Annotated in this window: 48 protein-coding genes; 31 read left to right on the top strand and 17 right to left on the bottom strand. The window is 74.6% G+C overall.

Going from position 1 to position 48,783, the window contains the following annotated elements:
- Positions 1-187 (top strand): hypothetical protein (locus tag ACWEJ6_RS45510; protein ID WP_452431632.1); only part of this gene is annotated, 187 nt, incomplete at its 5' end.
- Between the two features lie 63 nt (positions 188-250).
- Here the strand turns inward: ACWEJ6_RS45510 and ACWEJ6_RS45505 are convergent.
- The 3 genes from ACWEJ6_RS45505 to ACWEJ6_RS45495 are packed head-to-tail and all read right to left on the bottom strand — an operon-like array spanning position 251 to position 3,084.
- On the bottom strand, positions 251-1,498 hold the full coding sequence (locus tag ACWEJ6_RS45505; RefSeq protein ID WP_452431631.1) for a cytochrome P450: 1,248 nt from the start codon (positions 1,496-1,498) through the stop codon (positions 251-253).
- Positions 1,499-1,514: 16 nt separating this feature from the next.
- Positions 1,515-2,891, bottom strand: coding sequence for an NAD(P)/FAD-dependent oxidoreductase (locus tag ACWEJ6_RS45500; RefSeq protein WP_452431630.1), 1,377 nt, complete (start codon positions 2,889-2,891; stop codon positions 1,515-1,517).
- Positions 2,884-3,084, bottom strand: coding sequence for a ferredoxin (locus ACWEJ6_RS45495; protein ID WP_352355003.1), 201 nt, complete (start codon positions 3,082-3,084; stop codon positions 2,884-2,886). Before ACWEJ6_RS45495 ends, ACWEJ6_RS45500 begins: the two co-directional genes overlap by 8 nt.
- 131 nt (positions 3,085-3,215) lie before the next feature.
- On the opposite strand from ACWEJ6_RS45495, the gene ACWEJ6_RS45490 reads away from it, so the two are divergent.
- The 9 genes from ACWEJ6_RS45490 to ACWEJ6_RS45450 all read left to right on the top strand — a co-directional run bounded on the left by ACWEJ6_RS45490 (position 3,216) and on the right by ACWEJ6_RS45450 (position 10,008).
- Entirely contained in the window at positions 3,216-3,788 is a 573-nt protein-coding gene (locus tag ACWEJ6_RS45490) for a TetR/AcrR family transcriptional regulator (RefSeq protein ID WP_352327684.1), read from the top strand.
- Positions 3,785-5,146, top strand: coding sequence for a DHA2 family efflux MFS transporter permease subunit (locus tag ACWEJ6_RS45485; protein WP_387674010.1), 1,362 nt, complete (start codon positions 3,785-3,787; stop codon positions 5,144-5,146). The genes ACWEJ6_RS45490 and ACWEJ6_RS45485 overlap by 4 nt, the downstream gene beginning before the upstream one ends.
- The gene (locus ACWEJ6_RS45480; RefSeq protein WP_352354999.1) at positions 5,143-5,649 is read left to right on the top strand and encodes an FBP domain-containing protein; all 507 of its coding nucleotides are present in this window, start codon (positions 5,143-5,145) and stop codon (positions 5,647-5,649) included. Before ACWEJ6_RS45485 ends, ACWEJ6_RS45480 begins: the two co-directional genes overlap by 4 nt.
- 107 nt (positions 5,650-5,756) lie before the next feature.
- Positions 5,757-6,146 carry a YunG family protein gene (locus tag ACWEJ6_RS45475; protein ID WP_452431629.1) on the top strand — a complete coding sequence of 130 codons (390 nt, stop codon included), beginning with the start codon at positions 5,757-5,759 and terminating at the stop codon, positions 6,144-6,146.
- A 71-nt stretch (positions 6,147-6,217) separates the two neighbouring features.
- Positions 6,218-6,784 (top strand): toxin-antitoxin system HicB family antitoxin, encoded by a 567-nt coding sequence (locus ACWEJ6_RS45470; protein WP_452431628.1) that lies wholly within the window; start codon positions 6,218-6,220, stop codon positions 6,782-6,784.
- A gap of 5 nt (positions 6,785-6,789) precedes the next feature.
- Complete coding sequence (locus ACWEJ6_RS45465) at positions 6,790-7,722, top strand: DUF4097 family beta strand repeat-containing protein (protein WP_452431627.1); 933 nt, start codon at positions 6,790-6,792, stop codon at positions 7,720-7,722.
- A gap of 17 nt (positions 7,723-7,739) precedes the next feature.
- Complete coding sequence (locus ACWEJ6_RS45460) at positions 7,740-8,705, top strand: ATP-binding cassette domain-containing protein (RefSeq protein WP_358299598.1); 966 nt, start codon at positions 7,740-7,742, stop codon at positions 8,703-8,705.
- Positions 8,702-9,505, top strand: a complete 804-nt coding sequence (locus tag ACWEJ6_RS45455) for an ABC transporter permease (RefSeq protein ID WP_358299601.1) — start codon at positions 8,702-8,704, stop codon at positions 9,503-9,505. Before ACWEJ6_RS45460 ends, ACWEJ6_RS45455 begins: the two co-directional genes overlap by 4 nt.
- Positions 9,502-10,008: a DUF1707 SHOCT-like domain-containing protein gene (locus ACWEJ6_RS45450; RefSeq protein ID WP_452431626.1), complete on the top strand. Its 507-nt coding sequence runs from the start codon at positions 9,502-9,504 to the stop codon at positions 10,006-10,008. Before ACWEJ6_RS45455 ends, ACWEJ6_RS45450 begins: the two co-directional genes overlap by 4 nt.
- A 15-nt stretch (positions 10,009-10,023) precedes the next feature.
- Here ACWEJ6_RS45450 and ACWEJ6_RS45445 read toward each other — a convergent pair whose 3' ends face one another.
- Positions 10,024-12,180, bottom strand: a complete 2,157-nt coding sequence (locus tag ACWEJ6_RS45445) for a prolyl oligopeptidase family serine peptidase (RefSeq protein ID WP_452431625.1) — start codon at positions 12,178-12,180, stop codon at positions 10,024-10,026.
- A 402-nt stretch (positions 12,181-12,582) separates the two neighbouring features.
- Between ACWEJ6_RS45445 and ACWEJ6_RS45440 the strand changes: the two genes are divergently transcribed.
- Positions 12,583-13,374 (top strand): putative protein N(5)-glutamine methyltransferase, encoded by a 792-nt coding sequence (locus tag ACWEJ6_RS45440; protein WP_387673990.1) that lies wholly within the window; start codon positions 12,583-12,585, stop codon positions 13,372-13,374.
- A 118-nt stretch (positions 13,375-13,492) separates the two neighbouring features.
- Here ACWEJ6_RS45440 and ACWEJ6_RS45435 read toward each other — a convergent pair whose 3' ends face one another.
- From ACWEJ6_RS45435 to ACWEJ6_RS45425, 3 genes are all read right to left on the bottom strand, one after another.
- Positions 13,493-13,828 carry a WGxxGxxG family protein gene (locus tag ACWEJ6_RS45435; protein ID WP_387673987.1) on the bottom strand — a complete coding sequence of 112 codons (336 nt, stop codon included), beginning with the start codon at positions 13,826-13,828 and terminating at the stop codon, positions 13,493-13,495.
- A gap of 184 nt (positions 13,829-14,012) precedes the next feature.
- Positions 14,013-15,383: a diaminopimelate decarboxylase gene (locus tag ACWEJ6_RS45430; protein ID WP_452431624.1), complete on the bottom strand. Its 1,371-nt coding sequence runs from the start codon at positions 15,381-15,383 to the stop codon at positions 14,013-14,015.
- A gap of 150 nt (positions 15,384-15,533) precedes the next feature.
- Positions 15,534-17,144 carry a PucR family transcriptional regulator gene (locus ACWEJ6_RS45425; RefSeq protein WP_452431623.1) on the bottom strand — a complete coding sequence of 537 codons (1,611 nt, stop codon included), beginning with the start codon at positions 17,142-17,144 and terminating at the stop codon, positions 15,534-15,536.
- A 45-nt stretch (positions 17,145-17,189) separates the two neighbouring features.
- Here ACWEJ6_RS45425 and ACWEJ6_RS45420 point away from each other — a divergent pair, with 45 nt between their 5' ends.
- Positions 17,190-17,723, top strand: a complete 534-nt coding sequence (locus tag ACWEJ6_RS45420) for a hypothetical protein (RefSeq protein WP_452431622.1) — start codon at positions 17,190-17,192, stop codon at positions 17,721-17,723.
- Between the two features lie 73 nt (positions 17,724-17,796).
- Here ACWEJ6_RS45420 and ACWEJ6_RS45415 read toward each other — a convergent pair whose 3' ends face one another.
- Entirely contained in the window at positions 17,797-18,561 is a 765-nt protein-coding gene (locus tag ACWEJ6_RS45415; protein WP_387673975.1) for a PP2C family protein-serine/threonine phosphatase, read from the bottom strand.
- A gap of 287 nt (positions 18,562-18,848) precedes the next feature.
- On the opposite strand from ACWEJ6_RS45415, the gene ACWEJ6_RS45410 reads away from it, so the two are divergent.
- The 7 genes from ACWEJ6_RS45410 (at position 18,849) to ACWEJ6_RS45380 (ending at position 25,776) form a co-directional block, all read left to right on the top strand.
- A complete protein-coding gene (locus tag ACWEJ6_RS45410) occupies positions 18,849-20,063 on the top strand; it encodes a sensor histidine kinase (RefSeq protein WP_452431621.1) in 1,215 nt (404 codons plus the stop codon).
- Complete coding sequence (locus tag ACWEJ6_RS45405; protein ID WP_452431620.1) at positions 20,060-21,178, top strand: hypothetical protein; 1,119 nt, start codon at positions 20,060-20,062, stop codon at positions 21,176-21,178. Before ACWEJ6_RS45410 ends, ACWEJ6_RS45405 begins: the two co-directional genes overlap by 4 nt.
- Positions 21,148-21,840: a DNA-binding response regulator gene (locus ACWEJ6_RS45400; protein WP_364338633.1), complete on the top strand. Its 693-nt coding sequence runs from the start codon at positions 21,148-21,150 to the stop codon at positions 21,838-21,840. Before ACWEJ6_RS45405 ends, ACWEJ6_RS45400 begins: the two co-directional genes overlap by 31 nt.
- Positions 21,841-21,916: 76 nt before the next feature.
- Entirely contained in the window at positions 21,917-22,303 is a 387-nt protein-coding gene (locus tag ACWEJ6_RS45395) for a pyridoxamine 5'-phosphate oxidase family protein (RefSeq protein ID WP_387673966.1), read from the top strand.
- A gap of 111 nt (positions 22,304-22,414) precedes the next feature.
- Complete coding sequence (locus ACWEJ6_RS45390) at positions 22,415-23,725, top strand: hemolysin family protein (protein WP_452431619.1); 1,311 nt, start codon at positions 22,415-22,417, stop codon at positions 23,723-23,725.
- A complete protein-coding gene (locus tag ACWEJ6_RS45385) occupies positions 23,722-24,723 on the top strand; it encodes a hemolysin family protein (RefSeq protein ID WP_397158361.1) in 1,002 nt (333 codons plus the stop codon). Before ACWEJ6_RS45390 ends, ACWEJ6_RS45385 begins: the two co-directional genes overlap by 4 nt.
- A gap of 81 nt (positions 24,724-24,804) precedes the next feature.
- A complete protein-coding gene (locus ACWEJ6_RS45380; RefSeq protein ID WP_452431618.1) occupies positions 24,805-25,776 on the top strand; it encodes a glycosyltransferase family 2 protein in 972 nt (323 codons plus the stop codon).
- 4 nt (positions 25,777-25,780) lie between these two features.
- Here ACWEJ6_RS45380 and ACWEJ6_RS45375 read toward each other — a convergent pair whose 3' ends face one another.
- The 8 genes from ACWEJ6_RS45375 to ACWEJ6_RS45340 form a co-directional block, all read right to left on the bottom strand.
- Positions 25,781-27,019 carry a glycosyltransferase family 4 protein gene (locus tag ACWEJ6_RS45375; protein ID WP_452431617.1) on the bottom strand — a complete coding sequence of 413 codons (1,239 nt, stop codon included), beginning with the start codon at positions 27,017-27,019 and terminating at the stop codon, positions 25,781-25,783.
- Complete coding sequence (locus tag ACWEJ6_RS45370) at positions 27,016-28,269, bottom strand: lipopolysaccharide biosynthesis protein (protein ID WP_452431616.1); 1,254 nt, start codon at positions 28,267-28,269, stop codon at positions 27,016-27,018. Before ACWEJ6_RS45370 ends, ACWEJ6_RS45375 begins: the two co-directional genes overlap by 4 nt.
- Positions 28,257-29,003, bottom strand: coding sequence for an NTP transferase domain-containing protein (locus tag ACWEJ6_RS45365; protein WP_452431615.1), 747 nt, complete (start codon positions 29,001-29,003; stop codon positions 28,257-28,259). The genes ACWEJ6_RS45370 and ACWEJ6_RS45365 overlap by 13 nt, the downstream gene beginning before the upstream one ends.
- An 8-nt stretch (positions 29,004-29,011) precedes the next feature.
- Positions 29,012-29,635, bottom strand: a complete 624-nt coding sequence (locus tag ACWEJ6_RS45360; protein WP_452431614.1) for an HAD family hydrolase — start codon at positions 29,633-29,635, stop codon at positions 29,012-29,014.
- Positions 29,636-29,640: 5 nt separating this feature from the next.
- Positions 29,641-30,852, bottom strand: a complete 1,212-nt coding sequence (locus ACWEJ6_RS45355) for a 2-phospho-L-lactate transferase CofD family protein (RefSeq protein ID WP_452431613.1) — start codon at positions 30,850-30,852, stop codon at positions 29,641-29,643.
- Positions 30,849-31,637, bottom strand: a complete 789-nt coding sequence (locus ACWEJ6_RS45350) for a glycosyltransferase family 2 protein (RefSeq protein WP_387673939.1) — start codon at positions 31,635-31,637, stop codon at positions 30,849-30,851. The genes ACWEJ6_RS45355 and ACWEJ6_RS45350 overlap by 4 nt, the downstream gene beginning before the upstream one ends.
- Positions 31,638-31,641: 4 nt before the next feature.
- Complete coding sequence (locus tag ACWEJ6_RS45345) at positions 31,642-32,325, bottom strand: hypothetical protein (protein ID WP_452431612.1); 684 nt, start codon at positions 32,323-32,325, stop codon at positions 31,642-31,644.
- Positions 32,326-32,724: 399 nt separating this feature from the next.
- Positions 32,725-33,930: a CoA transferase gene (locus tag ACWEJ6_RS45340; protein ID WP_452431611.1), complete on the bottom strand. Its 1,206-nt coding sequence runs from the start codon at positions 33,928-33,930 to the stop codon at positions 32,725-32,727.
- 210 nt (positions 33,931-34,140) lie between these two features.
- Here ACWEJ6_RS45340 and ACWEJ6_RS45335 point away from each other — a divergent pair, with 210 nt between their 5' ends.
- The 10 genes from ACWEJ6_RS45335 to ACWEJ6_RS45290 all read left to right on the top strand — a co-directional run bounded on the left by ACWEJ6_RS45335 (position 34,141) and on the right by ACWEJ6_RS45290 (position 45,191).
- Entirely contained in the window at positions 34,141-34,974 is an 834-nt protein-coding gene (locus tag ACWEJ6_RS45335) for an SAM-dependent methyltransferase (protein WP_452431610.1), read from the top strand.
- A 103-nt stretch (positions 34,975-35,077) separates the two neighbouring features.
- Positions 35,078-35,647, top strand: coding sequence for an RNA polymerase sigma factor (locus ACWEJ6_RS45330; RefSeq protein ID WP_352326896.1), 570 nt, complete (start codon positions 35,078-35,080; stop codon positions 35,645-35,647).
- Positions 35,647-36,585 (top strand): CU044_5270 family protein, encoded by a 939-nt coding sequence (locus tag ACWEJ6_RS45325; RefSeq protein WP_452431609.1) that lies wholly within the window; start codon positions 35,647-35,649, stop codon positions 36,583-36,585. The genes ACWEJ6_RS45330 and ACWEJ6_RS45325 overlap by 1 nt, the downstream gene beginning before the upstream one ends.
- Positions 36,586-36,841: 256 nt before the next feature.
- On the top strand, positions 36,842-37,258 hold the full coding sequence (locus ACWEJ6_RS45320) for a MarR family winged helix-turn-helix transcriptional regulator (protein WP_452431608.1): 417 nt from the start codon (positions 36,842-36,844) through the stop codon (positions 37,256-37,258).
- Positions 37,259-37,547: 289 nt separating this feature from the next.
- Positions 37,548-41,225 (top strand): nitrate reductase subunit alpha, encoded by a 3,678-nt coding sequence (locus ACWEJ6_RS45315; RefSeq protein WP_452431607.1) that lies wholly within the window; start codon positions 37,548-37,550, stop codon positions 41,223-41,225.
- Positions 41,225-42,805: a nitrate reductase subunit beta gene (gene narH / locus ACWEJ6_RS45310; RefSeq protein WP_452431606.1), complete on the top strand. Its 1,581-nt coding sequence runs from the start codon at positions 41,225-41,227 to the stop codon at positions 42,803-42,805. Before ACWEJ6_RS45315 ends, narH begins: the two co-directional genes overlap by 1 nt.
- Positions 42,802-43,419 carry a nitrate reductase molybdenum cofactor assembly chaperone gene (gene narJ, locus ACWEJ6_RS45305; protein WP_452431605.1) on the top strand — a complete coding sequence of 206 codons (618 nt, stop codon included), beginning with the start codon at positions 42,802-42,804 and terminating at the stop codon, positions 43,417-43,419. The genes narH and narJ overlap by 4 nt, the downstream gene beginning before the upstream one ends.
- Complete coding sequence (narI, locus tag ACWEJ6_RS45300) at positions 43,416-44,105, top strand: respiratory nitrate reductase subunit gamma (protein WP_452431604.1); 690 nt, start codon at positions 43,416-43,418, stop codon at positions 44,103-44,105. Before narJ ends, narI begins: the two co-directional genes overlap by 4 nt.
- Entirely contained in the window at positions 44,102-44,728 is a 627-nt protein-coding gene (locus ACWEJ6_RS45295) for an HPP family protein (RefSeq protein WP_452431603.1), read from the top strand. Before narI ends, ACWEJ6_RS45295 begins: the two co-directional genes overlap by 4 nt.
- Before the next feature lie 7 nt (positions 44,729-44,735).
- Complete coding sequence (locus tag ACWEJ6_RS45290; protein ID WP_352354937.1) at positions 44,736-45,191, top strand: MarR family winged helix-turn-helix transcriptional regulator; 456 nt, start codon at positions 44,736-44,738, stop codon at positions 45,189-45,191.
- A 27-nt stretch (positions 45,192-45,218) separates the two neighbouring features.
- Here ACWEJ6_RS45290 and ACWEJ6_RS45285 read toward each other — a convergent pair whose 3' ends face one another.
- Positions 45,219-46,286, bottom strand: a complete 1,068-nt coding sequence (locus tag ACWEJ6_RS45285; RefSeq protein ID WP_452431602.1) for a hypothetical protein — start codon at positions 46,284-46,286, stop codon at positions 45,219-45,221.
- Positions 46,287-46,592: 306 nt separating this feature from the next.
- On the opposite strand from ACWEJ6_RS45285, the gene ACWEJ6_RS45280 reads away from it, so the two are divergent.
- Entirely contained in the window at positions 46,593-47,741 is a 1,149-nt protein-coding gene (locus ACWEJ6_RS45280; RefSeq protein WP_452431601.1) for a methyltransferase, read from the top strand.
- A gap of 89 nt (positions 47,742-47,830) precedes the next feature.
- Complete coding sequence (locus tag ACWEJ6_RS45275) at positions 47,831-48,604, top strand: methyltransferase domain-containing protein (RefSeq protein ID WP_452431600.1); 774 nt, start codon at positions 47,831-47,833, stop codon at positions 48,602-48,604.
- Positions 48,605-48,783 lie beyond the last annotated feature (179 nt).

The raw sequence follows: 48,783 nt of genomic DNA, 5'->3' as shown, positions 1-48,783 counted from the left end.
CGACGCCTCCCTCGTGCCCGCCATCCTCGCCGACCCGCCCGAGGCGGTGTTCGTCAACCGGTACGGCGTCGCGCCGGTCGCCCGCGCCCCGCTCGACCTGCGGGAGCCGGTGCTACGCGTCTCGCCGCCCCCCGGAACCCGGCAGGAGACCCTGGACGCCCTGGCCCGCGTCCTCGACGGCCATTAGAGCGGGCGGGCGTCAGAGCAGGCGGGCGTCAGAACGGGCGGGCGGGTGTCGGAGCGGGCGGCGTCAGAGCAGGCGGTCGAAGCCGACCAGCAGGTGCGCGGGCCCGCGCAGCGACGCGCTGTGCCGGTACGGCGGCGGGCCGGCGGCCAGTTCCGGCCGGACCAGCCTGCTCACCAGCGCGCCCAGCGCGACCCGCGCCTCGATCCGGGCCAGCGGCGCCCCCACGCAGTAGTGCACGCCCCCGCCGAACCCCAGATGCTGGTTGTCCCGCCGCGCCGGGTCGAAGCGGTCGGCGCCGGGGAAGCGGGCCGGGTCCCGGCTGCCCGAGGCCAGCAGCAGCGCCACGTCCGCGCCCTGGGGGACGGTGACCCCGGCGATCTCGATGTCGGCCAGCGTCGTGCGGGTGCGGAACTGCACCGGCGGGTCGTAGCGCAGCACCTCCTCGACGGCCGGCACGATCAGCCCGGGGTCGGCGCGCAGCCGCGCCAGCGCCTCCGGGTTGCGCAGGAACGTCAGCATGCCGTTGGTGATCAGGTTGACGGTGGTCTCGTGGCCGGCGATGAGCAGCAGGGCCATCGTCGCGATGATCTCCGGGGCGTCCATGCGCTCGGTCTCGCCGTCGGTGAGCAGCGCCGACAGCAGGTCGTCCGACGGGTGGGCGTGCCGCTCGCCGGCCAGCTCGACCAGGTACGCGCGCAGCTCCGGCGCGGCGGTCTCGGCCTGCCGCACCTCCTCGGCCGACAGCCCCTCGGGCGGGTCCAGCGTGCGGGCCAGGGCCGAGGCCCAGCCGTGGAAGCGCGGCTCGTCCTCCTTGGGCACGCCGAGCAGGTCGCAGATCACCGTGACCGGCAGCGGGTAGGCCAGGTCGTCCACCACGTCCATGGAGTCGTGGCCGGCGCGCCGGTCGAGCAGTTCGGCCACCAGCGACACCACGTGCTCCCCGAGCCGGTTGACGCGCTCGGGGGTGAAGTGCCGCATGACGATCCGCCGCAGCCGGTCGTGGTCGGGCGGATCGAGGAAGATGAACGCCGGTTTGCGGGACTCCTGGCCGTCCTGGGCGTTCTGTGCGGCCATCAGCCTGCCGGAGGCGCCGAACGAGCCGGAGCCGCTCCTGCTCTTGCGCTCGTCGGAGCTGATCCGCGGGTCGTGCAGCAGCGAGACGATCTCGGCGTACGTGCTCACCGCGTACAGGTCGTCCCCCTGGCGGGAGACGGGCGTCTCGCGCAGCCGGGCGTACAGCGGGTACGGGTCCGGGCGGCTCGCCTCGTCCAGGACCTGCGCGAACAGGCTCTGCGTCACCTGGTGGGCCATGGTCGTCCTCCGGCTCTCATTCCAGCGGCGGCGCGGTCAGCGGCGAGCGGGGGTCGCGCTCGCGCGGCACCTCGCGCGCGGTCGGGCCCTGCCCGGTCACCGCGGCCGTCGGGCTGTGCGTGGACTGGCCGTCCACGGCCAGGCCGGCGGGCACCGGGAGCAGCGTGCGCGGCCCGTCGGCGGCCCGCAGGTCGGGCGGGAAGGGCGCGGCCGCCTCGATGAGGCCGGCATAGGCGGGCAGCGAGCGCGGGGCGTCCACCGCGACCGCCGCCACGCACCGGCCCTGGCGGCCGAAACAGGCCACGAAGCGGCGCTCGGCCACCGAGCCCTGCGTGACCACCACCTCGTCAGCGATCGTCGGCAGCCCGACGGACTTGATGCTGACGCCGAACTGGTAGGACCAGAACGCCGGCAGCCCCCGGTGCGGACGCGGCCGGTCGGCGACCATGTTGTGCGCGGCGGTGGCCGCCTGGCGCACCGCGTTGTCCCAGTGCTCCACGGCCAGCAGCAGGCCGTCGTAGTGCGGGTGCGGCCAGCGCGCCACGTCGCCGGCCACGAACACGTCGGAGGTGACGATCGCGTCGGCGTCGAAGGCCCGGCAGGCGGCGTCGCACACCACCCCGCGCGCGTCGGCCGCCAGGCCCGCCCCGTCCAGCCATTCGGTGTTGCGGACGGCCCCGAGCGCCACCACCGCGACCTCGACCGGCAGGACGTCGCCGTCGGACAGGTGCGCCGCGCGCAACCGGCCCTCCGCGTCGCCCTCCAGCGCCATCACCGTGGTGTTCACCCGCAGGTCCACGCCGTGCTCGCGGTGCAGCCGGGCGGCCACGCTGCCGGCCGCCGCGCCCAGGGCGCCGGCCAGCGGGGCCGGGCCGCGTTCGGCGACCGTCACGGCCAGGCCCATCTCGCGGCACACGGAGGCGATCTCCGAGCCGGTGAACCCGCCGCCGATGACCAGCACCCGGCTCGGCCCGGCGGCGAGCGCGGCCCGCAGGCTCGCCGCGTCGTCGCGTCCGCGCAGGGTGAACACGCCGGTCAGGGCCGCCTCGGCGGGCTCGGGCCAGGGGCGCGCCCGGGTGCCGGTGGCGATCAGCACCCGGTCGAAGCCGATCTCGCGCCCGCCGGCCAGGCGTACCTGCCGGGTGCGCAGGTCCAGGCCGGTGGCGGGCTCGCCGAGCAGCCAGCGCGCCCGCAGGTCCCGCGCCGTGACGAGCGCGGTGTGCGCGGGCGAGGCGCGGCCGGCCAGCACCTGCTTGGACAGCGGCGGCCGGTCGTAGGGCTCGTACGGCTCGTCGCCGATCAGGGTCAGCTCCCCGGTGAAGCCCTCGGCGCGCAGCGTCTCGGCGGCCCGCAGGCCGGCCAGCGAGGCGCCGACGATCACCGCGCTACGCATGGTCGTCCGGCGAGCAGGTGATCGCCTGCACCGGGCAGGCCGCGGCGGCCTCGCGCACCTGCTCGCGCAGCGCGTCGGCCGGGGCGTAGTCGTACTCGAGGGACTCGGCGCCGTGGAACCGGAAGACCGCCGGCGCCGCGAACACGCACTGGCCGTAGCTCAGGCAGCGGTTCAGATCGACGAGCACTCTCATGTCCGCCACGTTACGAACGGCTGCTCCAGCCACGTTCCAACCTGATCCCAAGTTTTCCTGATTTGCGAAACCTAGGACTCCTAGGATAAAACCTAGGAAGGTTAGGTTTCCTGCTGCGGAGGTGGATCATGATGGCTCGGGCCGGTCTGACGGCGGACCGCGTGACGGAGGCGGCCGGGGAACTGGCCGACGAGGCCGGGTTCGACAACCTGACGGTCTCGGCCCTGGCGCGCCGCTTCGGCGTCGCGGACGCCAGCCTCTACTCCCACGTCAGGAACCTCCAGGACCTGCGCGTCCGGGTGGCGCTGCGCGCCGCCCGCATCCAGGCCGACGCCCTGACCGCGGCGGTGGCCGGCAAGGCGGGCAAGGACGCCCTGGCCGCCTTCGCCGCCGCCTACCGCGACTTCGCGCTCGCCCACCCGGGCCTGTACGAGGCCACCCAGCTCCGGCTCGACCCCGAGATCGTCGCCGGGTGCGCCGACGTCCAGCGCATCTTCACCACCACCAACGCGGTCGTGGCCGCGTACGGGCTGCCCGAGCCGGCCCACACCGACGCCATCCGGCTGCTGCGCAGCACCTTCCACGGCTTCACCAACCTGGAGGCCCGCGGCGGCTTCCAGGCGTCCCGCGACGTCCGCAGCTCGTGGGACGCGATCATCGACGCGCTCGACAGCGCACTGAGACATTGGCAGGTTTCCCCATGACCGGAACGACCGCGGCCCGGCCCGGCCTCGACCGGCGGCTGCTGACGGTCGCCGGGGTGCTCACCCTCGGCGCCTTCACCGCCCTGCTCGACGGCACGGTGGTCGGTGTCGCCACGCACACCCTGGCCCGCGCCTTCTCCGCCGACCTGGCGGCCACCCAATGGGTGACGACGGCCTACCTGCTCGCCCTGGCCGCGGTCATCCCGGCGACCGGGTGGGCGGCCCAGCGGTTCGGCGCCGGGACGGCCTGGACCGCCTCGCTCGCCGTGTTCCTGGCCGGCTCGATCCTGTGCGGGTCGGCCTGGTCGCTCGGCAGCCTCATCGCCTTCCGCGTCGTGCAGGGGGCCGGGGCGGGCATGCTCTTCCCGCTCAGCCGGATCATCGTCGTCGAGGTGGCCGGGCGCGAGCGGCTCGGCCGGATGATGGCGCTGATGGCCGTGCCCGCCGTGTTCGCGCCCGTCCTCGGGCCGGTCGTCGGCGGCGTGCTGCTGGAGACGCTGTCGTGGCGGTGGGTGTTCCTGGTCAACGTCCCGTTCGTGGCGGCCGGCGTCGTCCTGTCGGCTCTGTACGTGCGCACCGCCCGGCCCGAGGGCCCGGCCGAACGCCTCGACGTGGCCGGCCTGCTCGGCGTGAGCGGCGGCCTGACCCTGCTGCTGCACGGGCTGAGCGGGGCCGGTGAGCCCGTGGCCGCGCTGACCGCGGCCGCCGGCGCGTTACTGCTGGCCGCCTGCCTGTGGCGGGCCGCCCGCACCTCCGGGCCGCGGATCGTCGAGCCCGGCCTGTTCCGCGACCGGGCCTTCGCCGCCTCCGCCGCGCTGGCCTTCCTGGCCAACTTCTCCCTGTTCGCCGCCGTGTTCCTGGTGCCGCTGTTCGTCCAGACGGCCGAGGGGTCCGGAGCGCTCGGCGCCGGGCTGGTGCTCGCGCCGCAGGGGCTCGGCATGCTCGTCGCGGTGCTGGCGGCCGGCCGGCTGATCGACCTGAACGGCAACCCGCGCCGGATCGTCGTCACGGGCCTGGTCCTGCTGGCGGCCGGCACCCTGCCGTTCGCGCTGGCCGATCCCGGCACGGGCACGGCGCTGCTGCCGGTGGCGCTGTTCGTCCGCGGGGTGGGGGCCGCGCTCGCGGTCGCACCCACCATGATCACCCTCTACCACTCGCTGCCGCCGGCCAAGGTGCCCGCCGCGACCACCGCCAACGCCATCGGCCAGCAGGTCGGCGCGGCGGCCGGCACCGCCTGCGTGGCCGTGCTGCTCCAGCACGGCGGCTACCGGCCCGCCTTCTGGGTCACGCTGGCCGCCGTCGCGCTCTGCCTCCTGCCCGCCCTGTTCCTCCCGTCCTCGAAAGCAGGCACGTCATGAACCCCGTCACCGAGAACGAGATCCGCTCGTCCTTCGTCAACTGCTCCAAGGGCGAGGCCCGCCGGCTCGCCGTCCCGCGCGGGCTGCCCGAGCTGCCCTGGCCCGACCTCGACTTCCTGGGCTGGCGCGATCCGGGGGCGCCCGAGCGGGCGTACCTGGTGGCCGAACGCGGCGGCGCGCCGGTCGGCGTCGCGCTGCGGCTCGGCCAGGAGGTGCGCAGGAGCTTCACCAAGAGCACGCTCTGCTCGGTCTGCGTGACCCCGCACGCCGGGACCGGCGTCGCGCTGTTCACCGCGGCCCGGGTCGGCGCGGCGGGGCGGCAGGGCAACACGGTGGGCGCCTACATGTGCGCCGACCTGGCCTGCTCCCTGTACGTGCGGGGGCGCAAGGAGACCGAGCTGGGCGTCCGGTTCGAGTCGCTGAGCGTGGCCGAACGCGTCGCCAGGACCACGGTCAACCTGGACGCCTTCCTGGACAAGATCCTGCACGACACCCTGGCGTGATCGGGGTGTGGAGGGGCGGCGTCCGGCTCGCGCCGCGGGGCGGGAAGGGTCCACCCGCGGCGCTGGCCGGCCCGTGAACTGTCGGGCCCGCCTGCGACACTCCCCGGATGCTGATATTGGAACTGTTGCGGCCGACGTTGCGCGCCGCCTGGGGGCCCGACACCTGCGACACCGCCGCGCGGGAGGAGTGGCGGGCCGACAACCCGGCCAGGGGGCAGTGCGGGATCACCGCGCTGGTGGTCCAGGACCTGCTCGGCGGAGACCTGATCCTGGCCGAGGTGCACGCCGACGGCGTCAAGGTCGGCCACCACTACTGGAACGTGCTGCCCGGCGGCACTGAGGTCGACTTCACCTCCGACCAGTTCCACCCGGGCGAGGTCATCGTGAATCCCCAGCTCCAGCACCGTCCCCCGGGCGCGCCGCGCCGGTGCCGCGAGCAGTACGAGCTGCTGCGCCACCGCGTCGTCACCGCGCTGTCCGGGCCGCCGCCCGCCTGAGACGTCATGTGACGCCATAATGACGCCATAGCGCATTGCGATGGCGTCACTTCGCGTGTCATGATGGCGTCATGGACCTTGCCCCGTATGTCGATCAACTCCGGCGCGAGCTCATGCTCGCCGCAGGGACGGGCGGCGAGGAGGCCCGTGCGCTGGCCGAACGCTTCGCCGCCACCCTGGCGTCGGCCACCCGGCTCGCCCTGCTGGAGGCCCTGTCGGCCGCCGCGGACGAGATCACCCAGGACCTCGCGCCCGGCTCGGTCGAGGTGCGCCTGCGCGGCCGCGACCCCGCCTTCGTCGTGACGTCACCGCCCGCCGCCCACCCGTTCCCGGACCAGGACGACCCGCCCGTCAGCGCCTGGCCGGGCGAGCGGCCGCCCACACCGCCGCCGCCCCCCGAGGCCGACGAGGGCGGCACGTCCCGGATCTCCCTCCGGGTGCCCGAGGCGCTCAAGCCGCGCATCGAGGAGGCGGCCGCGCGTGACGGGCTGTCCGTCAACGCCTGGCTGGTCCGCGCCGTCTCCGCGGCGCTCGACCCCGCCGACGCCACCCGCGACGCCGCCCGCGACGCCACCCGCCGCGCCGCCCGCCGCCCGGCCCCGCAGACCGGCAACCGCTACAGCGGCTGGGTGCGCTGATGACCATGCCGACCGATGACAGGGAGATCGGAATGCCGGCCTTCGACACGCCCCGCCCCATCGTCGCCGTCCTCGACCTGGCGACCGCCGCCGTCCGCGTCGTCGCGGGCGACCGCGGCGAGACCGTGGTCGAGGTCCGCCCGAGCGACGAGCACAACGACGCCGACGTGCAGGCCGCCCGGCACGTCCAGGTCCATTACGCCGACGGCAGGCTCACGGTGGCCGCCGACAAGGAGCAGGGCGGGCCGGCGCTCGGCTGGGGGCTCTCGCTCGGCAAGCTCGTCGAGTCGCCCGCCGACTGGGCGCGTTCGCTGCTGCTCGGCACGGGCTCGGTGGAGGTGACGGTCGAGCTGCCGGCCGGCTCCCGCCTCGACGCCAGGACGTCCGGCGGCCTGTCGTGCCGCGGGCGGCTCGGCGACGTCACGGCGACCACCACGTACGGCGACATCCGCGTCGAGGAGGCCGGCCGGCTGCGCCTGAAGAGCACCCACGGCACCGTCTCCGTCACCCGCGCCCGCGGGCACGCCGAGATCACCACGAACCACGGCGACATCCGCGTCGGCGAGATCGACGGCACCGCCGCGGTCAAGACCGCCCACGGCGACGTGCGCCTCGGCGAGGTCACCGGCGAGCTGCGGCTCAACAGCGCCCACGGCGACATCACCGTGGAGCGCCCCCTGGCCGGCGTGGTCGCCAAGACCGCCTACGCCGGCGTGGAGATCCGCGAGGTGGCGTCCGGCACGGTCGTCATGGAGACCACCGGCGGCGGCCTGGACGTCGGCGTCCCCGAGGGCACCTCCGCCTGGCTCGACGTCAGCTCCCGGTACGGCACCGTGAACGTCGCCCTCGACCCCGGCGACGACCCCGGCGACGAGGCGCGGACCGTCGAGATCCACGCCCACACCACGCACGGCGACATCGACATCCACCGTTCCTGACGACCGAGGAGACCGACATGCCAGACGCGATCGTGGTCGAAGGGCTGACCAAGAGGTTCGGCGACGTGGCCGCCCTCGACGGCGTCGACCTGACCGTCCCGGAGGGGACCGTCCTAGGACTGCTGGGCCCCAACGGCGCCGGCAAGACCACCACGGTGAGGATCCTCACCACGCTCCTGCGACCGGACGCCGGCCACGCCACGGTGGCCGGGTTCGACGTCGTCCGCGACGCCCGCCGGCTGCGCGCCCGCATCGGCGCGTCCGGCCAGTACGCCGCCGTGGACGACCACCTCACCGGCGCCGAGAACCTGGAGATGGTCGGCCGCCTCTACCACCTGGGCGCCCGGCGCAGCCGCGAGCGCGCCCGCGAGCTGCTGGACCGCTTCGACCTCGCCGACGCCGCCGACCGCCCGGTGCGCGGCTGGTCCGGCGGCATGCGCCGCCGCCTCGACCTGGCCGGCGCGCTGGTCGCCGACCCGCCCGTGCTGTTCCTGGACGAGCCCACCACCGGCCTCGACCCCCGCGCCAGGATCGCCCTGTGGGACGTCATCGCCGAGCTCGTCCGGGAGGGCACCACCGTCCTGCTCACCACCCAGTACCTGGAGGAGGCCGACCGGCTCGCCGACCGCATCGTGGTGGTCGACCACGGGCGGGTGATCGCCCGCGGCACGGCCGAGGAGCTGAAGGACCAGGTCGGCGGCGACCGCATCCAGCTCTCGGTGACCAGCGCGGCGAGCCTGGACCACGCCGCCCGCGCCCTGGCGCCGCTGGCCCTGGGCGAGATGCAGGTCGACGCCGCCGCCCTGCGCATGACGATCCCGGTGACCGGCGGCGCGGCCGCGCTGACCCGGGCGCTCGGCCACCTGGCCGCCGAGCGGATCGCCGTACGCGACGCCGGGCTGCGCCGGCCCACCCTCGACGACGTGTTCCTCACCCTCACCGGACGCCAGGCCGCCGACAAGACCGAGGAGACCGTTCGATGAACGCCTTCCAGCTGGCCGCCGCCGACGGCCTGACCATCGCCAGGCGCAACGCGCTCAAGATCCGCAGAGCCCCCGACCTGCTGGGCGGCGTGATCATGCTGCCCATCGTGTTCGTGGTGCTGTTCACCTACGTCTTCGGCAGCATGATCGAGCTGCCCGGCATGTCCTACGGCGAGTACCTGCTGCCCGGGATCTTCGTCATGACGATCGTCACCAGCGCGCAGATCACCGGCTACACGCTCACCCAGGACCTGCAGAAGGGCATCTTCGACCGGTTCCGCACCCTGCCGATGTCCCCGACGGCGGTGCTCACCGGCCAGACCGTCAGCGACGTGATCATGAACGTCACCAGCATCGCCACCATGGCGCTCGTCGGCCTGCTGGTCGGCTGGCGCGTCCACAGCTCGCCGCCGGAGGCGGTGCTCGGGTTCGCGATGCTGCTGCTGTTCGCCTACGCCTTCTCCTGGGTGACGGCCACCGTCGCGCTGGCCCTGCGCACGCCCGAGGTGTTCAACAACCTCGCCACCCTCACCTCGTTGCCGCTGGTGTTCCTGTCCAACGCGTTCGCCGACAGCACGCGCCTGCCCGGCCCGCTGCGGCCGATCGCCGAGTGGAACCCGGTCTCCACGCTCGTCCAGGCCGCGCGTGAGCTGTTCGGCAACACCAGCGCCGCGCTGCCCCAGCCCGCCGCCTGGCCGCTGCGGCACGCCGTGCCGGTGTCGCTGCTGTGGTCCGTGCTGCTCCTGGCCGTGTTCGTGCCGCTGGCCACGCGGCTGTACAACAGGGCCGTCAGCCGATGAACACCGTCTCGGGCGCGGACCGCGAGCGGGCGGTCGAGCTGGTCCAGCAGGCGTACGCGGACGGCCGGCTCGACCCCGGCGAGCTGGAGCGGCGGCTCGAACTGGCGCTCACCGCCACCTCCGCCCGCGAGCTGGCGCCGATCGTCGCCGACCTGCCGGACGAGGTGGTCCGGCTGGGCTCCACCGGCGGCGCCGTCACCCGGACCGGCGACTGGGAGGTCCCGCGCCGCCTGTGCGTCGACTCCAGGTACGGCCGGGTGCGGCTCGACCTGTCGCGGGCCCACGTGCCGTACGCGCGCGTCGACATCGAGCTGCTGCTGGCGTACGGCAGCGCCACGATCGTCCTGCCCGCGGGCGCCACCGCGAACGCCGACGGGGTGCGGTCGGAGTGGGGGCGGGTGACCTGCAAGGTCCCCGGCCGGCCCCGCCCCGGCCACCCGCACGTCCAGGTGACCGGCGACCTCCCCTACGGCCGCCTGCTCATCCGCCCCGCCCGCCGCTGACCCGGCCCCCGGCGGCTACCCGTTCAGGTGGCGGCGGAGGAAGTCGAGCTGGAGGAGGAGCAGGCCCTCGAAGACGTCCTCGTCCGAGGTGGGGGCGTGGGAGGCGCCGGACAGCGGCAGCACCTCGTGCGGGCGTCCCGCGGCCAACAGCGCGGACGACAGGCGCAACGTGCCGGCCGGGAACACGTTGTCGTCGGACAGGCCGTGGACGAGCTGCAGGGGCCGGGCCAGGGTGTGCGCCTCGACCAGGGTGGAGCAGGCTTCGTAGCGGTCGGGGTGGCGGTCCGGGTGGCCGAGGAAACGTTCCCGCCAGTGGGTGTCGTACAGGCGCTGCTCGCTGGTGCCGGCGCCGGCGACGGCGGCGTGGAAGACGTCCGGACGCCGCAGCACCGCCATGACGGCCAGCGTGCCCGCGAACGACCAGCCGCGCATCGCGACCCGGCGCAGGTCCAGCTCCGGATGGCGGGCGGCGACCGCGTGCAGGGCGGCCACCTGGTCCGCCAGCACGGGGCCGAACATGTCGCCGTGCACCTCGCGCTCCCAGGCGGGGCCGCGGCCCGGCGTGCCGGCCCCGTCGGTGACCAGGACGGCGAACCCCTGCTCGGCGAACCACTGCGAGACGAACATCATCGGCGCCTGCTCGTCGGTGACCCGGCGCCCGGCCGGCCCCGCGTACGGGTCCAGCAGGACGGGCAGCGCCGGGTCGCCGGGACGGTGCCAGGAGGGCAGGTGCAGGTGGCTGCGCAGCTCGCGCGGGGTGGTGACGAGCGACAGCCGGCGCAGCGCCAGCACCGGCCGCTGCGCCGCCGACGCCACCTCGGCCCCGCTCCGCGCCGGGGACGCCGCCCCGGCCGCGGGGCGTTCCACGCGGACGCGCTCGCCCGGGTGCTCGGCGGTGCGGATGACGTGGACGAGGGTGCCCGCGCGCCGGGTCCCGCCGTGCACCCCGGGCGCGACGCTGAGCCGGTGGGCGCCCGCCGCCGGGGTGTGCAGCCACAGGTGGGTCTGCGCGGGGTCGTCGGAGGCGGTGAAGAGGACGTCCTCGCCGTCCACGCCGAGCACCGCCTCCAGGTGCAGGCCGGGCGGCGTTACCGGGACGCCGCCGACGGTGAGCCGCCGCGTGCCGTCCAGGTCGGCGTGGGCGACCAGCCGGCCGGAGCCGGTACGGGCGGGCGTGCCCGGGACGAGCTGCACCCAGTGCGGATCGTGCTGCTCGTCCAGCAGCCGCGTCCGGCCGGAGTCCGGGTCGGCGGCCAGCACCCGGACCGTCCGCTGGTCCCTGCTCTGCACCGACAGGTACGGGCCGTGGGCGTCCCAGCCGGCGGCCGTCACGTACTCGAAGGCGGTCCGGTCCCAGGCGACCTCGACGCGCCCGCCGTCCACCGCGCCGTCCACCGCGCCGTCCACCGCGCCGTCCACCGCGCCGTCCACCGCGCCGTCCACCGCGCCGTCCACCGCGCCGTCCACCCCGGCGATCCAGAGGGTGACGTCGGCGTTGGCGGTGCCGGCCGCCGGGTACCGCACGGCCCGGGGCGGGCGCGCGGGCTCGGCGGGGTCGCCCACGTGCCAGAGCGCGACGCCGGCCTCGTCCACCCGGGCCGTCAGCAGACGGGCGCCGTCGGGGGACCACCAGTAGCCGCGGGATCGGCCCATCGAGGCGGACGCGGCGTACTCGGCGACGCCGAACCGCACGTCCGGCCCGTCGGGCTCGGCCACCGCGCGGTCGCCGGCGCCGTCCGCGCCGATCACCCGCAGCGCGCCGCCGGAGAGGTAGGCGACCAGCCGCCCGGCCGGGTCGGGCCGCGGGTCGCGGGCCGTGCCGGGCACCGGCAGCGGACGGGCCGCGCCGGTCGGGACGTCCACCGCCCACAGCGCGCCCGCCAGGGTGAACACCGCCAGGCCGGCCGCGTCGTCCGTGGCGTAGGAGCCGATCCCCTGGGTGCCGCCGCCGGTCAGCGCGGCGGGGTCGGCGAGCAGCCGCTCCTCGCCGGAGCCGGCGTCCAGGGCCCAGAGGCAGGTGACCGGGTCGTCGCCGGCGCGGCTGCGCAGGAACAGCACGACGGAGCCGTCCGCCGAGACGGTGAAGGCCGAGGGGGCGCCCAGGGTGAACCGCCGGGTGCGGGCGAACTGCCGGGGCAGGCTGATCTTGGTGTCGTCGTCGTGGTGCGGCATATGTGCCTGGTTCCTCTCACTGCGGTCCGGTTTTCGGGCACGACGAAAAGCGCACACCGTAGTGGTGTGCGCTTCGTTCGTGTCAGGTGATCGGCGGGACTTCTCGCGCGGCTCCCGCGGCCGCCTCCTGCTCGCCGGGACGATCTCCGCGGCCGAGCTCCCGGACATTTTACTACATGATCATCCGCGTGGCGGCGTGCGCGTGACCGGGGGAGATCCCCGGCGGCCGCCCGCGTCGGGCCGGACCGGCTCTGGTACTGTGACGGTCTCTGGCCGAGATCGTCCGTAGGAGGTGAGACCCATTACCGCTTCGTCAGGCTGGGGCTCCCTTCCGGCACACGTCCGGCCCGCCTGGGCCAGGTGACCGCGGGGAGCGCCCATCGGCATCCCGAAAGGCTCCCCATGTCCCCCTCCCCGATCCCCATGTCCGCCGTCGTCACCCGGCTGCGCGCCGCCGGCTGCGTCTTCGCCGAGGACGAGGCCGAGCTGCTGGTCTCCACCGCCCGTACCCCTGCCGAGCTGGCCGGGATGGTCGAGCGCCGGGCCGGCGGGCTGCCGCTTGAGCACGTCCTGGGCTGGGCGCGGTTCTGCGGCCTGCGCGTCGCCGTCGAGCCCGGCGTGTTCGTGCCGCGTCCGCGCACCGAGTTCCTCATCCGTCAGGCCGTCGCGCTGGCCCGCCGGGCCGGCCGCCCGCCCGTCGTGCTCGACCTGTGCTGCGGCACCGGCGCGATGGGCGCCGCGGTCGCGGCGGCGCTGGGGGAGGGGGCCGAGGTGCACGCGGCCGACCTCGACCCCGCCGCCGTGCGCTGCGCCCGGCTCAACCTGCCCGGCGGCCACGTCCACCAGGGCGACCTGTACGACGCCCTGCCCGGCTCGCTGCGCGGCCGCGTCGGCATCCTGATCGCCAGCCCGCCCTACGTGCCGACCGAGTCGGTCGGCCTGCTGCCGCCCGAGGCGCGCCTGCACGAGCCGCTGATGGCGCTCGACGGCGGCGGCGACGGGCTCGACGTGGTGCGGCGGGTGATCGCGGGGGCGTCCGGCTGGCTCGCGCCGGGCGGGCACCTGCTGGTGGAGACCAGCGAACGGCAGGCCGCGGCCACCGTCCGGGCCGCCGTGGCCGCGGGGCTCCCGGCGCGGGCCACGGTCTCGGAGGAACTGGACGCCACCGCCGTCATCGCCACCCGCCCCGCCTGAGGCCCGTACCCACGCGAACCGGACTGCGGCGGCCGGGCCGCGACAGCGTTGCAGGGTTGGGGGGCGGGCAGCGCGGTGCCCGGCGCGCGGAGCGTGCCGGGCACCGCCCGCGTCCTCCTTACGGACGCTGCGGGCGGGTGGGGTTGGCGGTGGTCCCCGTCGTGGTCCCGGTGGTACCCGTGGTACCGGTGGTTCCCGTGGGACGGGTGGTCATGTGCTCAGCCGTCCCCACCGGGTTGCGGCCTTTGCGCAGGCCCGCCAGCCCCAGCAGTCCGAGCAGCCCCAGCAGGCCCCACAGACCGCCGTTGCCGCCGCCCTCGTCGTATTTGTTCTCGGTCGGTTGCGGGCTCGGCGTCGCCTGGCTCTGGACGACGGGCGTGTCCGCCACAGCGGTGGCGGCCGGGGCCAGCGCCAAGCAGAATGCCATCCCCAGGCCGGTGAGCGTCTTGCGCATGTGGGTTCCCCCGGATCCGGCGGCCCTCAAGGCGGAGAGCCGCCTGTCGCGCCTTCCGGGCGACGGCCCGGAAGGTTCCCCCGAAATGGAGCGAGAACTCCATACTCGCTGGTAGACCTACCCCCACCCGCGCAAACAATCCCCACAAACCAGGACATACCGCCATAGTTGGGACGGCAGGCGTTCAGGCGATGGCCGCCAGGAGGCCGGTCAGCGCGTCGGCCTGGGCCAGCCCGCTGGCCGCGGCGATCTCGTCCAGGCTCTGCGCCGGGCGCACCTCGCTCAGCCGGACGTCGCCGTCCGCCGTGACGGTGAAGCCGTGCACCGCCGGATAGGGCAGGCTGTTGTAGGCCCACGGGGTGGAGAAGTAGTAGGCGCCGGTGTCGTGCAGCACGACGATGTCGCCCTCGGCCAGCTCCGGCAGCTCCCTGGCGTGCGCGACCACGTCACCGGCGAAGCAGCACGGGCCCGCGACGTCCTGGGCGAGCAGGGGGCCGTCCTTGGGGTCGCCCGACGGGCCGTACGCGCCGACCCGCAGCGGCCAGGCGTCCGGCATGAGCACCGTGCGGGTGGCGACCTGCGCGCCGGCGTGGGTGATCGCCACCCGCCGCCCGCCCGCGTCCTTGGTGTACTCCACCAGCGCCGCGACGAAGCCGTTCTTGGCCAGCAGCGACCGGCCGAACTCGGTGACCAGCGCGTACCGGCCGTCGAACAGCCCGGGGACGGCCGCGCGCAGCGTGGCGACGTAGTCGGCGTAGGTGGGGGCCACCTCGTCGCCGTCGAAGTTCACCGGCAGGCCGCCGCCGATGTCGATGCTGGTGATCTGCCGGACGCCGAGCGTCGCGTTGATCTCCTCGGCCAGCCGGTAGGTCTCGGCGATGCCCGCCGCGATCAGCTCCAGCGGGCAGCCCTGCGAGCCGACGTGCGCGTGCAGGCGGGTGAGCCACGGCCGTTCGGCGAAGGCGCGGACGACGGCCTCGCGGGCCCCCAGGTCGCGCAGCGCGACGCCGAACTTGGAGGTGGCGGTCGCGGTGCTCATCGCGCCGATCGTGCCGGTGCCGACCTGCGGGTTCACCCGCAGCCCCAGCACCGAGGAGGAGTCCGGCGCGCGCAGCTCGTCGATGCGGCGCAGCTCGGCCAGGCTGTCGGCGTTGACCGCGACGCCCAGGGACAGGGCCTGGCGCAGCTCCTCGCGGGTCTTGGCGGGGGAGTCGAAGACGATCGTGCCCGGCGCGAAACCGGCGTCCAGCGCGATCCGCAGCTCGCCTGGGCTGGCCACCTCGCACCCCATGCCCGAGGCGGCCAGCAGCCGCAGCACGGGGATCAGCGACGCGGCCTTGGCGGCGAAGGTGTGCAGCACGTCCGGGACCTCGCCGAACGCCTCGTGCAACGCCCTGACCGAGTCCCGCACGCCGGCGGTGTCGACGAAGCCGGCGACCGGCTCGCCCGGGCCGAGCGCACCGGCGCGTACGGCATGGCGCAGCACGTGGGCGGCGCGTTCGGCGGTGGTGCCGCGGGCCGGGGCGGGCGCGAGCGTGGCACTGCTCTGGATCACGTCCAAGGCTCCTGGATGCATCGGGAAAGAGGGAGTTTCGGAGGGGGGCCAGACGAGATTCGGCCATGACCGCAGGCCAAGTCTTCAGCCGGGCGGACAAAGCCCGCCTATGGCTTTGTCCACTCGGCCAAGAAAATCCGGAGCCCCAGGTCAGGCGGCCAGGCGGACGGCGAGCGTGAGCAGCAGCCGGGTGTCGGGGTCGTCGAGATCGACGCCGAAGCGCTCGCGGACGCGGCGCAGCCGGTAGCGCAGGGTGTTCGGATGCAGGACCAGCCGGCGGGCGGCGCGGCCGACGTCCCCGGCGGCGTCGAGGTAGGCGGCGATCGAGCGGACCAGCTCGCCGCCCGCCGCCAGGTCTGCGTGGACCAGGTCGTACACCGGGCCGCTGCCGCGTTCCCACACCGGGCGGACGGCGTCCAGGACGCGCAGCACGTCCAGGGCGGGGCCGAGGTCGGCCGCCAGGGCGTGGCGGGGGCCGGAGTCACGGGCGCGCAGGACCCGTACGACCAGGTCGGCCTCCTCCCGCGAGCCCGCCGCGACCAGCGGCGAGGCGGCCACCGACCCCGCCCCCACCAGCACCGCGGCGGCGCCCGGCGTCGAGGCGGCCAGCCCGTCCAGCTCCCGGGCCAGCCCGAGCACGTCCCGCTCGTCGCCGCCGCGCACCGGCACCAGGGCCAGCACCCGGCCGGTCTCCCGCAGCACCCGCACCCCCGTCCGATAGGAGGCGGCGTGCAGCGCGAGCACCTCCAGCACCCGCTCACCGGCCGGGCCCCGGGCCGCCGCGCCCTCGCCCGCCGTGTCGGGGCCGGTCTCGGCGATCACGACGGCGCAGCGCAGGTCGGGCGGCAGGCCCAGCGTCCAGGCGTGGGTGCTCATGTCGCCCTCGCCGCCCAGCAGCCCGCGCAGCGCGTGCTCCTCGCGCAGCCGCGCGCCGCTCTCCCGCAGCCGGTGCTGCACCAGGTACGGCACCGCCACCTCCGCGGCCCGGCTCAGCGCGCTGGCCGCGTTGGGCGACAGGCTGCGGCCGTCGGCGGCGGCCCAGATCGAGCCCAGCATCTCCCGCCCGCTCCGGATGGCGATGATCAGCCGCTCCGGGGTGTCGCCGTCGGCGGGCCGGTGGATCACCTCGCCGGAGGACCACAGGGTGCGCAACAGGCCGCTGCGGCGCAGTTCGTCCACCCGCCAGTCGGGCACCCGGCCGCCCAGGATGGTGGAGCGGCGCAGCTCGTCGGCCTCCGGCCCGGTGGCCGAGTGCGCCAGCACGCGGAACTGGGTGTCCTCGATGGTGATCGAGCCGCCGGTGAACTCGGCGACCACCGACGCCAGCGCGGCCAGCCCGCCGCCCGCCGTGGCCTCGGCCATCCGGTCGCCGCGTCCCGCCTCGCCGTAGGCGGCGGCCGAGCGCAGCAGGGTCGCCACGTCGTCCCAGTCGGCCCATTCGGCGCGGGCCAGCAGGGCGATGCCGACCTGCTCGGCCGCGTCGAGCGCGTCGTCGGACAGGTCCTCGCCGGCCCGCACGACCACCGCCGCGGCGCCGCGCCGCGCCGCCTCGCGGATGGAGGCGGTGGCCGCGCCGGTGGAGTGGAACAGCCCGGCCGCGAGCACGATGCGGCCCGCGTACGAGCGGGCGGGCCCCTCGTCGCCGATGATCATTCCGGACACGTGCACGTCCTGGCCCGACGGCGCGAGCAGCAGCCGCAGGACGCCGCCCTCGTCGAAGGCGAGCAGCTCGCGGAGGGTGATCTGCCCCCGTTTGTTCATGACGGGGAGCATACGCAGGTCACGACGCCTGGCAGGCTGGGGGCCATGCGATTCGGCGTACGCCAGTTCGAGCTGGCCCTGATGCACCGCATGCGCGACCTCAACCCGCGACGCGTGGAGCAGGCGCTGGCCGACCTGGACGCCTCCCGCGCCGAGCTGCGCGCCGCCCACGCCCACTGGACCCGGCTGGCCCACGCCCCTCAGGCGCCCAAGGGCCGGGCCGCGCTGCGGATGGCGCTCGGCCCGCCAGCGTACGCCGGCGCGGCCCCGTTCGGCAGCCTGATCTGCGACGTGGCCCGCTGGCGGCTGCCGTCCTGGCCGGAGCTGGAGTTCGAGGCGCTGACCGGCCCCGGCGGCGAGGTGTGGAACCTGTGGTTCGTGCGGCCCGGCGGCGACCGGCGGCTGTCGGCCGCCGAGCTGACCCCGTGGGGGTGCGTCGTGGCCGACGTCGCCGCGAGCTTCCCGGTGAGCTTCCAGGGCGAGGGGTCGGCCCCGCACCACTGGGCGGTCGACTTCGCCTGCGAGGGCACGTCCCGCCGCGCCCTGTTCGTGTACGGCCTCCTCCAGCGCCTGGACTGACGCCCCGGCGCGCCCCCGTGCCACCCGGCCCCCGCCTTCGCGTCGGGTGGCACGTTCCAGAGGCGGCCGGAGGTCAGGCGGTGACGAAGTCGGCGACGACCATCGTGGCGTCGTCCTTGGGCGCCGCGGCGGCCACCTCGTCGTACAGCCGGTCCAGGCAGGCGGCCGGGGACGGGCCGACGGCCAGCAGCTCGGTCAGCCGGTGCTCGCCCAGCGCCTTCAGCACGCCGTCGGTGACGACGGCCACGCGGTCGCCCGGCCGCAGCGGCACGGTGCCGACCTCGGGGTTCAGCGTGGAGGCCAGCCCGATCCCGCGCAGCAGCGGCCCGTCGTCGAAGGAGTGCGACGTGGTGAGCCGGCGCGGCTTGCCGCCCTTGGCGCAATGCCAGATCGCGCCGTTGCCCACGTGGGCGAAGCGCAGGCACGGCGTCTCCCCGGGGACGAGCACCAGCAGGTCCATCGTCGTGACCAGCGCCGGCTTGGACGGCGTGCGCAACGCGGCCCGCCGGACGGCCCGGTGGGCGGCCTGGGCGCACTCGTCCATGTCCTCCTCGCGCCGGGCGGAGTGCTGCGGGCGGGCGGCGACCACGGCGCCCAGGGCCAGCGCGGCCGCCGTGTGCGCGACCTCCGTGCCGCCCTGCCCGTCGGCCAGCGCGATCAGCCGCTCCTGGACGACGTAGGCGTCGGAGGGGTGGCCGTGCGAGCCTTCGTACGTGCCGCCCGCGGTCACCAGCCTGGGCCGTGCCGCCGGCATGCCGGGCGGCCAGTCCCCCCGGCGGCCCCGGACCGCCATCACCGACAGGCAGCCGAGCAGAATCGAGATCGAAAAGACAGTCATGATCGTCCCTCCCGTCGCGCGCGACGACACCTGTCCAGTACATCCCTCTTGCGCGGGATGCGACTGACGGCCGATCAGCCGTCGTGGCGGCACGACGGCTGATCGGCCGTCATGCCGCCCCGGGCCCGCGCGACCCACAGTGAGGCAGGGCGGCGCACGCGCACCGGAGCGCCGCCGGCCCCCCGAGGAAGAGCCATGGAAGCAGCCGACCGTCATGACAGGAACAAGCCTGTTCAAAGTCGATATTGTGAGACCCGTCCTGTGCTCTCTTCGCGGGCGGATCGCACATGGCTCACCCCGGCTCCACGCGTCTCGGCAAGAGGCTCGACCCGAGACACGACACGCGGCACGACACGTGGCACGACACGAGGTACGACTCGGCGACCCGGCAGCTCGACAAGGCCGTCGCGCGTACCGCCGCGGGCGCGCGCGGCGCCGTCGGCCTGGTGTCGGTGGTCGCGGCGGGCCTCGGCGCGGTCCCGCCGGTCTCGGTCGCGTGGCTGGCGCCCGCGCTGGCGGCCGGCCTGGTGTGGACCGGGCTGTACCTGCGCCGGCTGCGCGGCGAGGAGCCGCTGCCGCACTGGCTGGTGGCCGGTGACGCGGCGACCACCGTGGCGGCCTGCCTGGCCCAGCGCCACCTGGTGCCCGTCCGGGCGTTCGACGCCGGGTCGAGCTGGATCGCGGGGCTGGTCACCATGACGATCGTGGTCATCGGGGTGACCTGGCGGCCCCGGATCGCCGTGCCGGCCGGGCTGGCCGTGGCGGGGGCGTACCTGGCGGGGGTGCGGCTCGCCGCGCCGTCCCAGGACGTGGCCGGCACGCTGGGCATCCACCTCGTCCAGCTCCTGGCGATCGTGATGCTGATGACGCTGCTGCGCCGCTCGGCCGCCTCCGCCGACGCGTTCCTGCGCGAGAGCGCGCGGGCCGAGATCGCCCTCATGGTCGAACGCCTGCGCCGCGAGGACGAGCTGCGCCAGGTCGCCAGCATCCACGAGACCGCCCTGCACACCCTGACCATGGTCGGCCTCGGCACCTACGACGAGCCGTCGCCCACCCTGCGCTCCCAGGTGGGCGCCGACCTGGCCGCGCTGGAGAAGCTGCGCGACCGGCCACGCCCCGAGACCGCCCCCATCGCCCTCGACGCCCTGCTCGACGAGGTGGCCGGCCGCGTGCCCGGCCTGGACGTGCGCCGCCGCCTGACCCCGCAGACCGTCCCCGGCGACGTCGCCGAGCACTTCGCCCGCGCCGTCACCGAGGCCCTGGCCAACGTCGCGCTGCACGCCGGCGTGGCCGAGGCCGTCCTGGTCTCCAGCGGGCACGACGGCGAGATCCGGGTGGAGGTCGCCGACGCGGGCCACGGCTTCGACCAGGACCGCCTGCCGCCCGACCGGTTCGGCGTGCGCGGCTCGATCCTCGACACGATGAACGCGCTGCGCGGCGGCGGCGCCCGGATCTCCTCCGGCGACACCGGCACGCGGGTGAGCATGTGGTGGCGGCCGTGACCGACGACATCGAGCAGGTCGCCCAGCGCTACGCCCGCTACACCGCGCTCGGCGCGGCCGTCATCGCCGGGTTCTGGCACACCGGCTACGACCTCACCGTCACCGTCACCGGCTGGGGCTCCTTCCGCTGGCCGCTGCTCGCCGCAGCCGCCTGGGTCGTCTACACGGCGGTCGGCGTGATCGCGGGCCTGGTGCTCGCGCGCACCTCGCGCGGCCCGGACCGCGTCCTCGGCCTGGCGGTCGCGGCGCTGGCCGCCGACGTCGCGGTGATCGTGGCCTGCCGCCCGCAGGACCTGCTCGGCATCAGCGACTGGGGATGGGGGTCGGTCGGCTGGCTGGGCGTCATGCTGGCCTGGAACCGGCCGCGCTGGCGGGCGGAGCTGGGCGCGTTCCTGGCCGTCAACGCCGCCGTCATGCTGGCCGCGATGGCCGTGGCCGGGGCGTTCGACCGGGTGTCGGTCGCCAAGTACCTGGTGGTCATCGTCGGCGGCGTCACCATGCAGCTCGGCTACACGGCCGGCTGCGCCCTGCTGCGCGCCCGCGCCGAGGACGCCGTGCTGCTGGCCCGCCGGCTCGCCGCCGACGACGCCTGGCGGGAGTCGGCCAGGAGCATCCACGCCGACCGCATCCGCAGGTACGCCGCCATCAGGGACGTGGCCGAGTCGCTGCTCCAGCAGCTCGCCGACGGCGCCGACCCCGGCGACCCGCGCGTGCGCGAGGACTGCACGGCCGGCGCCATGCGGCTGCGCCGCCTGATCACCGAGCGCGAGGACGTCCCGGACGCGCTGGTGGCCGCGCTGCGCGAGCGCATCGACGCGGCCGAGCGGCGTCAGGTGCTGGTGACCGCGCCGCCGTTCGGCGAGAACCTGCCCGCGCTGCCCGAGGGCGTGCGGGAGGATCTGCTCAGGGCGCCCGTGCTGGCGCTGGACGGCGCCCGCTCGCGGGCCAGGGTCACCGTGTCGGCGATGTCGGCCATGGTGAGCGTGGCCGTCGTCGCCGACAACGACGACCTGCCGGTCAGCCCCACGCCGGTGCGCGAGCCCAGCGGGGTCGTGGTCACCTACCAGCGCCAGGGAGGGGAGGTATGGGTCAACAGCATCTGGCAGCGCCCGTGACGGTCGCCCTGGTCGAGGACCACCAGGTCGTGGTGGACGGCGTGCGCTCCTGGTTCGGGCCGGGCAGCGGCGTCGAGCTGGTCGCCCAGGGGCCCACGATCGAGTCGGTCCGCGGCGTGGCCGCCGACGTGCTGCTGCTCGACCTCAACCTCAACGGCACGATGGTCGCCGACCGGGTGGGCGGCCTCTGCGCGGACGGCCAGCGGGTGATCGTCTTCTCCGAGCACGAGGAGCCCGAGATCGTCCGGGCGGTGCTCGACGCGGGCGCGTCGGCGTTCATCGGCAAGGGACGCGCCACCCGGGAGTCCTGCCTGGAGACGATCATGGAGGTGGCCGCCGACCGGCCGTCCGTGACGCTGCCCATGGCCCAGGCCATCGCCACGGACGAGGGCCCCCACCGCCCCCAGCTGTCGGACAAGGAGCGGGCGGCGCTGCTGTTCTGGTTCCAGTCGATGTCGAAGGCGTCGGTCGCGGCCCGCATGGGCATCAAGGAACGCACCGTGCGCCAGTACATCGACCGGGCCAGGGTCAAGTACGCGGCGGCCGGCCGGCCCGCGCCGACCAAGGAGAAGCTGCTCATCTGCGCCATCCAGGACGGCCTGATCCGCCCCGACGAGGTCGGGATCTACACCTCGCACGCCCGCCAGGGCCCGCCCTCCTGAGCCGCCCCCTCACCAGCCGCTATACGATGTCGCTCGCCCGGAGGCCCGACGAGGCCCCGGAACCCCGAGGAGGATCGTGGACCTGGCCGAGCTGGGCGAGGAGTTCGCCGCGTTCTGGCGGGAGCGGCACCTGTGCACGCTCGCCACCGCCCGCGACGGCGGCCCCCCGCACGTCGTGCCCGTCGGCGCGACCCTCGACCTGGACACCGCGACCGCCCGCGTGATCACCTCGGGCTCCTCCCGCAAGGCCCGGCTGATCGGCGCGGACGGCGCGGCGGTGTCGCTGTGCCAGGTCGACGGCCGCCGCTGGTCCACCCTGGAGGGACGGGCCGTGGTGCGCACCGAGCCCGAGCAGGTCGCCGACGCCGAACGCCGGTACACCGCCCGTTACAAGCCGCCCCGGCCCAACCCGTCCAGGGTGGTGCTGGAGATCCAGGTGACGCGCGTGATGGGCAACGTCTGATCACTGGCGGTTCGTCATGACTTCCGCACGCCCGAGCCGGATGCTAGCTTTCGCCCGTGGAGTCTGAGCACGACCGGCCGCCCGCGGCGTTACCCGAGGGCCCGGGCTGACGTGCTCCTCGACGCCGTCCACCTGCTCGCGGCCCTGGCCCTGATCCTGGCCAACGGCATCTTCGTCGCGGCCGAGTTCTCCCTCGTCACCGTCGAACGCGGCCAGGTCCGCCAGCTCGCCGAGGACGGCGACCGGGGCGCCCAGGGCGTCGAGGCCGCGGTGCAACGGCTGTCGTTCCACCTGTCGGGCGCCCAGCTCGGCATCACCGTCACCTCGCTGCTGCTCGGCGTCGTGGCCGAGCCCGCCATCGCCGACCTGCTCGACCCGCTGCTGGGCGGCGTCCCGGTGCTGCCGGTCGTGCTGGCGATCGCGCTGTCCACCGTGGCGCAGATGGTGCTGGGCGAGCTGGTGCCCAAGAACGCCGCCCTGTCCAGGCCGCTCGCGGTGGCCCGGCTGGCGACGCCGCCGCAGCGGGCGTTCTCGGCGGCGTGCGGGCCGCTGATCCGGCTGTGCAACGCGGTGGCCGACGCGATCGTCCGACGGCTCGGCGCCGAGCCGCAGGAGGAGCTGGCCTCCGCCCGCTCGCCCGAGGAGCTGGGCCTCCTGGTACGCCTGTCGGCCGAGGCCGGGGTGCTCCAGCCCGGCACCGCCGCCATGCTCCAGCGGGCCCTGCGCTTCGGTGGCAAGACCGCGGCCGAGGCCATGACCCCGCGTACGGACTGCGTGACCGTCCCCGGCACGACCAGCGTCGCCGACTTCCTCAAGCTGGCCAGGAGCCGCCGCCACCTGCGCATCCCGGTCTGCGGCGCGGAACGCGACGACATCCTCGGCATCGCCAGCGTCCCCGGCGCCTGCGCGGTGCCGCCGTCCGAACGCGACACGACCCCGGTGGCCGCGATCGCCCGGCCCGCCCTCCAGGTGCCCGAGACGCTGCGGCTGGAGGTCGTGCAGGAGCGCCTGGCCTCCGCCCGCGCCGAGATGGCCGTCGTGATCGACGAGTACGGCGGCCTGGCCGGCGTCGTCACCGTCGAGGACCTGGTGGAGGAGCTGATCGGCGACATCGCCGACGAGTACGACCTGCCCGAGGAGCAGTCCGACGAGCCCACGCCCGTGCTGCTCGCGCCGGGCGCCTCCGTGGGCCTGCCGGCCCTGCTGCGCGCCGACGAGGTCGAGGAGCGCACCGGCTTCCGCATGCCGCAGGGCCCCTACGAGACGCTCGCCGGGCTGGTGCTGGCCGTGCTCGGCCGCATCCCGGACCCGGGCGACGAGGTCGCCGTGCGCGGGTGGGTCCTGCGGGTGGAGACCATGCGGGGACGCCGGATCGAGCAGGTCACACTCACCGCGCCGGGCCGGGCGGGGGAGCGCCGGTGAGCCTCGCCCAAGGGCTGGTCATCGTGCTGCTGCTGGCCGTCAACGGCTTCTTCGTGGGCGCGGAGTTCGCGCTCATCTCCGCCCGCCGCACCCTGATCGAGCCGCGGGCGCGCGAGGGGTCGCGGCGGGCGCAGGCCGTGCTCGCCGCCATGAACGCCGTCCCGACCATGCTGGCGGCGGCGCAGCTCGGCGTGACGCTGGCCTCGCTGGTGCTCGGCGCGGCCGGGGAGCCGGTGGTGGCCGGGGCGGTCGGGCCGCTGCTGGCCGCCGTGGGGCTGCCCGGGCGGCTGGTCCATCCGGTCGCCTTCGCGCTGGCCCTGCTGCTGGTGGTGGCCGCGCACGTCATCATCGGCGAGATGGTGCCGAAGAACCTGGCGCTGTCGGCGCCCGACGTGGCCGCGCTGTGGCTGGTGCCGCCGCTGTTCGTGCTGGCCAGGGCGACCCGGCCGGTGCTGACGCTGGTCAAGGCCATGGCGGGGGTGGTGCTGCGGCTGCTGCGCGTCCCGTCCGCCGAGGAGGTCCGCACGGTCTACACCTCCGGCGAGCTGCCCGTGCTCATCGAGGAGTCGCGCCGCCACCGCCTGCTCCGCCAGGACGAACGCGACCGCCTGATCGCCACCCTCGCCCTGCACGCCCGCCCGGTCGGCTCGGTGATGGTGCCGATGAGCGAGGTCGTCAGCGTGCCCGAGACCATCGACAGCGCCGGCCTGCAACGGTACGCCGGCCGCCACGGCCACTCCCGCTTCCCCGTGCACGGCGCCGACCCCGCCGAACTGCGCGGCTACCTGCACGTCCTGGACGCGCTGAACGGCCACGGCGCCGCCGAGCCGCTGCCCGTGCGCGCCCTGCCGCAGGTGCCCGCCACCGCCACCCTGGCCCAGGTGCTGGCCGTCATGCGCGCCCGCCGCGCCCAGCTCGCCGCGGTCGCCGACGAGTCCGGACGGGTGCTCGGCGTCGTCACCCTGGACGACGTGCTCGGCGGGATCCTGACTGGCTGAGGCGGGGGTCCGTGCGAGATCATGGAGCAGGGCCGCGGGCCGTGGTGACCGCGACCGGGAACTCGCCGGAGGGCAACGCTCGTGACGACGGTTTCGCTGATCGTGCCGTGCTACAACGCGGCCAGGACCCTGCGCCTGTGCCTGGAGTCGGTGCTGGCCCAGACCCGCCTGCCCGACGAGATCGTGGTCGTCGACGACGCCGGCTCCGACGGCTCGGCGGCCATCGCCGAGGAGCTGGGCTGCCGGGTCGTGCGCCTGCCCGCCAACCGCGGCGTGTCGGCGGCCAGGAACGCCGGCGTCGAGCACACGACCGGCGAGGTGATCTTCTTCCTGGACAGCGACGTGGCGCTGCGGCCCGACGCGGTCGCCAATGCCGTCGCGATCCTGGAGGCCGATCCGGGCGTCGGCTGCGTGCACGGCGTCTACGACACCGAGCCGCTGATCGACGACGGCCCGGTCGAGTGGTACCGGCTGCTGCACCAGGTCCACTGGCGGCGCCGGCACCTGGGCGAGGTCAACAGCGTCGTGTTCGCCCTGGCCGCCATCCGCCGCGAGGCGCTGACCCGGGCCGGCCGGCTCGACGAGAGCCTGCGCGACTGCGAGGACGTCGAGTACAGCAGCCGCCTGGCCGTCCACACCCGGATCGTGCTGACCGACGCCGTGGCCGGCCGGCACGACGAGGGCCACCGGTTCCTGCCCGTGCTGTCGGAGCAGTGGCGGCGGGCGCTGCCGCTGATCCCGCTCGCGCTGGCCACGGCCAGGCGGGGCGCGGCCAAGCCGGAGAACGCCAACAGCCGGGCCGGGATCCTCGCCTGCGCGCTGGCGCTGGCCTGCCTGCCGCTCGGCCTGTTCGCGCCGGCGCTGTTCGCGGTGCCCGTCGTGCTGGTCGGGTGGTTCGTGGTGGCCGATCCGGAGCTGCTGCGGTTCGTCCACCGGGAGCGCGGCCCGGCCTTCACCGCCTACTTCATGGCCGTGCACCTGGCCGTGCACGTGGTGCTGGTCACCGGGCTGGCCGTCGGCTCCCTGCGCGTCCTGCGGGGCGGCCCGGCCTGAGGCTTCAGGAGGCGGGCGGCTTGAGCGCCGCCCGGTAGACCGCGGTCGTCGCCGCCGCCGCGCGCTCCCAGCTCAGGCTCTCGCGGACGAACCGCTCGCCGCGCTCGCCCAGCGACCGCCGCAGCGCCTCGTCCGACATGACGTCGATGATTCCGCGCGCGATGTCGGCCGGCTCGGCGGCCCGGACGAACCGCGCCGCGGGCCGCGCCGGGTCGTCCCCGAGGAAGATCCGGGAGAAGCCGTCGCCGAGGACCGTCGCCCGTCCCAGCGCCATCGCCTCGGTCGCGACCAGCCCGAACGGCTCGAACAGCGAGGGGAACACGCAGGCGTCGGCCAGCTCGTAGTACTCCAGCAGCTCGCGGCCGGTGACGAACCGGCCCGAGGTGAGCACCCGCCCGCGCAGCCCGGTCGCGCCCACGATGCGCCGGACGCCCACCTCGTCCCCCTCGCCGACGATCAGCAGCCGCAGCCCCGGCACGGCGGCCGACGCCGTCCGCATCGCCTCCAGCAGCCGGTAGACGCCCTTCTGGCGTTCGATCCTGCCGACGAACAGCAGCACCTTGTCCTGCTCCGACAACCCCAGCCGCCGCCGCAGCGCCGCCGCGCCCCGCCGCAGCGCGTCCCGGTCGAAGGCCGGATCGGCGACGACCCGCTCGTACGTGCCGCCGAGCGGCACCACGTCGATGGGCGTACGCCGCCACCCCGCGGCGAGCAGCTGCTCGCGCACCTCGGGCGTGGCCACCACCACCCGTCGCGAGATCCGGGCCAGGTGGCGTTCCAGCGCCGCGAACAGGTTCAGCGGGTCGCGGATGCTGCGCTGCGCCGCCACCCCGTACTCGGTGGTGTGCACGTGCAGGATCACCGGCAGCCGCAGCAGGTGGTGGCAGAGCAGGGCGGCCAGGAAGTTCGTCGAGTCGTGCACGGCGACCAGGTCCGGCCGCCCGCCGCGGCGCAGCCGCCGCACGTACCGCCAGTCGCTGACCACGACCTGCGCGGCCAGCAGCAGGAACTCGGCGCGGCGGGTGCGGTTGAGCCGCCGCCCGCGCGCGCCGGGCAGCCGGACGCGCGGCCGGTGCACGGTGACGCCGTCCACGCGCTCGTCCACGGGCAGGCCGCCGACGTTGAGCGTGTGGACGGTGAGCTCGTGGTCGTGGGCGAGCCAGGGGGTGATCAGCTCGACGTACCGGCCGAGCCCCGCCGTGACGTTGGGCGGGAACTGGTTGACGACGCAGGCGATTCTCATGACAGGTCCTTGAGGTAGACGCGCGCGGCCGTCACGGCCACGACGGCCAGCAGGAGGAGGTTGACCAGCGCGAACCCGGCCAGGCCCCCGGCCACCCCGTGCCACCGGACGCACCAGGCCGGCACGGCCAGCGCGACCGGCGCGCTCGCCAGCAGGCAGCCGATCAGCACGCGGGCGCCGCGCACCCCGTCCATGGACAGCGCGACCGCGTACAGGTTGAACGCCGTGTGCGCCCCGATGCCCAGGGACGACAGCGTCATCAGCCCGGTCGCGTACGGGTACTCGCCGCCCAACAGCAGGAAGAACACCGTGCTCGCGGCGAAGGAGCAGACCGCCGTCACCCCCGCCACGGCCGGGACCAGCCGGGCGATCCGCCGCATCAGCGCCGGTTTGTCGGCGGTCGCCATCGCGGGCAGCAGCACCAGCAGCACGCCGTCGGTGAACACCACGCCGAGCAGCCGCTTGGGGAAGCCGTTGTAGACCGCGTACACGCCGACGTCGGCCGGGGCCGCCCAGTGGTTGAGGTAGAGCACGTCCACGCCGAACAGCAGGCCGGTCAGCGCGGCGACGGCCGTCACGTACGCGCCGTGCCGGTAGAGCGAGCGGGCCAGCCGCGCCGAGAACGCCCGCGGCCGCACCCCGGCCGCCGCCGTCGCCGCCACCGCGAACGCCACGTTCGTCGCGATCAGCGCGACCAGGTACGGCCCGGCGTCCCTGATCCCCAGCACCAGCAGGCAGAAGCAGGCGGCGCCCAGGTAGGCGACCGCGACCGCCAGCTTGAGCCGGGCCACCAGCGCGAACCGGCCGAGCCCGCGCAGGAACCCGTCCGCGAGCTGGTTGACCGTCATCGACACCGCCAGCGCCAGCCCGTAGGCCAGCGCCGGGACGTCCACGTTCAGCGCGGGCGTGAGCAGCGGGGCGGCCAGCAGGCCCAGCGCGGCCAGCCCGGCGCTCATCGCCAGCGTCGCCGCCAGCGCCGTCGTGACCAGCGCCGGACGCTCGCCCGGCGCGGCCCGCGGCAGCTCCTGGAGCACGACGTAGTGCAGGCTCGTCAGCATGACCACGGTGACGATCAGCGCGATCGACAACACCACCGTGAACCGGCCGAACGCGCTCGCCCCCGCGCCGCGCGCGACGACCAGCGTGGTGGCCGCCGCGATGCCGCTGGCCGCCGTGCTCACCAGCGTCGGGCCGGCCGCCCACCGGTGCCCCCGGACCAGGCCCGCCGCGCGGCCCCTCAGCCCGTGCACCGCGCGTACGCCCGCCGGGCGAACTCCAGGTCGTCGGCCGTGTTGACGCCGCGCGCCTCGGCCGGGTCGGTCACCGGCACGACCGTCACCGGCCATCCCTCGGTGCGCGACAGATGGGCCAGGAACGGCAGGAAGTTCACCTCGCCGGTGGCCGCGCCGCGCGCCGCGCCCGCCGCGTACCGCTCCCACGCCTCCCGCAGGCCCGCGGTGGCCAGGCAGAACACCCCGATGTCGCTGAGCCCGCCCGGCCGGCACGCCTCGCCCTCGCGCGACTGCCGCACCCGGACGAGCTCGCCCCCGGCCAGCTCGTACTCCACGTACGGGTCCTCCATCGGCACCAGCGGCAGCGTCAGCCCCTCGCCCGGATGGGCGGCGACGACCCGGCGCACGGTCCGCGCCGACAGGTTCGCCTGGTCGCCCCACACGACGAGGATCGTCTCGTAGCCGGCCCAGTGCCCGGCCGCGCCGAAGATCGCCGCGCCCATCCCGGTCGGCCGCTCCTGAACGCTCACCGACACCCCGGGCGTCCCCGCCACCAGCTCGCCGAACGGGCCCGCGCCCGCCAGGGACACCACGACGTGCACGTGCCCGGTGACCGGGCGCAGCCGCCGGTGCAGCACGTCCCACACGGTGACGCCGTCGGCCAGGCCGATCATGATCTTCGGGAGGTCGTGGCCGAGCCGCGTCCCGCGTCCGGCGGCCGGGATCACCGCGCACACCCGCCGTTCACTCATCTCGCCGATCACCTCTCCAGCAGGGACACGATGTGGTCCAGGTCGGGGGCCGCGACCGCGCCGGGCGCGGGCTCGGCGGTGTGCACGTGCAACGTCGCCAGCCCGGCGCCGACGGCCGAGGCCACGCCGTGCGCGCAGTCCTCCAGCGCGACGGCCGCGGCCGGGCGCACGCCCCAGCGGCGGCAGGCCGCGGCGTAGAACCCCGGGTCGGGCTTGCTCACCGGCACGTCGTCGGCGGTCAGCATGCCGCGCACCGGCAGCGGGCACGCGGCCAGCACCCGCTCCACCGAGGCCCGGCTCCCGCCCGTGACCAGGTAGGCGGCCCGGCCCGCCGCGCCCAGCGCGTCCAGCAGGCGGCGCGCGCCGGGGAACGGCCGCACCAGGCCCGCCTCGACGTAGCCGCGGTAGAGCCGCTGCTTGTGCCGCGCCAGCCGGCCGGCCGCCGCCGGGTCGCCGGTCAGCCGGGCGGCCACCGCGGCGGTGCTCGCGCCCGCGTGGTCGGCGTAGCGGAAGGTCTCCAGCGCGCCGGGCGCGTGCTCGGCCAGGGCGTGGCGGAAGGCGGCCTCGTGCGCGGGGGCGGAGTCCACCAGCGTGCCGTCGAGGTCGCACAGCCAGACCGACCAGGGCAGCATCCGGCTCACCCGGCCCGCGCCAGCGGCGCCTCGCCGAGCACCGCGAGCAGCGCCTCGGCCGTACGCGGGCCGCGGTGGGCGCCGGGCCTGGCCGGGTCCTCCAGGTCGGCGCTGATCCAGCGCGCCCCCGCCCACGAACCCCGGTCCAGCACGCGGGCCGGCACAGCGGGAGCGCCCGCGCCCCGGCCGCTGAGCACGTGCGTGATCGTGGCCCGCTCGTTGCCCGGGTCGCCCAGGTAGGCCAGCGTGCGGTCCACCAGGTCGGTGGCCGTCAGCCCCTGGACGTCGTGGTCGCCGCCGACGTTCACGACGAACACCCTGGCCGCGGCCCCGCTCCCGGCTCCGCTCCCGGACACGGCCTCAGCCAGGCCCGGGGTCAGGTAACTGGGCAGCAGCGAGGAGTGGGGGGTGCCGGGGCCGTACACGATCAGGTCGGCCTCGGCCAGGGCCCGCAGCGCCTCGGGGTTCGGCGTGACCGTGGCGGACCGGCGGGCCAGCAGCTCGCGCACCCGTTCGGCCGGGCGGCCCGCCAGCGCGGCGCGGTCGGCCGCCGACAGCGGCTCGCGCAGCAGGAACAGGCCGGTGATGGCCACGCCGTCCTGCGGCGCGACGATGTCGGCCTCGTCGGCCAGCACCCGGCCGTCCTGCTTGAGCGCGACGAGGAACGCGTTCTCGCCGCCGGTCACGTTCAGCAGCCGCACCGGCGAGCCGAACGTGTGCGCGCACGCCCGTACGGCCGCGTTGAAGTCCTCGCCCAGCCGCAGGTACGCCCCGGCGAACACCAGGTTGCCCAGCGCGCAGTCGGCCAGGTCGAGCCCGCCGGGCCGGGCGGCCAGACGGTCCGCGACGACCCGCAGCTCCCGCGCCGCCGCCGCCGGGCCGGTCGCGGCGACGTCGCCGATCAGCGCGTCCAGGTCGGCCGGGGTGGTGCCGGGCGGCAGCCGGCGTTCCAGCAGGGTGTGGCGCGGGTCGCCGGGGTCCAGGTGCAGCAGCAGGTTCTTGCGGAAGTCGGACGGGCCCAGCATGCCCGGCAGCCAGCGGCGCAGCGCGCCCGTGGACAGCCCGTTGTCGTACCCGTTGACCAGCAGCGACAGGCTCGTCCCCGGGGTGCGCAGCAGCGCGCGGGCGATGCCGGCCCCGCCGCGCCCGCCGCCGAACAGGGCCACCGACACCGGGCTCGACACCGGGCTCGACACCGGGCTCGACACGGTGCTCATCGCACCTCCTCCAGCGGGGAGCGGCCCAGCGGGAACGGCGCGAGCGGCGCCCGCAGCACGCCCCGGCGCAGCAACCAGCGGCGCAGCCCGAGGTAGCCGACGAACAGCGCCCGGTCGCGCGCCCCGCGCCAGAACCGCCAGCCCCGGCTGCCGCCGCCCCGCTCGCGGTGCTCGATCGGCAGCTCCTCCCACACGTGACCCAGCTCGGCCACGCGGGCGGTGATCTCGGTGGAGCAGTTCATCCCCGCCGACTCCAGCGGCAGCGCCCTGAACAGCGGGCCGCGCACCACCTTGAAGATCGAGTTGAAGTCGCGGTAGCGGGTGCGGTGCAGCAGGTTGCTGACCGCGCCGCTGGCCGCCGACCCCCACCGGTACGGCAGGCTGTCGGCCTTCCTGACCCGCGCCCCCGAGAAGGCGGGCCCGCCGCCGTCCCGGATGCGCTCCAGGAACGCGTCGAGGTTGGCGATCGGGAACTGGCCGTCGGAGTCGAGCAGCACCACCCAGTCCAGCCGGGTGCGCGCGACGGCCGCGGCGATGGCGGCCCCCGCGCCCCGGTTGCGCGCGAAGGTGACGACGACGAGCTGCGGGCAGTCCTCCCGCAGCTCGCGCAGGATCCGCCCGGTCGCGTCGGAGCTGCCGTCGTCGCACACGACGATCTCCCACGTGGCCACCCCCGGGTGGCGCTCCAGGTACTCCCGCCACTCCGTCACCGCCGCCGCGATGTTGTCCGCCTCGTTGTACGCGGGTGCCGCCACGGAGACGTCGACGGCCGGCCTGTTCGGCAAGGGGTCACCTCCTCCCGGTGGCGTCCGGGTCGGCGCCGGCCCCGGTCAGGCGCCTGATCCAGCGGTCCAGGGGCAGCAGGTTGATCCCGGCGACGACCGGGACGTGCGCCAGCGTGAACACGACCGCCCCCCAGAACGGGATCGGCCCGCCGGTGAACAGGTTGATGTGCGGGGCGTCGATCCGGTCGGGGATCTCGACCGGGTTGACCACCTGCCACATCACGTCGAGGAAGCCCGAGAACACGATCAGCACTCCGCTCGCCATGATCTTCAGGCAGCGGCCCGGCGAGCCGCCCCCGATCCGGTACGCGGCGGCGACCGTCAGCACGATCCCCGGGTAGAGCAGCAGGTACAGGTGCGTGTAGAAGTCGTCGCCCTGGGCCCGCGCGCCGTCGCCGTAGTAGAACCAGCTGATCCTCGGGATGAGGTAGCCGGTCAGGAACACGAACGGCGCGTACAGCAGCCAGTGCAGGCGCGGCGACACCCAGGGGAAGAACGCGATCGCGCAGCACAGGCAGGCGAAGGCGAGCAGCTTGGCGGCGAGCTGCCAGGCGGCGTCGATCTCGCGGGCGTGCGGGGTGGCCAGCCAGACGAAGGCGAAGCCGGCCGCGCCGACGGCCAGGGCGATCCACCAGATGTGGGCGGCCCAGGGGCGCGGGGCGTCGAGCAGGGGGTCGGGATGGTTCACTACCGGTCCTCGTGGGCGTCATCGAAGGGTCACGGGAGCGCTCCCAACGCAGTATGTCACCTGTCCCGGCGGCGGCCACCGCAATATCGGATATCGGACCCACCGGAACTTGCGGGCATGCTGACTAACAGTAGTGTCCGCCTGAAAGCCCAGCTCAGAGGCTATGGCACGGCTGGTGGAACGATGCAGGAGAAGAGTGACCGCAAATGGCCTGCCTGCGATGTCAAGACCTGGCGTGGAGTCGGGAGGCAAGGCGTTCCGCCTCTTGCTTTTTGTGTGAAAGTTTGACCATCTTCGGATAAGTGCAGCTCGACGGGCATTTCGATTCCTTGGGAGCGCTCCCGCGGCTTCTCATCTTTCAGGCCCGTAACCTTTGTTTCGGGCAGGTCCAAATCGTCGTCAGCCGACCACGCCCTCCGCGCGCAGGCCGGCCACCTGTGCCGGGGACAGGGACAGAAGATCGCCCAGCACCTCGTCGGTGTGCTCGCCCAGGTCCGGCGCGGGCGACGGCGGGGCCTGGCGGCCGTCCAGGAGCAGGGGGCCGCCCGGGGCCAGGTGCGGGCCGACGCCCGGCTGGTCGAGCGGGGCCATCAGCGGCTCGGCGCGCAGCGCCGCCGCCCCGCCGGCGGCCAGCTCCTCCAGCGTCCGGTACCGCGACCACAGCACCGACGTGCCCTTCAGCCCCTCCTCGGTCTCGGCCGCCGTACGCGCGGCGAACCACGGCGCGAGCAGCCCGCCCAGCGCCTCCCGGTGGACGTAGCGGTCGGACTCGGAGCGGAAGTCGGCGGGCAGCGCCTCCTCCAGCGCCGACACCACGCGCGACAGCCCGGTGGCGGCGACCAGGTCGCGCCAGTGGCGTTCGGTGAGCACCAGGACCATGAGCCGCCGCCCGTCGGCGGTGACGAAGTCGCGGCCGAAGTCGCCGTAGAGGTCGTTGCCGATGCGCGGCCGGCCGGCGCCGCGGAGCTGGGCCTCGGCCAGGAAGCCCAGGTTGCCCATGGTCGCCAGGGCGACGTCGTGCAGGGCCACGTCGAGGCGGCGTCCCCGGCCGGTCGCGGCCCGGTGGCGGTCGGCCGCGAGCAGGCCCACGGCCAGGTACAGGCCGCAGGCGACGTCCCAGGCCGGCAGCACGTGGTTCACCGGGCCGTCGTGGCCCGCGGGGCCGGTCGCGTACGGCAGGCCGAGCCCGGCGTTGACCGTGTAGTCCACGGCGGGACGGCCGTCGCGGTGGCCCAGCAGCCGCGCGTACACCAGATCGGGACGGCGCCCGGCCAGCTCCTCGTACGACAGCCCGGCCCGTGGCGGCGCGTTGGTGAGCACCGTGCCCGCCGCGACGGCCAGGTCGGCCACCAGCGCGCGCCCCCGGGCCGAACGCAGGTCGACGGTGACCGAGCGCTTGCCCTTGTTCAGCCCCGCCCAGTAGAGGCTGCGGCCGGAGGGCGCGAGCGGCCAGCGCCGCGCGTCGGGCCCGCCGCCGACCGGATCGACCCGGACGACCTCCGCCCCGAGCTGGGCCAGCGTCATCCCGCCGAGCGGCGCGGCGACGAAGCTGGACAGCTCCACGATCCGCATCCCGGCCAGCGGTGCGACAGGCTCCTCCGCCACGGCCACCTCCATGTCGATCCGCCGATCCTACGCGCGGACGGCGGTCTGATGATCTAGCCCGGAAGTTCTGGTAACAAACATTTCCCGAAATAACCGGTCTGCCCCATTGTCATTAACTGGAATTGTTGGAACATATGGTCTGAGTCACGAGTGAAGTCCAAAGATCGCCTACCGCAAGAGGGTGGCGGCGAGGGGAAAGGGGCAACGCTCATGCGCCAGCGTGCTGTCCGCAACTTGGCCAGGCTTGGCACGGCGCACGCCAGGATCACGCGGATACTTGACGCCGCCGCGGGCGGGAAGAACAACTTCCTCGCCGACAGAGACCTGGTGCGCCATTTCGATCAAGTAACTCCCGTCGCCACCACCGCGGCCCGTGCCGTTCTTGAATACCTGTCGCGGGTGATCCGTCATTTGGCCGCTGTCGAAGGCGTGGACCAATTCATGATCGTGGGGAGCGGGGTGCCGAACGGCCCTTCGGGCGGCAGCCGCCTGCACGAGGTGGCCCGCCTGACCTCGCCCGGCCCGGACGTCCGCGTCGTGTACGTCGAGAGCGACCCGATGGCCCTGACGCTGGCCCAGGCCACCATCGAGCCCTTCTGCGACCTGGTGCGCGTGGTCGACGGCGACGTGCGGGAGATGGACGAGATGCTCGGCGACCCGGTGGTGCAGACGTTCCTCGACTGGGACCGGCCGATCGCCGTGCTGCTGCTGTCGGCCCACAGCCTTGACGACGAGTGCGCCCGTACCGTCGTCAAGCGGCTGCGGCACGCCGTCCCCGAGGGCAGCTTCCTCGGGCTGCTGCACATCACGTTCGACGGCGTGCCGGGGGAGCTGGCCCCGGCCGTGCGGGGCATGCTGGCCATGACGTTGCCCGGCCTGAACGTGCGCACCCGCGCCGAGGTCGCGGACCTGCTGGACGGTCTCGACCTGCTGGAGCCGGGCCTGGTGTGGGTGCCGGAGTGGCGTCCCGCCGGCGGCGACCCGGCCTGCGCGGACGCCCCGGCCTCGTCCGGCAACTACGGAGCCGTGGCCCGCATCCCCTGACCTTCCACCGGACGGCCCCCGCGGCCTTCCCGCCACCGCCGTGAACGATGATGCGGCCTGCGGGAGACAGCGAGGTGACCGCCGTCCCCGTGGAAGGAATGATGTGACCCTGCAGAACCTCTCTGAGCAGGACGACGCGGAGGTGATCCTCCGCTCCCGGGACGACCCCGAACAGTTCGCCACGCTGTTCGACCGCCACGCCCGGCAGATCCACCTCTACGTCGCGCGCCGGCTCGGCACGCAGGCCGCCGACGACATCGTGGCGGAGACGTTCCTGGCCGCCTTCCGCCGCCGCGCGTCCTACGATCCCGCCGTCCGCCTGGCCAGGCCCTGGCTGTACGGCATCGCCACCAAGCTGATCGCCCGGCACCGGCGCGACGAGGAACGACTCCTGCGCGCGCTGAGCCGTACCGGGGCGGAGCCGCTGCCCGAGCCGCTCGGGGACGTCGTCACCCGGCGCGTCGCGGCCCAGGGCGAGGAGCGCCGGCTGCTGGCGGCGCTGGCGGCGCTGTCGCCCGGCGACCGCGACGTCCTGCTGCTCGTCGCGTGGGAGGACATGAGCCTGGAGGAGGCCGCGCAGGCCCTGGGCATCCCGGCGGGAACCGCGCGCTCCCGCATGCACCGCGCGCGCAAGAAGATCAAGGCCGTGCTTCCCGCGGAGGAGGAGAACTGATGGACGACCTGAACGCGGTGCGGCGACTGCGCCGCTCCGTCCCGGAGATGACGCCGCAGGCGGAGGGCGCGGCCCGGGCCAGGCTGCTGACCGCGCTACGGACGCCCGCGCCGCCCCGGCGGCGCCCGGCGCGTCCGGTGTGGCGGCTCGCGACGGCGCTCGTCCTGGCCGTCCTGGCGGGCCTCGGCTGGGCCGCGACCCGTGCGCCCGGCGCCGCACCGGTGGCGAGCGTGCGGGAGCTGAGCGAATGGGCCGCCGGCGCGGCGGAGGGCGCCCCCGACCCGGGCGCCCACGGCGACCAGTGGCTCTACGTCAAGGAACTGAGCGCCGCACCCGGCGCCTACAGCGGGTACGGGGTCGACACGGGCAGGCGGATCACCTCCGAGGTGTGGACGAGCGTCGACGGCAAGAAGATCGCCTGGTACGACGACAAGGGCGAGCTCCTCGTCCAGTACACCCACCCTGGCGTCGGCGCCGCCGACCTGGCCGTGGAGCCCGTCACCGCACAGACCGTGACCGACCGGCTCAAGGCCGCGCTGCGCCCGCTCGACTCGTCGGCCGGCGACCCGCCGGCTCCCATGAACGAGCGGCTCTTCCAGGCGATCTACCAGTTGATGGGCGAGCAGGCGCTCCCGCCACGGGTGCGGGCCGCGCTGTTCCGCGCCCTGTCGGGCATCGAGGGCGTGCAGGTCACCCCCGACGCGGTCGACGCCGCCGGCCGGCGCGGCGTCGCCTTCAGCTACACCGGCGACTGGGCCCGCTACGACCTCATCCTCAGCCCCGGCGACTACCGCTTCCTGGGCACCTACGGCGTCAGCGTGACCGACCGCGCCTTCACGTGGACGGGAGGTAGCGCCGACGTGCCCGCCGGCACCCCGGTCACCTGGACGGCCCAGCTCGGCACCGGCGTGGTCGACGAACCCGGACGGCGTCCCTGAGGGCCCGCAATTCATCACCATTTGAAAACCTCACGGGAAAAGCACTGTAATGGGGGGTGAACAACGTCGCTCCGCCGGACGGCGGCGTCGTCCGGGCCCGTGCCGGCCGGGGTGCGTCAAGGGCGGGCCGCCTGCTAGGACTTTCCTTTCGGCCGTCGGCGGAGTGATGAATGGATGGCCCGTTATGTGGGAAAATGTCGGACCAGCGGCTTCGGTATTCCCCGGCCGCTCCACGACACCGCTCGAAGGCACGGGCATGGACGACTCGGCATGGCACATCGAGGAGGCGTCCCTGGTGCTGGTGGAGGCGACGCTCGACGCCATGGCCGCGCTGGGCGACCTGTCGGTGCCCCGGCTGCGGGTGCTGCTGGCGGTCGACCGGCACGGCCCGATGAACCTCCGCTCCCTGGCCGACCGGCTGGACATGTCGCTCTCGGCGGCCGGCCGGGTCGTCGACCGCCTGGACACCGCCGGCCTGCTGAGCAGGGCCCCGGCCGCCCACAGCCGCCGGGAGATCCGCATCAGCACGACCCCGGCCGGCCGGGAGGTGCTGGAGCGGCTGCGTGCCGCGCGCCGGCAGCGCATCGGCCAGGCGCTGGAGAAACTGGCCCCGGACGACCGCAGGATGCTCGTCCACGTGTTGCGGCGGCTGACCGAGGCGGCCGACTCCTGAGCACCTGATCCGCCGACATCAGCCGCTATTTCCCCTTATTTCGCGAAATTTCGGCTAATAGCCCTAATTGTGTTTTCGGGGGCGGCGAAACCTTCTCGCGGAACTAACAGATTCCATATGGACACTGTCGCATGCTAGAAACAGTCGTCTGACTGCGCGCATCAACTTTCAGTCGATTCGCCGGTTTCCGGGCGCAGGGAGAGGACCGCGCCCCGGCCGGGCCGGCGCGCACACCCGAAAGCATCGTCTCCATGTGAGGAGGTCATGTGTCGTGCCTGGCGGAATACGCATGCATCTGACACGAGCCGAACGCGCCGCCGACACGGCGGCCGCGCGGTTGCTGGCGGCGGGCACCCACCTGCTGCGCGCCGACACCACGCCCGACCGGCGGGCGGTGTACCGCGGCGAGGACAAGGTCAACGACTCCCCGTACCGGCGCCGGTGGGCGCACGACAAGGTGGTGCGTTCCACCCACGGGGTCAACTGCACCGGCTCGTGCTCCTGGAAGGTCTACGTCAAGGACGGCCTGATCACCTGGGAGACCCAGCAGACCGACTACCCCAGCGTCGGCCCCGACCGTCCCGAGTACGAGCCGCGCGGCTGCCCCCGCGGCGCCGCCTTCTCCTGGTACACCTACTCGCCCACCCGGGTGCGCTACCCGCACGCCCGCGGCGTCCTGGTGGAGCTGTACCGGGAGGCCAGGGCGCGGCTGGGCGACCCGGTCGCGGCCTGGGCCGAGATCACCACCGATCCCCGCAAACGCCACCGCTACCAGTCGGCGCGCGGCCAGGGCGGCCTGGTCCGCATCGAGTGGGACGAGGCGCTGGAGATCGCCGCGGCGGCCCACGTCCACACGCTCATGACGTACGGGCCCGACCGGGTCGCCGGGTTCTCGCCGATCCCGGCCATGTCGATGGCCTCGCACGCGGTGGGCGCCCGGTTCATGTCGCTGATCGGCGCGCCGATGTTGTCCTTCTACGACTGGTACGCCGACCTGCCCGTGGCCTCGCCGCAGGTGTTCGGCGACCAGACCGACGTCCCGGAGTCGGGCGACTGGTGGGACGCGGCCTACCTCATGCTGTGGGGGTCCAACGTCCCGGTCACCCGCACGCCCGACGCCCACTGGGTCACCGAGGCCCGCTACCGGGGCCAGAAGGTCATCGTGGTCTCGCCCGACTACTCCGACGCCACCAAGTTCGCCGACGAGTGGCTGCACCCCCATCCCGGCACCGACGGCGCGCTGGCCGTCGCCATGGGGCACGTCATCCTGCGCGAGTTCTTCGCCGAACGGCAGGCCCCGCACTTCACCGGCTACGTCAAGCGCTTCACCGACCTGCCCTTCCTGGTGCGCCTGGAGGAGCACGACGACGGCGGCCTGCGTCCCGGCAAGTTCCTGACCTCGGCGGACCTGGGCGGTCAGGAGGAGGCGGCCCGCTGGCGGCCGATGATCCTCGACGCCGCGACCGGCCGCCCGGTCGCGCCCAACGGCACGCTGGGCGACCGCTGGAGCGCCGAGCAAGGGCGCTGGAACCTCGACCTCGGCGACCTCGACCCGCTGCTCACCCTGCACGCGCCCGGCTGCGACGGCGCCGAGGTGGTCCTGCCGCGCTTCGACGAGCCGGGCGTCGTCCGCAGGGGCGTGCCGGTCCGGCGGGTCGGCGGCCGGCTCGTCACCACCGTCTTCGACCTGCTCATGGCCCAGTACGGCGTCGCCCGCCCCGGCCTGCCCGGCCAGTGGCCCACCGGCTACGACGACCCCGACGCCCCGGGCACGCCCGCCTGGCAGGAGCGCATCACCTCCACCCCGGCCGCGCAGGCGATCAGGATCGCCCGGGAGTTCGCCGCCACCGCCGAGCGCACCGGCGGCCGGGCCATGATCATGATGGGCGCGGGCACCAACCACTGGTTCCACTCCGACACCATCTACCGCTCCTTCCTGACGCTGCTGCTGCTCACCGGCTGCCAGGGCGTCAACGGCGGCGGCTGGGCCCATTACGTGGGCCAGGAGAAGGTCCGGCCGCTGACCGGCTGGCAGCAGCTGTCCACCGCGGCCGACTGGGTGCGCCCGTCCCGCCAGATGGCCGGCACGCCGTACTGGTACCTGCACACCGGCCAGTGGCGCTACGAACGGTTCTCCGCCGGGACGCTGTCCAGCCCCGCCGGGCCCCGGCGGTTCGCCGGGCGGCACACCCTCGACCTGGTGGCGCAGTCGGCCCGGCTGGGCTGGATGCCGAGCTACCCCACCTTCGCCGCCAACCCGCTCGACCTGGGCCGCCGCATCCACGACAGCGGCGCCGACCCGGCCCGCTGGATCGCCGGCGAGGTGGAGTCCGGGCGGCTGGCGTTCGCCTGCGAGGACCCCGACGCGCCGGAGAACTGGCCGCGGGTGCTCACCGTCTGGCGGGCCAACCTGATCGGCTCCTCGGCCAAGGGCAACGAGTACTTCCTGCGCCACCTGCTGGGCGCGCCCGACAACGCCACCGCCGAGGAGGCGCCGCCGCCCGACCGTCCCCGGGAGGTCACCTGGCGGAACGCGCCGCGCGGCAAGCTCGACCTGCTGCTCGCCCTCGACTTCCGGATGACCTCCACGACGCTCTTCGCCGACCTGGTGCTGCCCGCCGCCACCTGGTACGAGAAGCACGACCTGTCCAGCACCGACCTGCACCCGTTCGTGCACGCCTTCACCCCGGCGATCAACCCGCCCTGGCGGGCCCGCACCGACTTCGACATCTTCCACTCCCTGGCCCGCAAGCTGAGCGAGCTGGCCGCCGGCCGCCTCGACGTCGCCCACGACCTGGTGGCCACCGCGCTTCAGCACGACACGCCCGGCGAGATCGCCCAGCCCGGCGGCGGCGTCCCCGACTGGCGCGAGAGCGGCGAGACGCCCGAGCCCGGCCGCACCATGCCCGCGGTGACGCTGGTCGAGCGCGACTACACCGCGATCGCCGACAAGCTGGCCGCCTTCGGCCCGCTGGCCGAGCGGCAGGGCATGACCGTCAAGGGCGTCACCGTGCGGCCCGGCCCCGAGTCGGCCTGGCTGGCCGCGCGCTGCGGCACGGCCGCCGGCGGCCCGGCCGGGGGACGTCCGCTGCTGGACAGCGACGTCAAGCTGTGCGAGGCGATCCTGGCGCTGTCGGGCACCACCAACGGCCGGATCGCGGCCGAGGGCTTCGACCGGCTCGCCGAGCGCTGCGGGCCCGGCTCGGGGCTGTCGGAGCTGGGCGCGTCGGTCGCCGGGCACCGCACGGTGTTCTCCGACACCCAGGACCGGCCGGTGGCCGCCGGGGCCAGCTTCGAGTGGTCGGGCGCGGAGGGGCACGACCGCCGCTACGCGCCGTTCACCATCAACATCGAGCACCGCAAGCCCTGGCACACGCTCACCGGCCGCCAGCACTTCTACCTCGACCACGACTGGATGGCCGAGCTGGGCGAGCAGCTGCCCGTCTACCGGCCGCCGCTCGACCTGGACGCGCTGGGGGAGTGCCTGCCCGCCGCGCCCGACGGCGGCAAGGCGGTGAACGTGCGCTACCTCACCCCGCACTCCAAGTGGTCGATCCACTCCGAGTACCAGGAGAACCTGCTCATGCAGACGCTGGCCAGGGGCGGCCCGGTCGTCTGGATCAGCGTCGAGGACGCCGCCGCGATCGGCGTGGCCGACAACGACTGGATCGAGGCCGTCAACGTCAACGGCGTCGTGGTGGCCCGCGCCGTCGTCTCGCACCGCATGCCGCCCGGCACCGTGTTCATGTACCACGTCCAGGAGCGGCTGGTGAACGTGCCCAAGTCGCAGGCCACCGGCCGGCGCGGCGGCGTGCACAACGCGCTCACCAAGCTCCTGGTCAAGCCGACCCATCTGATCGGCGGGTACGGCCAGCTCTCCTTCGCCCCCAACTACTACGGCCCCACAGGCAACCAGCGCGACGCGGTGACCGTCATCCGCCGCCGGGATCAGGAGGTGCGTTACTGATGCGACCGATGGCCCAGATCGCCATGGTGATGAACCTGGACAAGTGCATCGGCTGTCACACCTGCTCGGTGACCTGCAAGCAGACGTGGACCAACCGGCCGGGCACCGAGTACGTCTGGTTCAACAACGTCGAGACCCGCCCCGGCCAGGGCTACCCGCGGGGCTGGCAGGACCAGGAACGCTGGCGGGGCGGCTGGCGGCTGCGCCACGGCCGCCTCGTGCCCCGCGCCGGCGGCCGGCTGCGCCGCCTGGCCACGCTCTTCGCCAACCCCGAGTTCCCCGGCCTGGACGACTACTACGAGCCGTGGACCTACGATTACGACAACCTCACCAGCGCGCCGCTCGGCGACGACGTGCCGACCGCGCCGCCCCGCTCGCTGATCGACGGGCGGCCGACCGCCGTCACCTGGGGCCCGAACTGGGACGACGACCTGGGCGGCGGCCCCGAGCAGCTCTCCGCCGACGTCGTGCTGCGCAAGGTCAGTGACACCGTGCGGCTGGACTACGAGCGGGCCTTCATGTTCCACCTGCCGCGCATCTGCGAGCACTGCCTCAACCCGTCCTGCGTGGCCGCCTGCCCGTCGGGGGCGATGTACAAGCGCATGGAGGACGGCATCGTGCTGGTCGACCAGGACCGGTGCCGGGGGTGGCGCATGTGCGTGTCCGGCTGCCCGTACAAGAAGGTGTACTTCAACCACCAGACCGGCAAGGCCGAGAAGTGCACGTTCTGCTACCCGCGCATCGAGGCGGGGGAACCGACGGTCTGCTCCGAGACGTGCGTCGGCCGCCTGCGCTACCTCGGGGTCATGCTCTACGACGCCGACCGCATCGGCGCGGCCGCCGCCGTACCGGACGAGCGTGACCTGTACCCGGCGCAGCTCGACTGCTTCCTCGACCCCGCCGACCCCGAGGTGGTCGCCGCCGCCGAGGCGGCGGGCATCCCGCACGACTGGCTGGAGGCGGCCCGCCGCTCGCCCGTCCACCGGCTCATCACCGAGTTCCGCATCGCGCTGCCCCTGCATCCGGAGTACCGCACGATGCCCATGGTCTGGTACGTCCCGCCGCTGTCGCCCATCGTCGACGCGCTGGCCGACACCGGGCACGACGGCGAGGACGCGGGCAACCTGTTCGGCGCCATCGACTCGCTGCGCATCCCGGTCGGCTACCTCGCCGAGCTGTTCACCGCGGGCGACCCGGCCCCGGTGGAGGCCGCGCTGCACCGTCTGGCCGCCATGCGCGCCCACATGCGGGCCCGCAACCTCGGCGACGAGCCGGACCCCGGCATCGCCGCCGGGACCGGCCTGTCGGCCGCCGACCTGGAACGCATGTACCGCCTGCTCGCCATCGCCAAGTACGAAGAGCGGTACGTCATCCCCACCGCCTACGTCACCTCCGACCACGCCGACCACGCCGGCTGCAGCCTGGACGCCCCCGGCGGCCCCGGCATGCTCGCCGAGAGCTTCCACAGCGCCCCCGTCACCAGGGACGACCGGCTGCGCGGCCGGGTCAACCTGCTCAACTGGGACGGCAAGGGCACCCCCGACGGCCTGTTCCCGTCCAGGGACGAGGCGGCCGAGTGAACCGCTACGACGCCCGCCTGATCCACCAGGCCGCCTCCCTGCTCCTGAGCTACCCGGGCGAGGACTGGACCGCCCGCCTCGCCCTGGTCCGCGACGCGCTCGGCTCGACGGGCGGCGCCGCCGCCGAGCGCCTGCGCGGCTTCTGCGCCGAGGCGGCGGCCCTGCCCGCGCTCGACGCCGGCGCCGCGTACGTGTCCACGTTCGACCGCAGCGGCCGGCGCACGCTCCACATGACCTACTACGGCGACGGCGACACCCGCCGGCGTGGCGAGTCCCTGCTGGAGCTCAAGACGCTCTACCGGGCCCACGGCTGGCGGCCCGGCACCGGCGAGCTGCCCGACTTCCTGCCGGTGATGCTGGAGTTCGCCGCCCGCGTGCCCGGCCCCGGCGGCCGGCTGCTGCGCGACCACCGGCCCGGCCTCGCCCTGCTGCACGCCGGCCTGACCGCGCGCCGCAGCCGCTACGCCGCCGTCGTGGAGGCCGTGCGGCTGACCTTGCCCCGCGCCACGTCCGCCGACCGCCGGACCGTGGACGAGCGTTCGGCGCTCGGCCCGCCCGCCGAACGCGTCGGCCTCACCGTCCTGCCCGAGGTTCCCGGAGGAGTCCGCCGATGAGGCATCTCGACATCGCCCTGTGGGGCGTTCTGCCGTACGTCGTCCTGGTGTTGTTCGTCGCCGGGGCGGTCTGGCGTCACCGCTACGACCGGTTCGGGCTGACCACCCGCTCCAGCCAGCTCCACGAGAGCCGCATGCTGCGGGTGGGCGGGCCGCTGTTCCACTTCGGGCTGCTGTTCGTGATCGCCGGTCACCTCGTCGGCCTGCTCGTCCCCGAGCGGTTCACCGAGGCCGTGCACGTGACCGAGCCCATGTACCAGCTCAACGCCCTGGTCGTCGGCGGGCTGGCCGGGCTGGCCACCGTGGCCGGGCTCGGCGTGCTGCTGTGGCGGCGGCTGCGCGTACGGGCCGTGCGGCGGGCCACCGGCCGCTCCGACCGCGTGCTGTACCCGGTGCTGGCCACCGTGCTGCTGGCCGGGCTGATCGCCACCCTGCTCGGGCCGTCCGGCCACTACGACTACCGGCTCGGCGTGTCGGTGTGGTTCCGCAGCCTGCTCGAACTGGAGCCGGACGTGGACGCCATGGCCTCGGCGCCGTTCGTGTTCCAGGCGCACACGCTGCTCGGCCTGGCCCTGTTCGCGCTGTGGCCGTTCAGCCGCCTGGTCCACGCCTTCGCCGCGCCCGTCGCCTACCTGGCCAGGCCGTACGTCGTCTACCGCTCCCGCGGTGGCGCGCTGCCCCGATGAGCGCCGAAGCCGCCGCGGAAGGCGCGGAGGGGGCGGAGGGGGCGGCCGGGGGCCGGGCCCGCGAGCGGGGGGCGGTCAGGGCGCGGGTCGCCGGGGCGTGCGCGGTCGCCGGGCGGGCCGCGGTGAGCATCAGCGTGCCCGCCCTGATCGCCTGGCTGGCCCACCAGCCGTTCGTCTTCCCGTCCCTCGGGCCGACGATCTACCTGGTGCTCACCGCGCCGGGGGCGCCGGCCGCCGCTCCTCGCCGTACCGTCGCCGGGCACGCCATCAGCGCCGCCGGCGGCTACCTGGCCCTCACCGTCACCGGGCTGACGCGGACCGCGCCCGACCTGGGGCACATCGACGGGCGCCGGGTGCTCGCCGTCGTCATCGCGCTGTCCTGCACGACGCTGGGCATGCTGGCCACCGACAGCTCGCATCCGCCCGGCGGCGCGACCACGCTGATCGTGGCGCTGGGCTTCCTGCGCACCCCGCTGAACCTGGCCGTGCTGCTGACCGCCGTGGTGCTCACGACCCTCGTCCTGCTCGCGCTGGGACGCCTGCGCGTCTCCCGCGTGGTAACTTCGCAGAAGAAGTTACTTCTTGGAGGATTTATCTTCCCCAAGAAGGAGGACAGGAAGTGAGGACCGCGTGCCGAACACCCCCGACCCGTCGGACGCCGGCCGGCGCTACCGCCGCTACCTGAGCGCGGTCATGCTGCACGGCCACGCCGGCGCCAAAGCCTGTGGCCTGGGCGCCACCGACCTGTACGCCCTGAACATCCTCGAACTGGCCGGCCCGATGACCCCCGGCGAGCTCGGCGTCCGCACCGGCCTGACCACCGGCCCGACCACCCGGCTGATCGACCGGCTGGAGCAGGCCGGATACGTCCGCCGCGTGCCCGCCCCCGACGACCGCCGCAAAGTGATCGTCGAGCCGGTCGGCAAGCCCGCCGAGCTCGACGCGGTCATGGCCCCCGTCCGGCAGAAGATCGGCGACATCCTCGCGGGCTACCCGGCCGAGCACCTCGACGTGCTCTACGACTACTTCGACCGGGCCGCCCGCGCCTACCAGGAGGCCGCCGAGGACCTGCGCTCCGGCTCCTGACGCGGCGCTCAGCGGAAGACGCGGCGCTCAGCGGAAGTCGGAGATGCGCAGCACCGCCAGCATGTCCGTCGCCCGCGAACCGGTCGAGAACGACGCCTCCACCCCGACCCAGCCGCGGAAGGCCCCCGTGTCGTCGATGATCTGCATCAGCGGCTTGACGTGCGAGTTGCCCGTGTAGCAGAACTCGCCCCGCTCCATCGCCAGGCATGTGCACCAGTGCCACAGCGTGTCACGCCGGTCGGACTTGGAGATCGTCGTCAGGTAGTACTGGATGGAGCTGACGTTGGCCTTCGTGCCGCCGCCGTACTTGGGGCAGCCGCCCGACTTCTGGCACGCCCCCCGCGAGGACGGCTGCAGATAGGTCAGGCACGAGGTGGTCGACTTGCAGGCGCGGAAGGAGGAGTGGCCGAACGGCTGGTTCGCCGAGTTGACCAGCGTGCCGCTCGCCCAGCTCGTCAGGTCCTGCCTGAGCGAGCCGGGGAAGGCCCGCACCGAGCTCATCGCGCGCCGGGTGCCGATCGCGGCATTGCTGCCGTAGCCGTAGCCGTGCGTGGCCAGGCTGCTGCCCTTGAGGTCGAGACGGGCCAGCTTGCCGTCGGGGGAGGTGCGCACGTACCACTGCTCGGTCCAGGTCTGGGCGATCTTCCACCGGATCGTGAGCACGTTGCCCGCCAGCGTGTACGTCCCGGTACGGGTCTCGCTCGGGCCGCCCGTGTAGCCGCCCGCGGTGAGCACCTCGCAGCCGCGCGGCCGCGACGAGACGCCGCCGGCCTTGGTGGTGCAGCTCGGGTCGGGCACGGTGCCGGTGCGCTGCCTGGCCTTGGGGAAACGCTGCCACCACAGGTACAGGGCGGCGCTCACCGTGCCGTTCGCGGCGAAGCGGTACGTGCCCAGGCGCACCCAGTTCTGCCGGGAGGCGGCCTGGAGATGGCCCTGCGAGACGACGAAGGTGGACTTGCCGCCCGGCAGCGGCGAGGCGGCGGTGGTGGCGGTGGTGGCGGTGGTGGCGGTGGCCGTCACAGTGGCCGTCACCGGTTGGACGGGGAGAAGGGCGAGGGCGAGCACGAAGGAGAGGACTGCCGCTGCGGTACGCATGGAGGGACTCCGTAGGGCTTGCGGGCGTTGGCCGATGGTCAACGGCCCACCGTATTCCGGCTCGACCGGATCTGTCCTCGAAACGCGGTCAGGAGGAAGCTGACAGCGCTCGACGTCCGCCGGTGAAGCTAGGATGAGGGGGTTCCCAGCACCGCGAGGAGGTTGACCATGTCGTTCCCACCGCCCGGCATGGTTCTCGGCGACGCCCCGGCGCGCACTTCCTCGCGGGAGGCCGCTACAGGCTGACCCTCTCCGCGTCGAAGTGCTTCTCATGGCCATCACTGGTTCGATCATGAGGAGCCCTGAGTGCTCGAGATCCGCTGGACCGAAGGCGGCGAGGCCCGGTCGGCCCGCTGGCGTTCCGAGAACGGCTCGCCGCCGCCCGCGCGGGTGGTGATCGCCGACGAGCGCCTGGCCGCGGCCACGGCGTACCGGCTGGCCTGCGAGGGCACCGCGCTGCTGTGGCGCGGCGACTTCCACGCCGCCCGCCGCCTGCTGCGCGCCATGACCCGCCGCGCCGACCACCACGCACCTGCACCCCGCCCTTCCCGCTCCCCCTCACCCCCGCCCCCGCCTGCGTCTTCGCTCGTGCAGGCCTTCCACCAGCACCGGCAGGCCCGCTCCCAGCGGGCCGTCACGCTGGGCCGGTTGCTGGTGCCGCTCGACCCGGACCACAGCGTCCCCCTGCGGCGCGCCCCCGACGTGCGGAGCGCCTGCGCGCAGGTCTACGGGCCCGCGACGGAGGCTTCGGTGACCTCGCTGCGCGAGCTGCTGGGCATCGTCGGGGCCTACGAATGGCGCAGGCGAGGCGTCGAGGTGCCCGCCCTGAACGACCGCATCCACCCCCACTACGGCGTCTTCTCACCGGTGCGCGGCGAGTACGTCGACCTGGTGGCCGCGGCCCCGCTGGTCTCGCGCGCGGGGGCGTTCGACATCGGCACCGGGACGGGCGTGCTCGCCGCGGTCCTCGCCCGCAGAGGCGTCGAGCGCGTCGTGGCCACCGACCGCGACCCGCGCGCCGTGGCCTGCGCCCGCGACAACGTGCGACGGCTGGGGTTGTCCGGCCGGGTCGACGTCCTGGAGGCCGACCTCTTCCCGCCGGGACGCGCGCCGCTCGTCGTCTGCAACCCGCCCTGGCTCCCGGCCAAGCCCGCCTCGCCCCTCGACCACGCGGTCTACGACCCCGGGAGCCGCATGCTCCGCGGCTTCCTCGACGGGCTCGGCGAGCACCTGACCCCGGAGGGAGAAGGCTGGCTGATCCTGTCGGACCTGGCCGAACGGCTGGGGTTACGGACCCGTGCCGAACTGCTGTCCGCCTTCGCGAGCGCGGGCCTTCGGGTCGTCGACCAGCTCCGCACCCGGCCACGCCACCCACGCGCCTCCGACCGGACCGACCCCCTGCACGCCGCCCGCACCACCGAAACCACCTCCTTGTGGCGCCTGCGCCGCACTTGACCCCCTCCACCGGCGTCCGGGGGCCCGGGTGCACGGAACCTTCACCTGGTGTCCCCGGGACCTGCGCACTCGTCTGGTTGGCTGGGTTCATGATCGACATTGATCCCGCCTCCCGTCCCGACCCCATCGCCTACCTCGACCACGTCGCCTCGACCGACGTCGGCAGGGGCTACAAGCGGCAGGTCCTCGAACTGCTGGACCTGCGGCCCGGACAGACCGTGCTCGACCTCGGCTGCGGCCCCGGGACCGACCTCGCCGCCATGGCCGACGCCGTCACCCCTGCCGGACGGGTGATCGGCCTCGACCGCGCCCCGGCGATGGTCGCCGAGGCGGCCGCCCGTCTGGCCGGACGTCCCCAGGTCGAGGTGCGTTCCGCAGACGTGCACGAGCTGCCGTTCGAGGACGGGAGCGTCGACCGGGCCCGTACCGACCGGGTGCTGCAGCACGTGGACGACCCGGCGCGGGTGCTGGCGGAGTTCCGCCGGGTGGCGCGCCCGGGGGCGCGGATCGTCATGGCCGAACCCGACTGGGAGGGCATGCTCGTCGACTCCCCGCGCCCGGACGTCGGCCGGACGCTGGCCCGGTTCATCTCCACCGAGATGATCCGGCACGGCACGCTCGGCCGCAGCCTGCCCCGGCTGTGCGAGGAGGCGGGCCTCACGGTGCGGTCGGTGGCGACGGTCGCGCCGGTCTTCCGCGACCTGGCCACCGCCGACCAGGTCCTCGGCCTGCGCCGCAACCTGGTCAGGGCGGTCGGCGCCGGATATCTCGAACCCGGCGCCGAGGAGTGGTTCGACGACCTGCGCTCCCGCCCCTTCCTGGCCTCGGCCCTGCTGTTCCTGGTGACGGCCGAAGCCGCGTGATCGGCGCCCTGGCGGGGGCCAGGGGCGGGCGAGTGTCAGGTGATGCGGAGCGGAAGGGTGCGGGGGCCGCGCACCTGGCCCGTCGCCCAGGTGACGGCGTCGGGGTCGGCCAGGGTGAAGGCGGGGATGCGCTGGAGCCAGACGTCGAGGGCGGTGCGCAGTTCCATGCGGGCCAGGTG

This window comes from Nonomuraea sp. NPDC004702, from assembly GCF_053601695.1.
This window is presented reverse-complemented; position numbering and strand designations above follow the sequence as displayed.

Excerpts from the sequence above, each read along its gene's own strand:
- ACWEJ6_RS45400 (WP_364338633.1), top strand. The coding sequence starts at position 21,148 with ATGGGTCAACAGCATCTGGCAGCGCCCGTGACGGTCGCCCTGGTCGAG.
- ACWEJ6_RS45505 (WP_452431631.1), bottom strand. The coding sequence starts at position 1,498 with ATGGCCCACCAGGTGACGCAGAGCCTGTTCGCGCAGGTCCTGGACGAG.
- ACWEJ6_RS45360 (WP_452431614.1), bottom strand. The coding sequence starts at position 29,635 with ATGCTGCCCTGGTCGGTCTGGCTGTGCGACCTCGACGGCACGCTGGTG.
- ACWEJ6_RS45375 (WP_452431617.1), bottom strand. The coding sequence starts at position 27,019 with ATGAGAATCGCCTGCGTCGTCAACCAGTTCCCGCCCAACGTCACGGCG.
- ACWEJ6_RS45425 (WP_452431623.1), bottom strand. The coding sequence starts at position 17,144 with ATGAACAAACGGGGGCAGATCACCCTCCGCGAGCTGCTCGCCTTCGAC.
- ACWEJ6_RS45355 (WP_452431613.1), bottom strand. The coding sequence starts at position 30,852 with ATGAGCACCGTGTCGAGCCCGGTGTCGAGCCCGGTGTCGAGCCCGGTG.
- ACWEJ6_RS45440 (WP_387673990.1), top strand. The coding sequence starts at position 12,583 with ATGTCCCCCTCCCCGATCCCCATGTCCGCCGTCGTCACCCGGCTGCGC.
- ACWEJ6_RS45295 (WP_452431603.1), top strand. The coding sequence starts at position 44,102 with ATGAGCGCCGAAGCCGCCGCGGAAGGCGCGGAGGGGGCGGAGGGGGCG.
- ACWEJ6_RS45325 (WP_452431609.1), top strand. The coding sequence starts at position 35,647 with ATGGACGACCTGAACGCGGTGCGGCGACTGCGCCGCTCCGTCCCGGAG.
- ACWEJ6_RS45365 (WP_452431615.1), bottom strand. The coding sequence starts at position 29,003 with ATGAGTGAACGGCGGGTGTGCGCGGTGATCCCGGCCGCCGGACGCGGG.
- ACWEJ6_RS45500 (WP_452431630.1), bottom strand. The coding sequence starts at position 2,891 with ATGCGTAGCGCGGTGATCGTCGGCGCCTCGCTGGCCGGCCTGCGGGCC.
- ACWEJ6_RS45275 (WP_452431600.1), top strand. The coding sequence starts at position 47,831 with ATGATCGACATTGATCCCGCCTCCCGTCCCGACCCCATCGCCTACCTC.
- ACWEJ6_RS45420 (WP_452431622.1), top strand. The coding sequence starts at position 17,190 with ATGCGATTCGGCGTACGCCAGTTCGAGCTGGCCCTGATGCACCGCATG.
- ACWEJ6_RS45475 (WP_452431629.1), top strand. The coding sequence starts at position 5,757 with ATGCTGATATTGGAACTGTTGCGGCCGACGTTGCGCGCCGCCTGGGGG.
- ACWEJ6_RS45285 (WP_452431602.1), bottom strand. The coding sequence starts at position 46,286 with ATGCGTACCGCAGCGGCAGTCCTCTCCTTCGTGCTCGCCCTCGCCCTT.
- narH (WP_452431606.1), top strand. The coding sequence starts at position 41,225 with ATGCGACCGATGGCCCAGATCGCCATGGTGATGAACCTGGACAAGTGC.
- ACWEJ6_RS45315 (WP_452431607.1), top strand. The coding sequence starts at position 37,548 with ATGCATCTGACACGAGCCGAACGCGCCGCCGACACGGCGGCCGCGCGG.
- ACWEJ6_RS45480 (WP_352354999.1), top strand. The coding sequence starts at position 5,143 with ATGAACCCCGTCACCGAGAACGAGATCCGCTCGTCCTTCGTCAACTGC.
- ACWEJ6_RS45435 (WP_387673987.1), bottom strand. The coding sequence starts at position 13,828 with ATGCGCAAGACGCTCACCGGCCTGGGGATGGCATTCTGCTTGGCGCTG.
- ACWEJ6_RS45455 (WP_358299601.1), top strand. The coding sequence starts at position 8,702 with ATGAACGCCTTCCAGCTGGCCGCCGCCGACGGCCTGACCATCGCCAGG.
- ACWEJ6_RS45485 (WP_387674010.1), top strand. The coding sequence starts at position 3,785 with ATGACCGGAACGACCGCGGCCCGGCCCGGCCTCGACCGGCGGCTGCTG.
- ACWEJ6_RS45495 (WP_352355003.1), bottom strand. The coding sequence starts at position 3,084 with ATGAGAGTGCTCGTCGATCTGAACCGCTGCCTGAGCTACGGCCAGTGC.
- ACWEJ6_RS45450 (WP_452431626.1), top strand. The coding sequence starts at position 9,502 with ATGAACACCGTCTCGGGCGCGGACCGCGAGCGGGCGGTCGAGCTGGTC.
- ACWEJ6_RS45470 (WP_452431628.1), top strand. The coding sequence starts at position 6,218 with ATGGACCTTGCCCCGTATGTCGATCAACTCCGGCGCGAGCTCATGCTC.
- ACWEJ6_RS45445 (WP_452431625.1), bottom strand. The coding sequence starts at position 12,180 with ATGCCGCACCACGACGACGACACCAAGATCAGCCTGCCCCGGCAGTTC.
- ACWEJ6_RS45465 (WP_452431627.1), top strand. The coding sequence starts at position 6,790 with ATGCCGACCGATGACAGGGAGATCGGAATGCCGGCCTTCGACACGCCC.
- ACWEJ6_RS45410 (WP_452431621.1), top strand. The coding sequence starts at position 18,849 with ATGGCTCACCCCGGCTCCACGCGTCTCGGCAAGAGGCTCGACCCGAGA.
- narI (WP_452431604.1), top strand. The coding sequence starts at position 43,416 with ATGAGGCATCTCGACATCGCCCTGTGGGGCGTTCTGCCGTACGTCGTC.
- ACWEJ6_RS45415 (WP_387673975.1), bottom strand. The coding sequence starts at position 18,561 with ATGACTGTCTTTTCGATCTCGATTCTGCTCGGCTGCCTGTCGGTGATG.
- ACWEJ6_RS45335 (WP_452431610.1), top strand. The coding sequence starts at position 34,141 with ATGCGCCAGCGTGCTGTCCGCAACTTGGCCAGGCTTGGCACGGCGCAC.
- ACWEJ6_RS45460 (WP_358299598.1), top strand. The coding sequence starts at position 7,740 with ATGCCAGACGCGATCGTGGTCGAAGGGCTGACCAAGAGGTTCGGCGAC.
- ACWEJ6_RS45320 (WP_452431608.1), top strand. The coding sequence starts at position 36,842 with ATGGACGACTCGGCATGGCACATCGAGGAGGCGTCCCTGGTGCTGGTG.
- ACWEJ6_RS45490 (WP_352327684.1), top strand. The coding sequence starts at position 3,216 with ATGGCTCGGGCCGGTCTGACGGCGGACCGCGTGACGGAGGCGGCCGGG.